Source organism: Nonomuraea rosea (assembly GCF_039539705.1).
In the GTDB taxonomy this organism is placed as follows: domain Bacteria; phylum Actinomycetota; class Actinomycetes; order Streptosporangiales; family Streptosporangiaceae; genus Nonomuraea; species Nonomuraea rosea.
This window is the reverse complement of sequence record NZ_BAABDQ010000048.1, coordinates 54,864-110,422: the sequence shown is the minus strand read 5'-3', so window position 1 is coordinate 110,422 and position 55,559 is coordinate 54,864. Positions and strand designations below refer to the sequence as shown.

Sequence of the window (55,559 nt, the reverse complement as noted above, 5' to 3'; positions counted from 1 at the left end):
GCAACAACACCATCGCCTCCATCGGCAACACCAACGGGCTGGCCCTGCAGGGCAAGGGCGTGTACACCGGCATCGCCTTCGAGGACAACTACGTCTCCGGCTGGGGCTACGCCCTGAGCATCGGCACGGTCAACAACGCCAAGAACATCACGGTCTCGGACAACGTGTTCTCGGCCGAGCTCCCGCAACTGTACGGCTTCCTGTACGGCGGCATCTGGGGCGGCAAGGCCGCCGGCTCCAGCTGGCGCGGCAACCTGCTCCAGGCCCGTGCCGGTGACCTCAACACCCGGCACACCACCGCCGACCACGGCAGATACCTGTGGCCCGACAACAAGGGCCACACCACCGACTACACCGGCTGAGCACCGCTCCACAGGGGGTGCCGTCAACGGCGCCCCCTGTGGAGCGGAAAGATCCTTTCGGCACGTCCAGTGCCCACGCCGTGGCCCCGGGCGCGATTCCCTCCTTGACGAGACCCTCCATGAGGGAGCTTGCAGAGCCCGGCCCCACCAGGCGTACGCCTGGTGGGGCCGGGAAAGCTGTCGTCCAGGCGGGCCAGCTCGCTCGCGCCGAGGCGGAGGTCGAGGGCTTGGAGCGAACGGCCGAGCTGCTCCAGCGTACGAGGGCCGGTGACGCCGGGCTGGTGGAGCAGCCAGGCCGGGGCCGCGCGGACGTAGCCTCGTCGCTCATGGAGCCGTGATGAGCAGGTGGAGGGCGAGGGCGCAGACGACGGTGCTTGAGGCCACGGCCGTGACCAGCCGGCCACGACTGCCGGTCAGTGCTCGGCCGAGCAGCGCGCCACCACCGGCCGGGAGAGCCGGAGCCGTCGTCCGGGTCGTACCGTACTGACGGATGGCTCGGGCGGCGGCTCGGACCGCCAGTGCGATCAGTACCAGGGCCGAGGCCCAGCGCATGGGGGACATGATCGGTTGGATGACGGGGGTGCCCGCTGAGCCCGCCGACACGGCGATCAGCGCGTAGAGACCGTCGGCGGTCGCGACGCCCAGTGCGGCGAAGATGCCGATCCGCAGGGTCGTGGCGGCGCTGAGCCTGGCGGCCCGCCTGTCGTTCCGCTGAATCCAGCGTCCGGCCTGGTGGGCTCCAGGCTGGACGCAAATGTGTGCGTTTATGGCTGTCCCAACGAGGAGTATGCGGCGTGCCGGCTCGTGTCCGGCAGGGTGCCGAGTTTGTTCACCTCGTTCGTCAGCCCTTCGAGCACCGCGCGTAACTGGACCTGCGTGACCTCGGCGAAGGTGCGCAGGTAGGCGATCCGCCGCTCCAGCTCCTCGGCCTCGGCCGACTGGTGCCCACCGCTCGACCGGTAGACGTGGACCGCCTGGTTGCCGGCCTCCTCCGCCCGTTGCTGTGCTTGCTGCAGGATCTGCTCGTACTGCTCGCGAGCCTGGCCCACCAGCCGGCGGGCGTAGTCCTCAGCCTCGGCGATCTGAGCGTCCGCCGTCTGCTGGGCGCGGGACAGCAGGTTGACCGCGTCGACGTTGAGCCGCACGCGATTCGCGCCCGGGGCGTCGACGTCGGTGCCGCGGTCCTTGTACCAGTTCTTCAGCCGTTCCACCTCGGCACGGAGGTCGGCCTTCTCCATGTCGCCGGCCGCGAGGTCGTCGGCCATGCGATACAGGAAGGTCCGCACCTCGTCCTCGCTGTATCCGCGGTGCCCGAACTTGGTACGGGTGAAGTCCTTGTTCCGTACGCGATCCGGGGTGAGGGGCTGGCGGTCGTTCGATGGGCGCTGTGCCCACGGTGTCTCCGTCACGACTCTCTACCTCCAGCAGCGGTGAACTCGTCGAAGCGGATTTGCTCGGACGGCACGCCGGCGTCCAGGAGCCGGGCGACCGAGCCCTGGACCATCTCCTCCGAGCCGCAGACGAAGACGTCCTGGTCGCGCCAGGCCTTCAGCGCGACGTCCACCACGTACCCGTGCTCGCCGCGGTAAAAGGCATCGCGGGAGACGACGGGCACCACACTCAGCCAGGGGTTTTCCGCCTCCAGTTTGGACAGCGCCTCCAGGTCGTACAGCTCGCGGGAGGTCCGGGCGCCGACGAAGAGGCGGACGGCACGAGGCGGCCCTTCGTAGGCCACCTGCTCGACGAGCGCTTTGAGGGGCCCCAGGCCCGTGCCGCCGGCGACGAGGAGGAGTTCCCGGGCCGCGTCCGGGCCGAGGGTCAGCCGGTCTCCCACGGGTGCGCCGATCTTCAGGATGTCGCCGCGCTGCGCGCCGTGCACCAGGGCCGTGCTGACCGCGCCGCCGTCGACCACGCGTACGTGCAGGTCGATGGTGTTGTCGCGGCGGGGCGCGTTGGCGAAGGAGTAGAAGCGCCAGAGTTTCGGCCGCAGCGCGACCGAGATCGAGGCGGACTGCCCGGCCTGGAAGGGATACTGGTAGTTCAGGCGGGCGCGGACGACCGCGATGCCGGGGGCGCGTGCCTCGTGGAGGATGATCTCGCCTTCCCACCAGGGCGGCGTCGTGGCCGAGGACTCCTCCGCCGCATCGGTCATCACCTGCGCGACCAGTCCGTACGCCGCCGTCCAGTCGCGCGCCAGGGCCGGCGACCAGCGGTCGCCGAGGAAGTGCTCCAGGGTGGCGAGCAGCGCCTGCCCGACAGCCGGGTAATGCTGGGCGACGACGGAGAACTTACGGTGGTCGCGGCCGAGCTGCTGGAGGAACGGCACCAGCTCGTTCACCCGGTCGACGTTGCTGACGACGTGCCCCAGCGCGTTGACGAGCCGGTCGCGCTGGGTGGCCATGGACGCCGGGAACAGGCCGCGGGTCTCCGGGTACATGAGGAATAAGGCGGAATAGAAGAACAGCGGCACCTGATCACCCGACTGGGCGACCAGCTGCCAGCTGCCTTTCAGGGCTTGAGTGTCCACTTATCCCGCTGCCCCTACGGGCTTTTCCACGATGGCCCCCCGCACCTGACCGAGGACCGTGGCGACGTGCTCGACGAGATCGTCGCCGGCGTTGAAGTCCTCCCGGAGCACGGTGACCAGAATGCCGCCGACCTTCTCGTAGTGCTCGCCGGTGACGCCCATGCCCCGGTGGGCGTCGCCCAGGTCATGGCCTTCGTACACCTCCGGGCCGCCAAGGACGGAGCACAGCAGCATCACCATGTGCCGCTTGAGCCGCGCCATGTCGACACCGTCGAAATACGGCTTGAGATCGACATCGTCCAGCACGACCACATAGAAGCGGTCGACCACGTCGCGAATGGTCGAAGCGCCGACCTGCTCATAGTACGAAGCCATAAAGACTGCAAACCTCCGAACGGAACGGAATTTCACGCGTGTTATGCGTGGTCAATCAGCCGTCTCAATGCTGTCGCGGAGCCCATCCCGGCTGGATGCGATAGTCGGCCGGGCCGGCGCCGTTCACCTGCGGATAATTTCTCTTACGGCTCTTGACCCTCAGGTTTTCCGATCACGGGAACATGCGTCAGAACCCTAGGGGGTGATCAGATCACTCGCAACCCGTACCAGGATGGCAAGACAGTCTTTTTCCGGCCGACATTCTGCCTTCAAGGCATTTTCCATGCGGAACGCCCGATGTATCCCGTTCAAGGGAGAAAACACGCACCACACGACGTAGGCAGGGGCGGCGCTTCTGATCCGGGGGCTTTCAGGCTCCGTGTGGTGCTTGCAGGGGAGCCTCCCAGGTGGCGGTGATGTCGTGGGCGACATCACGGAGGAGGTCGATGAGCAGGTCTGCGAGTGGTGTGAGGCCGGCGTCTGATTTGGTCACGGCGTAGAGCTGGCGGTAGGGCCTGGGGTGGGCCAGCTCGCGATGGGTGGTGCCAGGCGCATGGGTCAGGGCCAGGCGGGAGACCAGGGCCACCGCGATGCCGGTGCCGACGAGGGCCTGGGCGACGTCGTAGGACTCGGTCTCGAACCGCACCGTGGGAGTGAATCCGGCCTCGCGGGCAGCGTCGTGGAACTGTCCGCGGGCGGCATGGCCGGCCAGGATGGAGACCCACGATTCGTCGCGCAGTTGTTCCAGGTGGAGTTCGCTGTCCGCGGGCTGCCCGGTGGCCAGCGGATGGTCATCGGGGAGCACCATGACCATCGGGTCCAGCAGGAGCGGATGGGCCCGTACGTGTGGGGGCGGCGCGAGCGGCGTGCCCCAGGACGCGACGATGGCCACGTCCAGGCGCCCTGCGCTGATCTCGTCCGCTCCGCGTCCGGACACCACGTCCACGACCGAGACGTCGGCGTCCGGATGGCGGTGGCGCAGCGCCGTCAGGGCCGGTGGCAGCAGGTGCAGGGCAGCCGCCTGGAACGTCCCGATCCGCAGACGGAGGGAGAGGTGGCCGAGCAGTGCGGCCAGTTCGGCCTCGGCCCGGTCCGATGCCTCCTCCACGGTTCGGCCGTGGGAGGCGAGCAGCGCACCGGCCGCGGTGAGCGTTGCCCCGCGAGGACCACGGATGACCAGCGGCACCTGCCAGTCGCGCTCGGCCTTGACCACCTGCTGGGTGATCGCCGCGGGCGTGAGCTGGAGTGCGTGAGCCGCCGCCGTCAAGGAGCCGTGCCGCTCGATCAACGCGAGGAGCCGCAGCTGTCCCGGATCCACCAGCATTCACTAATCCTAACGCTGCACCCTCCTGTTTTAACTTCTCTAAGGGGCGCGGGACGGGAAGCCTGATGGGACATCCATCGGCCGCAATCCCCGGAAGGGGTTCTTTCCCATGCCCACGCATGTGCCCGTTTTCATCGTCACCACCTTGCTGCTGGCGATGCTGCCAGGCGCGAGTCAAGCCCTGATGATCCGGCAGGTTCTGGAAGGCGGCCGGCGTACGCTCCGAGGCACGCTCGCGGGCAACGCCAGCGGCTTCCTGCTGTGGTCCACGGCCGCCGCGGCCGGGCTGTCCGCCGTCCTGCTGACCAGCCCTACCGCGTACGCGGTGCTCCGGATCGCCGGCGGCGTCGTGCTGATGATCCTCGGGGTGAAGACGCTACGGACCGCACTCGCCACCGCCGCCACCCGCCCGCCCCGCGAGGGCGGGCGCACTGGCTTCGCGGGCGGATATCTCACCGGCCTGATCACCAACCTCGGCAACCCCAAGGCGGGCGTGTTCGCCGTCTCGGTGCTGCCCCAGTTCGTGACCGCGAATGGCCCGGTGTTCCTGTCGACCGTCGCTCTGGGAGCCCTGTGGGCGCTGGTCAGCGCCTCCTGGTACATGGTGCTCACCTGGGCCGTCGGCCGCGGGCGCGCCCTGGTATCGCGGCCGACCGTCCTGCGGGGACTCAGCGTGGCCACCGGCGTCGTCCTGCTGGGGCTGGGCGCCGCGGTGGTAGCAGGGGCCTGAGGGACGGGCCGGCTTCGCCGTCCGCTCAGGCCCGGGGTGACGAGGCGTCGCGCGCAGGTCCGCCGGGGTCAGCCGGAGGGGACCGGTTCGGCGGGGTTCTCGGCCAGGACCGGGGTCGTGGGTTGCGGTGCGCGTCCGGCGCGGATCTTCTCCTTCCGGGTTTCGACCATGGTGTAGAGGGTCGGGACCAGGATGAGGGTGAGGAGCGTGGAGCTGATCAGGCCGCCGATGACGACGATGGCCAGGGGTTTGGAGATGAATCCGCCGCCGCCGGTGAGGCCCAGGGCCATCGGCAGCAGGGCGAAGATCGTGGCCAGTGCGGTCATCAGGATGGGACGCAGCCGGTTGCGTCCGCCCTCCACGACCGCCTCGGCCAGTGGCATCCCCTGGCGGCGGTACTGGTTGATCAGGTCGAGCAGCACGATGGCGTTGGTGACGACGATGCCGACGAGCATCAGCAGGCCGATCATCGCCGCCAGCCCGAGCGAGGTGCCGGTGATGAGCAGCAGGCCGATCGCCCCTGTGGCGGCGAACGGGATCGACACCAGCAGCAGCAGCGGCTGGATGAGGCTGCGGAAGGTGGCGACCATGACGAAGAACACCAGCGCGATGGCCGCCACCAGGGCCAGGCCGAGGCTGCCGAACGCTTCGCTCTGGTCGGCGCTGACGCCGCCGATGGAGTAGGTGGCGCCGGCGGGCAGGGTCAGCTTGGCGAGCCGGCTCTCCAGGTCCGTGCTGGTGGCGCCGAGGTTGCCGCCGGTGTTCTTGCCGGAGACGGTGACGGTGCGTTCCCCGTCGATACGGGTGACCGAGACGGGCCCGTTCACCTGCTTGACCTCGGCGACGTCGGCGAGGTCCACGTCTCCGGGCAGATCGAGTTTGCGCAGCTCGCCGAGCGAGACGGGCGCGTCGCCGGTGTCCACGACGACGTCGGCGGTGGTGCCGTCGAAGGTGAGCTGGGTGACGGTGCTGCCGCGGAACGCCTGGGAGACGAGCTGGCCGATGGCGACCTCGGACATGCCGTGCTCGGCGGCCTCCTCGCGATCGACGGTGACATCGATGCGCGGCGCGGTGTCGGCCAGGCCGCTGGTCACCTCGGTGACGCCGGGGATGGCCGACATGGTCTCCTGCACGGCTCGCGCCGCGTCGCCGAGCGTGTCCTGCTCACTGGCGTGGATCAGGACCTCGAGCCCGTCACCGCCGAACCCTCCGGACTGGCCGACGCTGATCTCGCCTGCGTCGGGCAGCTTGCCCAGCTCGTCGCGCAGGGCGTTCTCCACGGCCGCGGTGTCACTGCCCTCGTGCAGGGTGAGCGAGTAACTGGCGCGGGCCGTACCTGCGCCGCCCCCGCCACGGCCTCCGCCGCCGAATCCGACGCCGCTCGCGCCTCCCACAGTGACCTGGTACGACTTGATCTCATCGAGGCCGGTCAGCACCTTTTCGACCTGCTTGGCCTTCGCGTCGGCCGCGGCCAGGGACGTGCCGACGGGCAGGGTCTGGGTGAGGCTGACCGTGTTCTGCCCCGCGTTGTCGATGAAGCTGGTCTCCAGCCTGGGGATCAGGGCGAGAGTGCCGATGAAGATCGCCAGCGCGGCGGCGACCGTCGAGAGCCGGTGCCGGGTGGCGAAGCGGATCACCGGGACGTAGGCGCGCTGGAGCAGGCTGCGGCGCTCCTTCTCCTCCGCCTTGTTCCGGTCGCCGTCCTTGGGCGGCTTCAGGAACCAGTAGCTCAGCGCCGGTACGACGGTCAGCGACACCACCAGGGAGGCGAGCAGGGCGACGGCGACGGTGATGGAGAACGGGCCGAACAGCTCGCCGACGAAACCGCCGACGAAGGCGATCGGCAGGAACACCGCCACGGTGGTGAGGGTGGAGGCGGTGACCGCGCCCGCGACCTCGCGTACGCCGTTCTCGATCGCCCGGCGTTTGTGCTCGCCGTAGGAGAGGTGACGTTTGATGTTCTCCAGGACCACGATCGAGTCGTCGACGACGCGGCCGATCGCGATGGTGAGCGCGCCGAGGGTGAGCATGTTGAGCGAGTAGTCCCACACCCACAGCGCGATCAACGCGATCAGCACCGACAGCGGGATGGAGACCACGGTCACCAGGGTGGAGCGGATCGAGAACAGGAAGACCAGGATGACCAGCACGGCCATGGCCAGGCCCAGCAGGCCCTCGGTGGTGAGGCTCTCGATCGACTTCTCCACCTCGGGCGCCTGGTCGTAGACGATGGTGAGCGCGGCGCCGGTGCCGAGCGCGGTGGCGAGGGCGGGCAGCTTGGCGCGGACGTCGTGACTGATCGACACCGCGTTGCCGTCGGGCTTCATGGTGATCGAGACGCCGAGGCTGGGCTTGCCGTCGGTGCGGGTCAGCGTGGCCGCCTTGGCCAGAGCGAGCTTCACGGTGGCCACGTCGCCCAGCCGTACCGGCTTCGGCTTCGCAGTGGTTGGGGTGGCCTGTGGGGCGCCTGGCCGCTGGTTCTGGGCCGGGGACGTCTGCGCGGCGGGGGCGAGGTACAGGTCCTTGAGGTCCTTGATCGACTCGAACCTGCCGCCGACCTGGACGCTCAGGGTGGTGTCCGCCTGGGTGAGGGATCCGGCGGGAAGCGGCTGGCCCGCACCCTGGATGGCGGTGGAGATGGCGCCGGTGTCCAGCCCGTGCTCCTTCAGCTCATCGCTGTCGGGAGTGATGGTGATGACCTGCTCGCGGGTTCCGGTGACGGAGGCCTCCTTCACCCCTGCGACACCGGTGAGCGCCGGGACCACATGGGTGGTCAACTGCTCGGCGAGCCGCTGCTGGGACCCGTCGGAGGCGGCGGCGAGCTGGATGACCGGAAGGTCGTCGGTGCTGCCCACGTTCACCTGCGGCTCCACTCCGTCAGGGAGCCGGCCGGACAGTCCGCCGACGATCTGCTGGATCTTGCTCTGCGCGTCGTCGATGTCGGTGCCGAAGTCGAAGGCCACCTGGATCGTCGCGCTGGACTCCCGCGAGGTCGAGGTCACCCCGGTGACACCGGTCACTCCGCGGACCGCCTCCTCCAGCGGAATCGTGACCCGGTCCTCGACGATCTGCGGCGCGGCGCCGGAGTAGGCCGCCACGACCGACACCTGGGGGAACGCCAGTGAGGGCAGGAGCTGCTGCTGCAGCGCCGGGGTGATGTAGGCGCCGAACGCGACCACCACGATGGTGATGAGCGCGATGAGCCCTCGATTGGCGAGGCTCAATCTAGCCAGAAACGACATCGTTCCACTTCTCTTCGGACGGTCTCAGATCGCATGGCGCGGGGACGACGTCGCGCACAGGGCCTGAAGCGACATCGTGGTGGTCACTCCTCAAGACTTGTGGCCTCACCCCGGGGAGGCGTCCGCCTGAAGGAGGGTTCTGCGATGCGGCGATCGCAGTAGACGCGGACGCGGGCTACTGCGCCCGTGGTTCCCGGCCGATCAGCGAGTCTGGGGACGAACCAGGCCGGTCTCGTACGCGATGATCACGAGCTGGGCGCGGTCGTGCGCCTTCAGCTTGGTCATCGCCCGGTTGATGTGCGTTTTGGCCGTCACCCGGCTGATGCCCAGCAGGTCGGCGATCTCGTCGTTGGTACGCCCATAGGCCACCAGGGTCATCACCTCCCTTTCGCGCTCGGTGAGCACGGCCAGGTCGTCGGGCACGTGCCCGGCCGAGACCCCGGGACCGGCCAGGAAGCGCGTGATCAAGCCCCTGGTCGCCGACGGCGACAGCAGCGCCTCGCCTCTGGCGACCACTCTGATGGCCTCCTGCAACTCGCCGGCCTCCACACCCTTGCCGAGGAAACCGCTGGCGCCGGCCTGCAGCGCGGCGAAGACGTACTCGTCGATCTCGAAGGTGGTCAGGACCAGCACCCGGACCCCGGCCATGGCCTCATCAGAGGTGATCTCCCTCGTCGCGGCCAGACCGTCCATTCCGGGCATGCGGATGTCCATCAGCACCACATCGGCCATGGTCTGCCTGGCCAGCCGTACGGCATCGTGGCCGTTGGCGGCCTCGCCGACCACCACGAGGTCGGGGGCCGAGTCGACGAGGACCCGGAAGCCGGCGCGGACCAGCGCCTGGTCGTCGGCCAGCAGCACGTTGACGGTCATCGCCCGTTCTTCCTGGAGAGGGGGAGCACGGCGTGCACGCGGAAGCCACCGCCGTCCACGGGCCCGGCCAGAAAGGTGCCCCCGACCGACAGAGCCCGCTCCCGCATGCCGATCAGCCCGTGCCCGGTTCCGGAAGAGATGCCGCTCGGACCACTCTGGCCGTCATCGGCCACATCGACGGCCACCTCGTCGGAGGCGTAGCTGATCCGCACGCTCGCGGTCGCCCGCGGCGCGTGCTTGCTCACGTTGGTCAGCGCCTCCTGCACGATCCGGAACGCGGCAAGGTCCACGGGCGCGGGCAGCGGCCTCGGGGCGCCGTAGAGCATCCAGCCCAGGCTCAGCCCCGCGAAGGCGAAGGAGTCCACCAGCTCAGGCAGCCGGTCCAGACCCGGTGCGGGCTCGGTGACGAGCTCGTCGCGGCTGCCAGGACGGCGCAGCAGCCCCACCGTCGTCCGCAACTCCTCCAGCGCCTCCCTGCCGGCGTGGCGTACGTGGCCCAGCGCCTCGCGGGCCTGCTCGGGCTCGGTGGCGAGCATGTGCTCGGCGACCTGCGCCTGCACGTTGATCAGCGCGATGTGGTGGGCGAGCACGTCGTGCAACTCCCGGGCGATGTGCAGGCGCTCCTCCATCACCCGGCGTTCGGCCTCCTCCTCGCGCGTCTCCTCGGCCTTGCGCGCCCGCTCCTCGATGGCCCGCACATAGGCCCGGCGGCTGCGCAGCGCGTCCCCGACGGCGGTGGCCATGCCGATGAAGGCGACCGTGCCCAGCATCTCAGGCGCCGGCCACACGCCGGCGCCGGACCCGATCCTGGCCACGGTGACCACGAGCGCGGCCAGGCCCCCGTAGGCCCACGCGTGCCGGCGCGGGCATCGCGAGGCCAGCGTGTACATCGCGATCGCCGGCGCCAGGTCCAGCAGGCTCCGCCCGCCGTCGATCATGGTGTTGACGACGAACCCGGTGACCGTGACGGCGAGAACGGCGCGAGGCCATCGCCGCCGGAAGACGAGTGCCGCGCAGACGACCGCGGCCAGCACGATCTCGTACATGGTGGGGGGCTGCGTCCGGCTGTGCCACCCCGCCCCCGGCACCGGGGGCCCACCCCGCGCCAGCAGCGACATCGCACACACGCACATCGCCAGGATCATGTCGGCCACATAAGGTCGGGAAAGGAAGGCCCGTCTCAGCCAGGTCACCGTACGCACCCCTGAACGTTAGGTCCGACCTGGGCGGATTCCCTCATCCCTTGGTACCTATCCGCCCTACTGTGACCGCAGTACGGCGGGGTCGAGGTTCTCGGGCAGTACCTGGGGGATGGCCGGGACGGCGGTGTTCGGCGGTACCGCCGTCACCGGCTCGCGCCCACCGTCGCGATCCAGTCGGCCACGGTGGTGACGTCCGCGTGCTGGGGGAACACCTTGTCCACGAGTACGCGGTGCGTCTCCGGGTCGGAGTCCAGGCAGCCGTCGGCGAGGACGGTGAGGCGGAAATCCAGGTCGGCCGCTTGGCGCAGCGTGGACAGCACGACACCGCTGGTGGCGATGCCGGTGAGGACGAGGTGATCGATGTCGCCTGCCCGCAGGATCATGTCCAGGTCGCTGCCCGCGAAGGCGCTGATACGTCGCTTCGTGACGATGATCTCCCCGGGCTCCGGCGCCACGTCTGGATGGATCTGGGTGGCCTGCTCGCTCTGGGCCCCTGCGCCGACGCGAGCGAGCGCGCCGAAGGTCTTGTTGCGGAGGCTGATCTCCGGGTAGCCAGGGCGGAAGCCGACGACCGCATAGATCACGGGAATGCCGGCCGCCCTGGCGGCCTCCGCCGCGCCGCGCAGGCGCGGCAGGTAGGCGGGATCCGGGTAACGGTCCACGATGACCCGCTGGACATCCATCACGAGGAGAGCGCTCTTGGGCATTGTCGTCCTTCCATAGGTTTGCTGGATCTGGTGTGCCGCCGGCCGTGGAGGGGAGGCGCACGGCGAATCGATGGTTCAGTGCTGGTCGCCGAAAGTGACGATGTAGACGTCGGTGCCGGGGCGGGGCTGGCCGAGCGCGTTGGCGCCCTGGCCGTGCAGTTCGGTCAGACGCGAGGCCACGTCCTCACGGGAGGAGTCGATGACGTCGACCAGGCGGGCGCGCCGGTCTGAACGGACTTCATGGAGCGGCTCTCTTTCTGGAGTCACTACGGGAGTACCGGAATTCGGGCGTCGCCGGCCATGTCGTGCCACCGTGCGCCGGCCGCGATGGCCTGTCGCCAGCGGCGAACGGTCTTCGGCGGCATGCCGACCGACAGCGCCCCGGTCAGGCGGTCGCCTGCGCGGTAGGCGGCCACGAACCGGCGCTCGCCCACGTCGCCGTCCACGATCGCGATGGCGTCGTGGCCGCGCAGGTGGCCGTAGGCCTGGATCTTCATGTCGTACTGGTCGGACCAGAAGTAGGGCACCGGAGCGAACGGTCTGCCGGCCTGGGGGTGCAGGAGGTTACGAGCGGCGGCCATGCCCTGTTCGGCGGCGTTGGCGCGGTGCTCGACGCGCATCGAGACGCCGAACAGCGGGTTGTGCCAGCGGGCGACGTCTCCGGCGGCGTAGACGTCCGGGGCGGCCGCGCTGTATTCGTCGCAGACGAGACCGTCGGACAGGGTCAGGCCGCTGCCTTCCAGCCACTCGGTGTTGGGCACCGAGCCGATGGCGACCAGGACCTCGTCGGCCCGCACCAGCTCCCCGTCGGCAAGCCGTACGCCGCCGTCGGTCACGGCGGTCACCGTGACCCCGGTACGCAGATCGACGCCGTGCTCCAGGTGGGCTTGTGACAGCACCCGGCCGACGGGCTCGCCGAGGGCATGGGCCAGCGGGACCGGCGCGGGTTCGAGCAAGGTGACCTGGCAGCCGAGGCCCCGGGCGACGGCGGCGCTCTCCGCGCCGAGGAATCCGGCACCGACCACGACGAGCCGCCGCCCGGGGCCAAGCCGGGAGCGCAGGGCCAGGGCGTCGTCCAGGGTGCGTAGCACGTGGGCGCCCTGGCCCCGCAGGCGGCGCGGGCGTACCCCGGTGGCCACGATCAGCCCGTCATAGGGCACGTGGGCGCCGTCGGACAGTCGCACCGTACGGGCGTGGCGATCGAGACCGGTCGCGCTGACGCCGAGGCGAAGGTCGAGGCCGAGTGCGCTCAGGTCGCCGGGCGAGCGCAGTGTCAGCCGGTCGGGCTCCCACTGCGAGGCCAGCAGCTGCTTGGACAACGGCGGCCGGTCGTAGGGGGAGTGGGGTTCGTCGCCGAGGAGGGTGATCCGGCCGTCGAAGCCGTCCCGGCGCAGCGTCTCGGCCGCGGCGAGTCCGGCGGCCGAAGCGCCGACCACGACGATCCGCCTCATGTGGCCACCCATCGGATCGCCGCCGCCGGGCAGATGGCCGCGGCCTCCCGCGCCTGCTCGTGGAGCTCGGCGGCCGGAGTCTCGTCCAGCAGGATCGCGACGCCGTCCTCCTCTCGCTGGTCGAAGACCTCTGGGGCGGCCAGGACGCACTGGCCTGAGGCCACGCACTTGGGTTCGTCGAGCTCTACACGCATGGAATTTCTTCTCTCTTGCCGGTGGGAGCCCGTCACCAGGTGACGGGCAGGGAACGCAGGCCGTAGGCGATGCCCTCGAACGCGAACTCGATCTCCTCGAACGGGACGGCCAGACGGAGGGTCGGCACGCGGCGGTAGAGCGTGCTGTAGACGACCTGAAGCTCCACGCGCGCCAGCGACTGGCCGAGGCACTGGTGGGGGCCGTACCCGAACGCGACGTGCTGGCGGGCGGCCCGGCTCAGATCCAGCCGTTCGGGCTCGGGGAACATGCCGGCGTCCCAGTTGGCGGCCGACAGGTCGAAGACGATGCCGTCCCCCGCCCGGATGACCTGGCCGCCGACCTCGATGTCTTCGGTGGCGATCCGGCGCACCCCGGTGTGCACGATCGTCAGGTAGCGCAGGAGCTCTTCGACCGCGGCGGCGACGACCTTCGGATCCTCGGTGTCGCGCAGCACGGCGAGCTGGCCGGGGTGCTGCAGCAGGGCGAGCGTGCCGAGGGGGATCATGCTGGCGCTGGTCTCGTGGCCGGCGATCAGCACGGCCACTCCCATGGTGGCGGCCTCGGCGCGGGTCATCTCACCGGCCTGGACGCGGGCGGCCAGCTCCGACAGCATGTCGTCGGCGGGGGTCGTCATCTTCTGCTCGATCAGGCCGTCGAGGTAGCCGAACAGTGCGCCGCCGGCGTTCCCCGCCTGCTCCGCCGAGGAGTCGTGGCGCAGCGCGACGGTGCTGTTGTGGTGGAAGAACTCGTGGTCGGCGTACGGCACGCCCAGCAGCTCGCTGATCACCAGCGTCGGCACGGGCAGGCCCAGCGCGGTGACGAGGTCGGCGGGGTCGGGGCCGGCGAGCATGGCGTCGATCTGGTCGTCGGTGATCTTCTGGATGGCGGGCCGCAGGGCCTCGACCTTCTTGACGGTGAAGGGCAGGTTGACCATCCGGCGCAGCCGGGTGTGCTCGGGCGCGTCGGTGTTGGTGATCAGTTTCGGGGTGGCCTTCGCCGTCTCCGCCCGGCCCCGGGTCATGTGCGGAAACCCAGGCCGGCTCTCGTCGATGCTGCCGCGGGGATCGGTGAGCAGTGCCCGGTGGTCAGCGTGGCGGGTGATGAACCACGGCGTGCTGCCGTCCCAGATCCGCACCTTGGAGACGGGCTCTTCTGCGGTCAGCCGCCGTACGCCCGCCGGTGGGTGGAACGGGCAGCGGTTGTCCCTGGGCATCGGGTAACCGGAAACCGGTGATGTCGTGTCGCCGGCGGTGCCGGCCCGTGTGTCGGCCATGTGTCTCCCTCACATCGGTCTCGAACGGCGGACACACCGCCTAGCCGATCGGCTAGCTCATTCCTAGCCGATCGGCAAGCGGTTGAACTAGGCTTTGTGGCATAAGTCACTTGCCGATCGGCAAGTTTGGCGCTTGCCGATCGGCAAGCTAGGATCGGGGAGCCTGAAGGGGTTCGACGCTGCAGGAAGGAGCAGATGTGGCTGTCAAAGCCGCTCAAAGGACGCCCAGTGCGCCCGATACCCGGCAGCGCCTCATCGACGTCGCGGTTCGCCTGTTCACCCGGCGTAGTTTCGCGGGCACGTCATTGCAGATGATCGCCGACGAGCTGGGGATCACGAAGGCGGCCGTCTATCACCACTTCCGCACCCGCGAGGAGCTGCTCACCGCCGTGGTCGAACCGGTGCTGCGCCACCTGCGGGTCGTCATCGACACCGCCGAGACGAAACGCACGTCCCACGCCCGGGCCGAGCACATGCTCACCGGCTATGCCACCGTCGCCGTCGAGCATCGAGCCGTGGTCGCCGTCCTGGCCAACGATGCCGGAGCGATCGAGCTCCTGTGCGCCCAGCCCGAGACGAGCGACCTGATCGCCCGCCAGCTCGCCCTCCTCGCCGACGTCACCCCAGGCCCGGCCGGACGCGTCAACGCCGCCATGGCGCTGGCCGGCATCGCCTCCGCCGCCGGCCCGGCATTGGGTCCGCACGATGACGACGCCCTGCGTAGGCATCTCGTCGAAGCCGGCCGGCGCATCCTGGGACTGCGCGCACCACGCCGCCCCCTCCGCGACGCTCCGGCGGCGACGGACTGATCCTCCGATCCGCGTCTGCGGAGGAGAGGGAAACACCTCTCCACAGGCCACCAACGCGATGTACGAGAGCCTCAAGGGCGGATACGACCACCGCAAGGAGGACTGCCTGACCACAAGCAGAAGGGGCGTCGGCGAAGCGTCTACTCGCTGGCGTGCTGGTAGCGCCGGGCGATGACGCGGCAGGCGTCCTTCAGCTCGTCTGGTCCGACGATGGTGATGTCGGCGTCGAAGGTGGCGAGCAGGCCGGCGATCCCGGCCCAGGACCATGCGCCGAGGGTGATGCGGGTCTGTGTGGGGGTGACGTACTCGATGACGGAGCCGCCGGGGGCCCATCGGGCGACGACATCAGGGGGCAGCTCCATCAGGACGGTGCCGAGGCATGGCCATTGGGCTGGGGTGTCTCCCCTGTCGTGGCTGGTCATCACATACTGGGCCACGCTGGGTTCGGAAAGTTCGCGGCGTCGGAACGGGGTCCCGGTGGGTGCGTGGGCGTGGATGCGATCTACGCGATAGATGCCCCAGGCCTCGGTGGCCGGGGTGTAGGCGACGAGGTACCAGCGCCCGGCCCACATGACGAGGTGGTGGGGCTCGACCCGTAGCGGCGGTGTGAAGTCGGGATCGTTCGGGTGGGGGCGGCGGCTGTCGGGGGCGAGGTAGTCGAAGCGCAGCAGATGCCCGTTGCGGACGGCGTAGCCGACGGCCTTGAGGGTGCTTGAGGCGATGGGTGGCGCGGGGAACTCCCAGGAGTTGCGGATGGCGGTCAGGTGCATCGCGTCGACCTCGGCGCGAAGGTGGGCGGGCATGACTTGTTTGATGCTGGTCAGGGCGCGGGCGACGGCGTCGTCGATGCCGGCCACGCTGGTCGGCGTGGTCTGGAGGGCGACGGCGACGGCGACGGCCTGCTCGTCGTCGAGCAGCAGCGGAGGGAGCCGGCCGCCGGCGCCGAGCAGGTAGCCGCCGTCAGGGCCCTTGAGGGCCTGGACCGGGTAACCCAGGTCGCGCAGGCTTTCCACGTCACGGCGCAAGGTGCGGGTGCTGATACCGAGCCTGTCGGCCAGCTCCCGACCGGACCAGGTCGGGCGGGCCCCGAGCAGGGATAGCAGCCTGAGCAGGCGCGAGGACGTTGCGGCCATGGATTCATTGTCGGCCAAGTAGCGGTCATTCGGTGTCCGCTACCACTGTCACGGTGTGGCGCATGAGCTCAAACACTGCTTCCCCCACTGCCTCTCACGGGGATCCCCGGCCAGGTGCGCTGGTCGGCAGGGCCGCCGGGATCGCCCTGCTCGTGGTGCTGTTCGCCTCGTTCATGGACCTCCTGGACGCCACGATCGTCACGGTCGCCGCACCGGCGATCGCGGCCGAGCTCCACGCGAGCGAGGCCCAGCTGCAATGGATGCTGGCCGGGTACGTCCTCGCGCTGGGTTCGGGTCTGATCATCGGCGGCAGGATCGGTGACGACTACGGACGCCGCCGGATGTTCCTGGCCAGCCTGGCGGCCTTCGCCGTCGCGTCCGCGGCGTGTGCCCTGGCGACAGGCCCGTCGATGTTGATCGGCACGCGTGTCCTGCAGGGCCTGGCCGGTGGCCTGATGGTCCCGCAGGTGTTCGGGATCATCCGTTCCTCGTTCCCCCCTGCGGGGATGGCCAAGGCGTTCGGTGCGTACGGGGCCGTCCAAGGCCTGGCCGCGGTGGCCGGGCCCCTGATGGGCGGGTTCTTGGTTGACGCGGACCTGTTCGGGCTGGGCTGGCGGACCATCTTCTGGGTGAACGTGCCGATCGCGGCCGTCGCGCTCGTGCTCGGGTCCCGCGTCCTGCCGGAATCCACGAGCCGGCACCGGGCGGTGCCGGATGTTGTCGGAGCGGTACTGCTGACGCTGGGTGTGGTTCTGGTGCTCCTGCCCTTGGTCCAGGGGCGCGATTGGGGCTGGCCGTGGTGGGGTTTCGCGTTGATGGCAGCCGGGGTGCTGTTGCTGGGCGGGTTCCTGGCCTATGAGCGTTCGGTTGCGCGGCGCGGTGGGCAGCCCGTGCTCGACCCGGCGCTGCTGCGGGTGCGCAGCTTCGGCGCGGGACTGCTGGCCTCGGTGTTCTTCTTCGGTGCCATCGGCGCGTTCTTCCTGACGCTGTCGATCTACCTGCAGGCCGGTACCGGACGCACCGCCTGGCAGACCGGTCTGGTGATCCTTCCCTACGCGATCGGGTCCATCCTCACCTCTGGCCTTGGCGTCGCCATGGCCGCCAAGGCGGGCCGGTCGCTGCTGGTCAGCGGATCGTTGGCCTTGGCCGCGTCGCAGGCGCTGTTGTGGTTCATCGTCCGTGACGGTCAGAACCCCGGGTACTGGATGCTCGCGCCGGCACTGTTCATCGGCGGTCTCGGGCTGGGACTGGCAGCGCCGATCCTGGTCAATGTCGTCCTGGCCGGCATCCCGGGCAAGGACGCCGGCGCGGCCGGTGGCGTGCTCTCGACGGTGAACCAGATCGGCGGCGCCGCCGGCGTCGCCGCCTTGGGGACCCTCTTCTTCACCGCTTCGGACAGCCACGCCGGCGATGTCGCCCGGCTGCAGGGGTTCAGCGACGCGTTCACGGCCGTCCTGCCGGTCGGGATCGTGCTCTACCTGCTGGCCGCCGCACTGATGCTGCTGCTTCCTCGGGCCGCGCACAGCGCATGACCCACCGGCTGCTCCGACCCGGATCAAGAGCACGCAGCCCTGCCTAGGCGTCGTGGATCATCCACGCGTGCCAGATGGTCCACCACCGGTCACGGACAACATGCCGACGACATGGCGGCGCAGTGGGCGCTGAGCCTCGAACACTCTGGAGGCCGTGCTCGGCCTGGAATCGAGGTGGCGGTAAGGTCGCTGCCATGCAGATCATCAAGGGAGCGGGGGACTGGTCGCCGACTGGTCATGCCGCAGACATACATGTCGCTGGTGCTACGGCTGGCCGGCCCTGCCGTTGAGGCTCAAGCGTGCCGCCCTTGCCGAGCAGAGCGGGATCAGGTCGGCGAAGGACGCGTCGGATGGGCGGCCGTTGACGCCCGCCGTGCGCGCCCGCAGGCACGGCGGGGTCTCGTAGCACACGCCCGTTCGAGGTCTTTGTCGATCACGACATCGACGAGTTCGACACCGACGCCGGCCAGGGTCTTGAGCGTCCGGTCGGCCACCGCCCGCACTTCGGGCGCGAGGTCGTCGTGACGACGGACGGAAGCCGACGCTGCCGGTGGGGGCCAGGATGGTGAACGCGCCTGTTTGCCACACCGCCCCTCCACCTGGCCCGCATCCGCGCGGCCTGGACCGCCTGCGCCACCACCGGCGATCCCGGCCGGCCCCGGTGCGACCCCCGGCAGCGTCTCACCTAACCGCCGCGGGCGGCGTCGGCCGGGACCGTGATGGACCAGGTGGTCGTCACCTTCTGGCCGCCCGCCACCATCGGGAAGGAAGCGGGGGAGACGGGTCGCGCGGTCCAGCCGTCCGGGGTGGCGAGCGTCAGGGTGACGTCGTTCAGCGCGCCGGTTCCCGAGTCGGTGAACGAGGTGGTGGCGGTGGCGGTGGAGCCGGGTTCGACGGTCTGCGGCCCGGTGAGGGTGAAGGGGTACTCGGCGGTGATGACGGCCGAGCCGGTGACGCCGTCCACGGTGGCGGTGATCGTGCTGACGCCCGCGCCGGCCACCGTCACCTTGCCCTTGCGATCCACGACGGCCACGCCGGTGTCGCTGCTGGCGTAGCGGACGCGGGCGCGCTGGAGATCGGCGAACGACTGGTCGTCGTTGACGGCCTCGACGACGTCGTCCGCGGTGGCCTGGAGGGTGCGCTGCTCCTTGGCGGGGTCGGTGGTGTCGGCGATCCACCGGTTCTTGCCGGTCAGGTCGATGGTGTCGCCGACCTGGTACGCCACCGCCTCAGGCTGGACGGTGACGTAGCGGACCTTTGGGATGATCCCGCCGGTGACCCGTACCGTGGCCGAGCCTGCGATGTCGGCGCTGCCATCAGCAGCAGACGTGGGTCGATCGTCCGGGGAAGGCGGCCGCGGCGGCTGAAGACGTGCCGCCGTTCGCCTCTTGGTCTTGGACGATGCGGCCGCGCAGCATGGTCGCCATGACCTTCATGAAGCGCTGCGTCCTGGAACGGCCGATGACGAACGGATTCCCCGCTCCCGCGGACCCGGCGCGCAACTCCTCTATGCGCGCCAGGCCGTTGTCGACGCCCCCGTGATTGTTCAGCTCGACGTCCACCCCTGCCTGCCTCATCTTGGAGGCGAAGGCGAGCACGGAGGAGAGAGTGGTGCGCTTGTCCGTGGTCGCGGCGGGCGGGGCGGTCCCGCCCCACAGCATCGCGGTGTGCCGTACCCCCTTCCAGCGCACCGGGAAGATCGGCGAGACGGTGCCGGGCGTGTGCCCGGGCGTGTGGTGGAACGCGACTGTGGTGTCGCCGAGGGTGAGCCTGTGTCCCTCGGAGATCTCCAGGTCGCGCTTGGGCGCATTGGCCGGGCGTTCGGTGGCGAGGAGGTTCCAGTCGGCTCGGCTCATCATGACTCGGGCGCCGTACTGGTCGGCGAGGAACTGGGCGCCACCGAAATGATCACTGTGGCCGTGGGCGACCACCACGTACTTGATCTTCGACGGATCCGCTCCCACGGAACGCAGCCCAGGGACGATGATCTTCTCGGCGTCGTCCGGCGATCCCAGCGCGTCAATGAGAATGATGCCCTGAGAGGTGAGCAGGGCCGTGGCCTGCACGAAGCTGGTGCCCAGCACCGCGACGTCGTCGAAGGTCTTCATCGGCGCGAGGGGCTTCACGGTCGGCATCCCGAGGCCCGGCGTGAGCGCTTTGACGAGCGCCCGCAGGACCGGGTCGTCGCCGGCCAACTTGGCCGCGCGGTCGTAGTAGGACTGTGCGCTCTTGGGGGCGGCGGCCGAGGCTTCTGCCTCGCGTCCCGCCAGCGGCAGGAGGGCCGCGGCGGCGAGCAACGCACGGCGGGACGGGCTGGACGGCCCAAAGGACATGGGCGAACACCTGCTTTCACGGGCCAGAGACTTGGACGCGATCACGACCCTGATGGACGTCGATGCCCGCATAGCAGACCAGAACCGATCTTCTGCGTCCAATATTGATATATATCGTCCATGGATTAGGAATTCGATATTGAAGCTGATCAGGACGCCCCAAGGCCCGGCGTGCTTCCCTGGACGATCCACATCGCGTCCTCGTCACCCTCGGCACGTGGAGGCTCATCTGCGTCGCGGACTTCGGTCTCGACTACCGAGGGGACGCCACGCTCCAGACCACCCGCTCAGGCGACGACGTCATCAACGGCGACCAGATCCTCGTCGGGAACAATGGCCGCTGCGATTCGACCAGCGGGCACCCGACGGATCTTCAGGTGCTCACCCCCGGCACGGGGGACGCCGACGCCAGGGTCGGGACCGAGGTGGACCAGGCGGGCACTCTCCTGCACGAGCTCGGGCGCGCCCTGGGCCTGCGCCATGGCGGCAACACCAATGAGCTCCACAAGCCCAACTACCTCAGCGTCATGAACTACTTCTTCCAGACAGGCATCCCAACAGCCCGCCGCCGCTGCTGGTCGACCACATGCGCGAGTGGCAGAAAGGTGCTGTACGGCTGGGCTTCTCGGACGGAAAGCTGCCCCAGTTGGCCGAGGGCAGCCTGCTGGAGAACAACGGGATCTCCGACGGCGCCGACTTCACCTTCTGGTGGACCGACAACCGCCGGGCACCCACCGGGCCGCGGCTCCTCAGATCCGGGCGCGGCAACGGGCCGCTCAACTGGAACGACAGCACCACCCCAGGCACCAACGCTCCCCTCTTCGATACCGCGGGGATCTCCCAGAACCTCAACGACAGGAACGGGCTGACCACCCTGCAGGATCACGACGACTGGGCGGCGATCAAGTTCAGGGGGCCCGGATCTCCGGACGCCAGGGGCTGGGCCTGCAGTTCCTACCCGGCCGGTGCACCGGCCTGCATCGGAGCGGGCGGCTCCGCCGACAGAGAGCTCGACTTCAGCACCGTGATCCACCAGGAGATGGCCTTCTTCAACCGCTATGACCCCGACGTCAAGGTCGCCAAGAGCGTGGACAAGGCGGACTCCGAACCCGGTGACACTCTCACCTACAACAACACAGCTCAGGCCACGACCAAGGTCCACGCGCCCCGGTTCACCCTGGAGAAGACCACGTTCGCCACGGTGAACGCCGGTGCGGAGATGAAGATCGACCTCCAGGTCGCCAACGTCGGCAGCGGCACCGCCACCGGGGTGGTCCTCACCGACACGCTGCCTGCCGAGGTGTACTACAGCCAGACCCTGGACCGGGGATCCGGCCCCGAACCGAGCAAGGCCACGCGCAACGCGGACGGGACAACCACCCTTACCTGGTCGCAGGAGGCCTTGGCCGGCGGCAAGGAGCTGGCCGTGCAGTTCACGGCGAGACCCAGCCTGCTGCACACGGCCGGCGCGCGGCTGACCGACAGGGCCTCCGTGGTGTACGGCAACGCCAAGGGCTGCACCTTCCCCCCGGTCACGGCCTCCGCGAGCACCACGGTCACCGAGGTCACGCCGACGCGTGATCCGCGCTCACACGGCTACTGGAAGACTCGCTCGCAGGCGCGCACCTGGGAGTTGCTGGCCCGGGTCCAAGCCACCGATCAGCGGTTCGACGGCTCCGCCGGCGGGGAGCTGGAGAACTCCGAGGCGGAAGCCGTACTGAACGCGGGTGGCCCGCAACCGGGACCGGTGCGGTTCCAGCTCCTGGCGACGCTGCTCGACCTGGCCGCGCGGCAGATCAACGCCGCCACTCGCATCGACTCCGAGCTGTCTCGCCGACTCGGGGCGCACATGGTCGGTGAAGCGGTGAGGTACGCCTTCGCGACCCTCACCGAGCCGCTCAACAGCACAACGGCAGGCCGGTACTCCGACACCACCGCCCTGCTGGACGAGATCGTCAACAACCGGAGCGAGGTCTACGAGTAACGAGACTGGACTGCGGTGCGAGCGGTGCGTCCACCGTTCGCACCTGCGGTGCGAACGGCGTATGCCCAACACGGGTGCCCGCACGAGAGATCATCGCCGCGCCGGCATCGGAGCTCGTCCAGCACGCCGTAGACGTAGGGGTGGAAGACGGCGACGTCGATGTTGCCCGGGATGCCGCGCATCTCGCCGTGCGGCACGCGGGCGTAGTTCACGGTCACGGGCGTGCCGGTCGGCGGGGACCGCGCGCAGGGCCTCGTGCCAGGCGGGACCATCCAGATCGAGGCCGTACCTTTCGGCCCGCTCAACATCTGGACGCGCAAGGTCCGCACTCCGGTGAACGGGCTTTGCCGTACAGGATGGGGGTGCCTGGTTGAACCCTCCAGGCCGGTGGCGCGTCCATCGGGTATGAAGAGATCGCGTTTGACCGTCATCGCGGTGCTCGCGTCGTTGTGCGCCTGCGGTCAGTCCGGCGCTGGTCCGGTACCCACTGTGGCCGGGACCGAGACGATCGTGTTGCCGCGGGCCGATCAGCCCAGCGCGCATCGGCCCACCCTGGAACGGCTCAAGCGAGAGGCGGCGGCGTCGGGCCGGCCCTTGGAGGAGGTCGTCCAGCGGTACGCGACCCGGCTGGCCGCTACCTCGTCGCCCAAGCCGACGGACTTCGAGGGTTACGACCCTGCGGCGACCGAACCGGACGTGGCGATCGACGGCATTCCCTACGCCGAACTGGTCGACCTCAGGACCATCGCCAAATCGGAGGGCATCTCCTACGAGGAGGCCATCGACCGCTTCGGCTCACAGTCGTCCAACAGCCAGGTGATCGACAAACTCAATGCGGAGTTCCCCGACGAGATCTCCGGCGTCAGATACGTCGACGACCAGCGGGGGCTGCGCGTCGGCTTCAAGGGTCCCATCCCGGCTCGCGCGATCGAGCTGGCCAGGACTCTCCCCATGGAGGTCATCCTGATCGGCGGCAAGGGATTCTCGGCCGCTGAGCTCCGGCGGGCCCAGGACACCGTCGTCTCCTGGCTCCGAACCCGTCCTGAGGTGGCCACGATGACGGCGCACCCGGATGACGAAACCGGCCAAGTCAAGGTCACGGTTCAGCCGAAGGTGATGCCGGACGATGCGGAGGAGTTCAAGCGCGGGCTTCAGCTCCCGCAGCCGGACAATCCACACATCACCGTCGAGGTCACGCTCTCCGCCGAATCGATCGCCGTTCGGCCGCAGTGAGGGCCGCCGAAGCCCCCGGCGCGCACACGGCTGGGCCCGAACACCGACTCGGCCGACCTCGCCGCCCAGCCCGCCAAGCTCCAGGGCCTGGTCGATGCCCAGCGCGCCCGCCAAGTCGGCAACCAGCCCGCAAGATCGACAGCTTCGTCCTGGCCGCCACGGGAGCCGCCGCGCTGGCTCCGGCGGGTACGTTGGCGGCTGCGCCATCTGCCTGCGGTGATGATCGACGCGGTGTCCAGGGGTTCGGACACTGCTGGACCACGACAACGACATTCGGGAAGGTCCGTGTCGCTCTCCGATCCCTACGCGCTCGCCGACGTGGCAGCGAAGCTCTGGCGGTTCGGCCTGCCGGCCGTCGAGGAAGACTTGGCCCGTACGGGCGGTCCAATGGCCGGTGCGCTGCTCCGCGCTCTGGCCCGGGCAGCGCACCTACTCGCTCGCGCCGAGTCCAAGAAGGAGCTGAGCGATGCTCTTGTGCTCCGATTGACCGGAGCGCCAGAGCTGGCGTCGATGGTGGACTCCTGCCGTGCGACGCAGCCCGGCATCGGCTTGACAAGCAGGTGGGCAATGCCAGATCAGCCCGCGCCGGCCCTGATCCGGATCCTTGATGGTCGAGAAGGCGATGCTGAGCGGTGCATCTGGTCACCGACGGGTAGCTGGCTGATGTCGATCAGCGGCGCAGTCCAATCCTCGCAGCAGCACACCGTACGACTCTGGGACCCTCGGACGTGGCGGCCTGGGCCGACCTTTGATCACGGCGCCGGCTGGCCGAATCGGATAGATGACGGTGTCCTGCCCTCGTCCGGTGAATGGTTGGCCACGTGCGCGGCTGGTGCGGTGTGGATCTGGGACACGGTCTCGGGCGAGCTACGCGGAATGTTCGAGGGGCGGCTGGTGGCGGCGGCCCCAGACGGCGCCTGGCTGGCCATCGGCTATCCCACACAGCCGACCACTACCGGCTCGCCAGGGCGCATCGCGCTGTATCGAATGCCCGACGGGCAGCATCTCGACACGTTCCCCTGGCATCCCGGCACCGCGACGCGGGCAACGACGTCGTCGGCCTCCGGCTGGATCGTCACTGCGGACGACGGGCGGCTGCGGCTCCGTGAGATGCCCAGGGGGCAGGTCCGGCGTGAATTCAATGTCGGCGGCGATCACATCGGGAAGGTGGTGTCGGCGCCGGATGCCTCTTGGCTGGCCGCCGAGATCGGCTCCTACCCGAGCCGTACCCGAGTCTGGGACACCGTCACCGGTGAGGTTCGCGCAACCTTCGCATGCCGGCTGGGACCGGTGCATGCGGTCACTCCAGACGGTTCCTGGATCGCCGCCACACCAGAGGAGAACCGGACAGTACTCCTCGACACCACCGGCACCCGGTCCGCCCCCATCCCGCTCGGTGAGCACAGCTCGCTGGTGACGTCGTACGCCGTCTCGCCGGACAGCGCGAGACTGGCCACCGGCTGCCGGGACGGCACCATCTGGCTCTGGGACCTGAGCATCGGCGTCGCCGATCAGCGGCGCGATCCACGCCGAGCGCCATTGTCATCCTGCGCGACGGCACCGGATGGTTCCTGGCTTGCGACGACCGACGGCAACGGGGTGTGGTCCGGGCAGGGCGGCATCGCGATCTGGGACGTCACCACCGGTCAACGGCACCGGGAATTCGGTTCCGGCCGGTACGACTCGTGCATCGCGGCACCTGATGGCACCTGGCTGGCGACCGCCGATGTCGACAACGTGCTGATCTGGGACATGAACACCGGCCGACTGCGGCATCGCATCGAATGCCCGGTCCGCCAGGGGGAGGTACTGAGCAGCGCGTACAAGAACTACGTCGTGGACCTCGCCGTGGCGCCCGACGGCACCTGGCTCGCCACGGCCTGCGAAGACGGGACGGTACGCCTTCTGGACGTGGCCACTGGGCAGACCCGGGACATCCTCGAGCACCCTGCCATCGACGGGCGGATGCTGCGCTGCGTCGTGGCCGCTGACGCGAGCTGGCTGGGATACAGCGGCGTGGGCGGCACGGTCATCCACGATCTGTCCAACGGAACAAGCCGGAAGGCCGACAGCGCCGGCCGCCTCCTCGATGTCTCTCCCGATGGGTCTCTGCTTGCTAGCGAACAGGGATTTGATGTCCGCGTCTGGGCGGCGGCGACCGGCGAGACACGGTACGTGCTGCGCGGCCACACCGACTTCGCGAAGGCCTGCCGGTGGTCACCTGATGGCTCTCGTCTGGCTTCGATCGGCGATCAGACGGTACGCATCTGGGCTGCCGCCAGCGGCGAGGTTGAGACAACGATTCGGCTCTACACGACGCCCACGGACTGCTGCTGGCTGCCGGACACACGAAGCCTGGCTGTGACCAGCCAACAGGGCCTGCACCTGTTCGACCTGACGCGTATGCCCAACTCCACCTGATCGAGTCTGTGCCGCGAAGACCCACCGCGGGACTGCGGCAATCACTCACTGACAACCAGCGACGTTCGCGGTAACCGCGGCAGACGCCCGGAGCTGAGGCCGTCTCGCCGATCATGAGGCAGCCGGGCCAGCTCAGGCCTCATCAGACCCGGGGAGGTTGAGCCTCGGCGATTTCCATGAACTGTGCCAAGTCTCGCGGAATGGTGTCCAGCAAGTCATGGAGCTCGGGCAGAAACGCGGCCACGTCCTGAACGGCAACGGCAGCGCCCTGCTCGACTGCCGTGTCCAGGGCCGCCAGCTCCTCGCCCCGGCCGACGAACACCGGGCTGACCACGCGCTCCGCCACCACGGCACCAGCATATAAATACACACATCACCCGATGCGCCGCGCCTGTTTACCCGGCCACGCTCGAAACATGACAGCCACCCACCCGCTGCGGACCATCACCGCCCACGAGTTCGACGCGTGGGCTCACATGGTCACCACGACCTACGGCCAGGACTGGCACGAAGGCGGCCTGCGCAACGCCGCCTCCTCCCTCCAACCCCAACGCACCATCGCCGCCTACGACGGCACGCAGATCGTCGGCGGCGCGTCGATCTACGGCCGCGTCATGACCATCCCCGGCGCCGCCATACCCGTCGCCGGCATCACGCTCGTCGCGGTCCTGCCCACTCACCGCCGCCGCGGCATCCTCACCGCGATGATGCGCAAACAACTCACCGACCTGCACGAATCAGGCGGCGAACCGATCGCCGCGCTCAACGCCGCCGAAGCCACGATCTACGGCCGCTTCGGCTACGGCATCGCCAGCCACATCGCCGAGATCCACGCCGACAAGAAACTCCTGGCCCTGCGGCCCGGCACCGACCTCGGCGACGGAACGATCCGCCTGCTCGACCACCAGGAGGCCCGCCCGTTGCTGGAGAAGGTCTACGACATCGCCCGACGTGGCGGGGTCGGCTGGCTCGACCGCACGGAGACGTTCTGGCAGGCCCGGCTGGCCGACGGCGAGCGGGTACGCGACGGCGGGACGGCACTACGCTTCGCCGTCCACCTGGAGCAGGGCGGCGAGGCCACCGGCTACGCCCTCTACCGGTCCAAGCCGGGACTGGTGCAGGTCATCGAGGTCGCCTCCACCACCAGACAGTCCTACGCCGCCCTGTGGCGCTACCTCATCGACCTCGACGCGCACGCCGCCCTCACCTACGACGGCGCCGTCGACGAACCCCTGACGCACCTGCTGACCAACCCCCGCGCGGCCCGCACCACCCTCATCGACAACCTCTGGGTCCGCCTGGCGGACGTCGGCCGCGCACTGGCCGCCCGCCGCTACGCCACCCCGCTGGACCTGGTCCTGGAGGTCCAGGACCCGTTCTGCCCCTGGAACGCGGGCCGCTACCACCTGCAGGCCCACGGCGACTCCGTCACCTGCGAACGCACCCAAGCCCACCCCGCCCTGCGGCTGACCTCCGCCGAACTGGGCGCGGCCTACCTGGGCGGCACCACCCTGTCCTCCCTGGCGGCGGCGGGCCGGATCGAGGAACTACGCCCCGGCGCGGTGAGCACCGCCTCACTCGCCTTCCGCGGCGAACGCGCGCCCTTCCACCCCTCGGGCTGGGCCTTCCCCGCCTTCTGACGGCGCCTCCGTCCGCATCACATCGGCACCCGTACTCGTTCGTCCGACCTTCTCGCACAGAAACGGGATCCCCCATGCAGCAAGTGAGCGCACCTGTCATCTCCGCTCCTCCCGACGGGCGCGCGGGCATCACCGCGGACCTGGTACGCCGGCTGATCGCGGCCCAGTTCCCCCAGTGGGACGACCTTCCGATCGCCCCGGTGCCCGAGGACGGCCACGACAACCGCACCTACCGGCTGGGCGAGAGCATGACGGTCCGTCTGCCGACGGCCGAGGGCTACGTGCCCGCGGTGGAGAAGGAGAGCCTCTGGCTGCCGCGGCTGGCACCGCACCTGCCGGTCGCCGTCCCGCCGATCCTGGCCACCGGCGAGTCCGGCGAGGGCTATCCCCATCCCTGGTCGGTGCGCGGCTGGCTGGAGGGAGAGACCGCTCATCCGTCGCGAATCGGCGAAATGCCGTCATTCGCCGTGCAGGTGGCCGAGTTCATCCTGGCGTTGCGGCGATGCGACGCCACAGGCGGACCGCCGGCGGGCGCGCACAGCTTCTACCGCGGGGCCTCGCTGACCCATTACGACGAGGAGACCCGCCGGTGCCTGGCCGCGCTGGAGGGTCACCTCGACACCGGGCCGGCCGCCGAGGTGTGGCAGGCGGCCCTCGACGCGGGCTGGGCGGGTGACCCGGTGTGGTTCCACGGCGGCATCGCCGAGGGGAACCTGCTGGTCGCCGACGGCAGGCTCAGCGCCGTGATCGACTTCGGCACCTCAGGGATCGGGGACCCCGCCTGCGACCTGGTGATCGCCTGGGGGATGTTCACCGGCGAGGCCCGGGAGGCCTTCCGCGCGGCGGCCGGGGGCGACCGCGGCATGTGGGCGCGGGCCCGGGGCTGGCTGCTGTGGAAGTCCCTGCTGGTGCTGACCTGGACCATCGACTCCGCCTCCGGCTCCGATCAGAGAACGGCTGCCCATTGCCGGCGCGTCGTCACCGACATCCTGTCCGACCACCGCCAATCGGCATGAACAACACCGGAAGCCGGAACCGTACACAAGGGAGACAGGCCACATGCGCACTCATCGGCTCGGGCACAGCCCGGTGGAGGTCACCGAACTGGGGTTCGGGGGCGGGCCGCTGGGCGGCCTCTTCGAACCGCTGGACGACGACACCGCGGCGCAGGCGCTGACGGCCGCCTGGGACACGGGAATCCGCTACTTCGACACCTCCCCGCACTACGGCATCGGGCACTCCGAGCGCCGCATCGGCGAGTTGCTGCGCAGCAAGCCACGGGCGGAGTTCACGCTCTCGACGAAGGTCGGCCGGCTCCTGGTCCCGCAGGATCCGAAGGGCCGGGGGTCGATGGCGTCCAGTCAACGACGATCCGAGCGGGCGAGGGAGGGACGCTCGTTCGGGGTACTGGCCGTACCTCCCTTCACCGCCGTCACTGTGCTTACCCTGGGGTTATGGGCCAGATAGACCACCGTGCCGAGGTCCGCGAGTTTCTCAGCTCGCGGCGGGCGCGCATCACTCCGGAGCAGGCAGGGTTGCCCGCCTACGGCGGCAACCGGCGCGTCAAGGGACTGCGGCGCGAAGAGGTCGCGATGCTCGCCGGCGTCTCCATCGACTACTACGTGCGCATGGAGCGCGGGAACCTGTCCGGCGCCTCCGACAGCGTGCTGGACGCCCTGGCCCGCGCGCTGCAGCTGGACGAGGCCGAGCGTGAGCACCTGTTCGCCCTGGCCAGGGCCGCCGGGCCGGGGTCGCGCGCCCGTCGCACCTCGCCCACCACGGTGCGGCCGGCGGTCCAGCAGGTGCTGGACGCCATCACCGACGCGCCGGCCTGGGTGCGCAACGGCCGCCACGACATCGTCGCGATGAACCGGCTGGCCCGCGCTCTGTACGCCCCCGTCCTGGCCGACCCGCGCCGCCCGGCCAACACCACCCGCTTCCTCTACCTCGACGAGGCCGCGCGCGAGTTCTTCGTCGACTGGGACCGGATCGCCAACGACGCCGCCGCCATGCTCCGGCTGGAGGCCGGCCGCACCCCGCACGACCGCGCGCTCATCGAGCTGATCGGCGAGCTGTCCACGCGCAGCGAGATCTTCCGGCAGCGCTGGGCCTCCCATGACGTGCAGTTCCACCGCAGCGGCCGGAAGCGGCTGCGGCACCCCGTGGTCGGCCAGCTCGACCTGAGCTTCGAATCGATGGAGCTGCCGTCCGAGCCCGGCCTGACCCTCAACGTCTACACCGCCGCCCCGGGCAGCCCCACCGCTGACGGTCTGAAGATGCTCGCCAGCTGGGCGGCCACCCAGGACCTCGCCAAGGCGCAGCAGGCCCAGGACCAGAGCTGACCCCGGACAACGGCAAGCACCTCAAGCGCCCGGCAGACGGCGCGAAGCCCGCACTGGCGAGGCACATCCGGGCTATGGGGACCGTGCGACGGGCCCAGTAAACCTCGCTGGGGGGCCCTGTCATTACCTGTAACAGCAGACCCTGCCGCAGGCCCGTGCGAGCCGGTTACATAGAGCTTGACCAGGGAAAACCGCAGCGTCTCAGGCCGAAATGTCCCCAGCGGCGACATCGGCCACGCGTTCCCCCGCAGCCGCTGCGGGGGTGCCGGCCGATGCCTGGTCCAGGCCATGGCGGCCGGAGGATGGCGCCGTGCGGCAGGCGGAGGACCACCTGATCCGGTAGCGGCGGCAGCCCGGATTTACCTGTAACGGACCCGGCCCAGGCCGGTCGATCGATCGGCCATGGGTAGGCCCGACGACGAAGACACGAAACGGAACATTCTCGATGCGAGCTACTTTCCTGTACGGCGCCGGTGACGTGCGCGTGGAGACCGTGCCCGACCCGGTCCTGCGGCAGCCCACGGACGCGCTCGTGCGCATCGTGCGCTCGTGCGTCTGCGGCAGCGACCTGCACCCGTACCACTCGCTGCCGGCCGCGCAGCAAGGCATCCCGATGGGGCACGAGTTCCTCGGCGTCATCGAGGATCTCGGCGCCGAGGTGACCGGGCTCAAGCGCGGTGATGTGGTGGTGGCGCCGTTCGCCTACGCCGACAACACCTGCGACCTGTGCCGGGAGGGTCTGCACACCTCCTGTCCCAACGGCGGCTTCTGGGCCGCCGGCGACGTCGGAGGCGCCCAGGCCGAGGCGATCCGCGTTCCGCAGGCGACCGGCACCCTGGTCAAGCTGCCCGTCGGCGAGGACAGCGAGCTCCTGCCGTCGCTGCTGACCCTGGCGGACGTGTACGGCACCGGCCACCACGCCGCCAGGCAGGCCCGCGTCACCGCGCGTTCCACGGTCGCGGTCATCGGGGACGGCGCGGTCGGGCTGATGGCGGTGCTGTCGGCCCAGCGGCTGGGCGCCGAGCGGATCATCCTGATGGGCCGCCACGACGACCGCACCAAGCTCGGCATCGACTTCGGCGCCACCGACGTGGTGCCCGAGCGCGGCGCCGAGGGCGTGGAGAAGGTGCGCGAGCTGACCGGAGGGCAGGGGGTGCACGCGGTGCTGGAGGCGGTCGGCTACCGCGACGCCTACGACACGGCGTTCGGCATCGTCCGGCCGGGCGGGGTGATCAGCCGGGTCGGTGTGCCGCAGTACGAGGAGGCGCCGATCGGGTTCGGCAGCCTGTTCGGCCCGAACATCACGCTGACCGGCGGCCCCGCCCCAGTGCGCGCCTACATCGACGAGTTGCTGCCCGGCGTGCTGGACGGCCGGGTGGAGCCGGGACGGGTGTTCGACCAGTCGATCGATCTGGAGCAGGTGCCGGACGGCTACCGCGCGATGAACGACCGCACCGCGCTGAAGGTCCTCATCCAGCCGTAAGGAGAGCCATGACCGCCTGGACCAGCGACGAACTCGCCACCATCGGCGACGCCGAAGAACTCGACCTCGCCTCCCGCCGCGCGGACGGCACCCTGCGCCGTCCCGTGACGATGTGGGTCGTCCGCGTCGGCGACGACCTGTACGTCCGCTGCATGAACGGCCGCGCCGGCGCCTGGTACCGCGGCACCCAGACCCGGCACCAAGGCCGCATCACCGCCGGGGGTGTGGCAGCCGTGGTGACCTTCGCCGACCCCGGCGACACCGCCGTCCACGACCGGATCGACGAGGTCTACCGCACCAAGTACCGCCGCTACGGCGCCAACATCATCGGCGGCGTCGTCAACCCCGAGTCGCGAGCCGCGACGATCAAACTCGTTCCCGAGAGGTGAAATCGTGAAGCACATCAAACTGGGCGATCTGGACGTCTCCCGCATCGGGCTGGGCTGCATGGGCATGTCCCACGGCTACACCGGCTCCGGCAGCGACGACGCCGAGTCCATCCGCACCATCCATCGCGCACTGGAGCTGGGTGTCACCTTCCTGGACACCGCCGAGATCTACGGCCCGTACGTCAACGAGGAACTCCTCGGCAAGGCGCTCAAGGGCCGCCGCGACCAGGCCGTCATCGCCACCAAGTTCGGCCTTGTCTCCCACGCCGGCGACGGGCCGTGGAACCTCGACAGCAGCCCGGCCAACATCCGTACCGCCGCCGAAGGCTCACTGCGCCGCCTGGGCACCGACCACATCGACCTGTACTACCAGCACCGGGTCGACCCGAAGGTGCCGATCGAGGACACCATCGGCGCGGTCGCCGAACTCGTGCGGCAGGGTAAGGTCCGCCACATCGGCCTGTCAGAGGCGTGGCTGGACACCATCCGCCGCGCGCACGCGGTGCACCCGATCACCGCGCTGCAGTCGGAGTACTCGCTCTGGACCCGTGACCAGGAGCAGGTGCTGCCGCTGCTGCGCGAGCTGGGCATCGGACTCGTCGCCTACTCCCCGCTCGGCCACGGCTTCCTGACCGGGAAGATCCGCTCGGAAAGCGACTTCGGCCCCGACGACTTCCGGGCCACCAACCCCCGCTTCACCGGCGAGAACTTCCAGCGCAACCTCGCCCTCGCCGATGAGGTGCAGGCCATCGCCCACCAGGCCGGCGCCACGCCCGCCCAGGTCGCGATCGCCTGGCTGCTCAGCAAGGGCGACGACATCGCCCCCATCCCGGGCACCAAGCGGGTCTCGCGCGTGGAGGAGAACGCCGCCGCCGACGACCTCGTCCTGACCGCCGAGCAGCTCACGAAGCTCGACAGCCTGCCCCCGGCCGCCGGTGGGCACCACAACGAGACGCAGATGCAGATGATCGAACGATGAAGGGATCTTCCATGCGGACGGTCATTTTGAACAACGGCGTCGAGATGCCGATCCTCGGCTTCGGCGTCTACCAGATCCCGCCCGAGCAGACCGAACGGGCGGTCACCGACGCCCTCCAAGCGGGCTACCGGTCACTCGACACCGCCGCCGCCTACCGCAACGAGGAGGCCGTCGGCCGCGCGATCAAGAGCAGCGGCATCCCGCGCGAGGAACTGTTCGTCACCACCAAACTGTGGATCTCCGACGCCGGCGAGGAGAACGCCCGGCGGGCCTTCGACGCCTCGCTGACCAAGCTCGGCCTGGACCACCTCGACCTGTACTTGATCCACCAGCCCTTCGGCGACGTCTACGGCTCCTGGCGGGCCATGGAGCAGCTCAACCGCGAGGGCCGCGTCCGGGCCATCGGGGTGTCCAATTTCCACCCCGACCGGCTGGTCGACCTGATCGACCACAACGAGATCACGCCCGCGGTCAACCAGATCGAGACTCACCCGTTCTTCCAGCGTGGAGAAGACCAGCGGCTCATGGTCGAGCGCGGTGTCCAGATCGAGTCGTGGGGGCCGTTCGCCGAGGGCAAGAACAACCTCTTCACCGACCCGGTCCTGAGCGAGATCGCGCAGGCGCACGGCAAGTCGGTCGCGCAGGTCGTGCTGCGCTGGCTCATCCAGCGCGACGTCGTCGTCATCCCCAAGTCGGTCCGCGCCGACCGGATGGCCGAGAACTTCGACGTCTTCGACTTCGAGCTCACCGACGACCAGATGAGCCGCATCGCCGGCCTGGACACCGGCAGCTCGCTGTTCTTCGACCACCGCGATCCCGGCGTGGTCAGCCAGCTCGGCAGCGTCCGCCTCACGAACTGACCTGGCGGGCAAGCGGCAGCTGTTGACCGGTACACAGGAGGTAGTGATGCACATCAGGACGCTGGGACAGGGCCTGCGGGTGTCGGCCGTAGGGCTGGGCTGCATGGGCATGTCGCAGAGCTACGGCCCGAACCCGGGCAGCCGCGAGGACATGATCGGCGTGATCCGCTCCGCCCTGGACGCCGGGGTGACGCTGCTCGACACCGCGGAGGTTTACGGCCCCTATGACAACGAGGAGCTCGTGGGCGAGGCCATCGGCCCGATCCGGGACCAGGTGCAGGTCGCCACGAAGTTCGGCTGGGACATCCAAGGCGGCAAATCCGTCGGCCTGAACTCCCGGCCCGAGCAGATCCGCAAGGTCGCCGACGCCTCCTTGCGGCGCCTGGGCACCGACCACATCGACCTGTTCTACCAGCACCGAGTGGACCCGGACGTGCCGATCGAGGACGTCGCCGGCGCGGTGGGCGAACTGGTGCGGGCGGGCAAGGTCAAGCACTTCGGCCTGTCCGAGGCCGCGGCCGCCACCATCCGCAAGGCCCACGCCGTGCACCCGGTCACCGCCGTGCAGTCGGAGTACTCGCTGTGGACCCGCGACCCCGAACCCGAGGTGCTGCCCGCCTGCGCGGAGCTGGGCATCGGCTTCGTGCCGTTCAGCCCGCTGGGCAAGGGCTTCCTCACCGGCACGGTCGATGCGAACACCTCCTTCACCGAGGGGGACATCCGGGCGACGATCCCGCGCTTCGACACCGACAACCTGCCCGCCAACCAGGCCCTGGTCGATCACGTACGCACGCTGGCCGACGCCAAGGGCGCCACGCCAGGGCAGATCGCCCTGGCCTGGCTGCTGGCCCAGCAGCCCTGGATCGTGCCGATCCCCGGCACCCGCCGCCTGTCCCGCCTGCGGGAGAACGCCGGCGCCAGCGCGGTGGCCCTGTCCGCCGACGAGCGAGCCGATCTGGACGCGCTGGCCGCCCGCATCGGCGTTTCCGGCGACCGGTACGGCGAGGCGCACATGAAGATAGTCGGGCGCTGAAACCGGATGGTCAGGCCCGGCCACACCAGCGACGACGCGTGCCCGGCGACCCACGCTGACACCCGCGACACGGCGCAGACCAGGTTCCCAGCCAACGAGGAGATCGCACATGGAAATCTTGCACAAACGCCCCACCAGCAAGGGCCCGGCCGAATGGTTCACCGGCGACGTCTGGTTCGATGTCATCTACGCCGCCACCGAGCCGTTCCGGATGCGGGTCAACATCGTGCGCTTCGCGCCCTGCTCACGCACCGCCTGGCACCGCCACGCCGCCGGGCAGACCCTGCACGTCACCGAGGGCATCGGCCTGGTGCAGTCCCGCGGCGCCGAGATCGTCGTGATGCGGCCCGGCGACACCGTCTACACCCCGCCCGGCGAGTGGCACTGGCACGGCGCCGCCCCCGACCACTTCATGGCCCACCTGGCCATGTGGGAGAGCACCGGCGACCCGGGCGTGCCCGAGACCGAATGGGGCGAGCAGGTCACCGACGAGGAGTACCGCGCCCACCCCGCCATCGGCTGACCTGGTCGTCCTGGACCTGCCGGAAAGGCGGGGCGGCGTGCTAGGTCTGGTACTCGTGGTGATCCTCGGCACGGCGGTGCTGACCGGCAACGTCCTGAGCCGGCGACTGCACCTGACCCCGCCGTTCCTGCCCGCCCTGCTGCCCTGGGAGAGCCTGACCGGCCTGAGCGCTCGGCGCGGCGGGGAGTCCGGGACGCGGTCGGCGACGCCGGTGATCTCCAGGACGCGCAAGGGGCGACCATGGCAGCAGCCAAGTGCACCCCGGCACCCGCTGGCTGTGGCCGATGGCCGAGCGTGGTCGGGGCGATCGGCGCAGCGATGTTCATCAGGGGGGCCACTCCTGCGGGTGCCGACGTTCTCAGCGGCTTCAGTGCTTAGTCCGGCCTCGACATTTCCGGATATCTACCCCACGCAGGTACTGGTGGAGAACACCTGAATTCCGGAGATCCTGAAACCCTGCGGATAGTTGGCCATGCCACCAGGCACGATGCAATTGACGCTGATTCCTTCGGCCGGTTGCAGCCGCACCGCGTATGAGCTGCGGTTGGCCGCCGATGAGATGGTTGCGGCCAACCTGATGAAGCCAGGTGTTGCCTGAACGCAGACTTCCTGCGGAGATGAAGCCGCGCGCACGCAGACACTGCCGAGGCGGGTAGAAGTAGCGAGCGCGGGGGACGCCGCTCCCATCGTCAACAACAGCGCGGTGGCGACACCACCGACGATGCTTTTTCTGATCAGAGACATTTTGCTCCGTTCATCGAGTTTCCCCCGGATAGCAAGTGCTGTGGACTTGACCGCGAACAACTTCTGATAATTATCAGTCCACGAAGCGCATCCGGCCAGGTCAGCAACCGGACATTTCGCGGGTTTGCCTGAGAGAGGGACGGCCATCGCTGGTGACGCAGTGCCATATACGCGGATGTAAGGGCCCGTCGGCAAGGCCGAATCGGCGTCGGCCGCGTTCATCTGTAGTCGGGTGCTGGTCATATCCGTCCGTATTTCCCGCTTGCTGTCCGGCCGCTGTTCTTGGAAGCTGTTGGCCTGCGGAGACAGCCGGTAGCGGGAATTTCCGTCCGGATATGACCACGACCCGTAAGAGATCTCCCGCCAAGCAGAACTCAGTGGGGGATCTACGGTTGGCCGATCTGCCGGTACGAATACCTATCGGTACGGAGGCTTGTGCGATGCGCGCTGTGGCCGTACGGCGTCGTCGTGTCAGGTGTCGGGGTAGTAGACGTGGAGCGCAAAGCCGGGGCTGTCCCAGTCGCAGAAATAATGGATGGCTTCGGTGTGGTTGACGTAGTACCGACCTGCGATTTCGCAGTCGCTGCCTTTCTTGTAGATCTGAATTATTCTCCACTCTGCCCAGGCGGGTGCCGACAGGGCGATACCCCCGCCGATGGTTATGGCGAACGAGAGGAGAATAACAGCCATTTTTCGACGCATTGGCAGTCTCCATTCCACAGGATTGGCTCTGCTGAATGCCCCTTGACAGTTGCAACCGCCCTTTGTGCTGACGGGCTGCCGGATTAAGGAAATCAAGACATGGCCGCAGTCGCATCATGGGGCTGAGGGGTGGTACGCTGGATGCAGGCCTCCTTTCTGTTGACTATTGACGCTTAATGTATCCGCGTCCACCATAAAAACGCTACAATTCTGCCATAATTGCGCGTCCGGGCTGGAGCCTGGCAAGTGCGGGGAAATGAAACCGTTTTTCGATCGTGGATTCAGTCACCAGAGCTCGTCGCGGAAACCCGGTGACCGGGCGCACCGCATGTCCGCTCCCTTGATCACCGGCGGCTCGGGCCGCCGTCGCGTCGCTGGAGCGCTGGGTGTGTAATAACCCCGCTGCGGCCCGTAGCTCTATGTGATCTTCTGGCTGGTTGACAGGAGCCGGCTCTTTTCGTGGTGAAACAAGACGAGCGCCGCGGCGACGATTCCCCGATCTTCCATGGTTATCGGCTGACGTATGGCCCGGCGTTGAACGCCGTTCACTCCCTCTGGCCGGATGACGAGGTCAGTCCAAGGGCGATGAGGGCGGTGTCGAGCATCGCTTCCTGCGTGGCGGGGGGATAGCCGGCCGGGTCGGACGAGGCGAGGGCGGCGGTTCCTTCGACCAGGGCGACCAGGGCGAGCGCGACCGTCGTCGTGTGGTGGTCGGGCCATCCGGGTGAGGCGGCTGAGTCGAGTCGAGTCACTCGCCGCCGCCATGCATGGCTGTTGGTGTGGTGCAGGGCGGTCAGCTCCTCATCGCCAACGGCCGAGGCCAGGAATCCTAGCCAGACGGTGCTTTCGGCGGTGCTCTCCTCGTTCAGCGCGACTCCCTGCTGGAGGAGGGTACGCAGAGCCACCTGAGGGGTGGCCGCGTTCGCTTCGAGGGACTCGGCTCGGGCGCGGACGCGTTCGCGCAGCGGGCGCGGCGCTGCGGGCCGAACAGCGGGCCGAACTCGACACCCGTTATGGCTGTGACGACCACGAGCCCGGCGCGCCACCGTCGGCGGCAGACATCGACGTCTTCCTCGTCGCGACCGCCGCCGAGGGCACCCAACTCGTCGGCTGCGGCGCTTTGCGGCGATTGGGCTCGACCGCCGCCGAGATCAAACGCATGTATGTGGTCCCGCACGCCCGAGGAAGAGGCGTGGCGACCGGCCTGCTGCGTGCCCTGGATCGGCCGCCGCCCATCGTGGGTGGACGACGCTGCGCCTCGAAACCGGCACCGCCCAGGTGGACGCCCAGCGCTTCTACCAGCGCGAAGGCTATTACCGTATCCCGCTGTTTGGCAGCTACATCGGCTCGGACCTGTCGATCTGCTACGAGCGTGAACTTCGCTGATCCGTACGGCCGGTCAAACAGGTGATCGACCGGTTGGCCGGGGGCTGGTTTGCGGCGCTCCTGGCCCTGCGTCACTTGATCGTGTCACCGTGACAGCCATGATCCCGAACGCCTTCCACGCCTTGCCTGTCCTCCATTCCGGCCGCCAGAGCCGCGCTATATTCTCGACGACGGCGCCCAAACTCACGTCGAGCCGGTCCTCGGCCTGCTGGAGCCAGGCAGGCAGCAAGTGGCCGGCGGGAAGTCTCCCTGTCGATACTCAGGGATTAAGTCCCATACCGTCGAAGACCTTCCCCTTGCTGGTTTTTCCAAGGACGCCCAAGGCGTCCAGCCTGGCCTGTACGTGCCTCTCTTTCGCGGTGCGGTGCTGAGCCTGGTAGATGGCGAGTGCCTGGCCCCATACCCGGGCGGCTTCGGCGTGCTGGCCCAGGGCGTAGTGGGTGTCACCGAGGTGGAAGAGGGTTTCGGCCTCCTGGCCGGCGTTGCCGTTCTCGCGCCGCAGAGTCAAGGCGTGGTGGTAGCAGGAGAGGGCGCGGGCGAGATGGCCGAGGTTGTGGGCGATGTAGCCGAGGCTGTCGAGAGTCGCCGCCTCGCCGACCAGGTCGCCGTGCCGGCGCTGCAGGACCAGAGCCTGCTCGCAATGGCGCTGGGCTTCGGCGAAGTCGGCAAGCACCGCGTGGTTCCAGCCCAGGGAATTGAGCGCATTGGCCTCTCCCACGGCGTCGCCGAGATCCTTGTACAGGCGCAGCGCGCGTTCGAAATGGAACAGAGCCTGCTCATGCTCCTCCCGATCTTCCCAGGCGATCGCGAGCGAGTGGCGGACATGAGCCTGGCCGACGAGGTCCCCGGATCGCTCGTACAGAGCCAGAGCTTCGGCGAATTGGGCCAGGGACTCCGCGTGATGCCCTGCCCGGGCGCAGGCGCGGCCGAGCATCTGGCGTACCAAGGCATGAACGGCAGGGTCTTTCAGGTGTTCGACGGCGCTGAACGCCGTCCACCATGTCGAAACGCCGTTCTGGAGCAGGTTCTGGCGTAACTGGAAGGTGTCGAGGGTCCAGGCGAACTGCCAGGCGGCGACGTGCAGATCCTGCTCGACGGCCAGCCGCTGCGCATCGAGCAGGCAGGAGTGTTCGGCCATGAACCAGGCCTGGGCCGCCGCCGCGTCCGCCGGGGCGTGCGGGTGGCAGCCAGGACCTGGCGCGTCCAGATCGAAGACGCCCCGGCGGTGAGGGGAGAGCAGACGGTCGGCCTCGTGTGAGGTGTGCAGGTAGAAGTCCACCAGGCGGCGCACGGCGGCGGTACGGTCATCCGCGCTGAGGTCGAGCTGCGCACGTTCGATGGCGTAGAGGCGGACGAGATCGTGCATACGGTACCGGCCGGGGACGTGCTGATGCAGCAGATGGGCACTCTCCAGGGCGCGCAGCAGCGTGCGGGTGCGAGCGATCGGGCGGCCGATGAGGCAGGCGGCGGCGGGCAGGCTGATGTCGTGGCCGAGCGCCAGGCCCAGATGAACGAAGATCTCGGCGGTCACGGCGGCGAGCACGTTGTAGGAGGCGCCGAAGACCTCCCGCAGGTCCGTGCTGAGCTCGTCGGTCTGCAGGGCGTCCAGCCGGGTGGTCTCCGCCTGGAGCTCTTCGGCCAGGGCGGCGAGCGGCAGGCCGGCGTTGATGATGGCGCGTGCGGCGACGATGCCCAGGGCGAGCGGCAACCCCGCGCACGTCCTGATGATGACGCGCACCGCCTCGCGTTCGGCCGACACCCGGTCCTCGCCCAGACGGCGGATCAGCAGCTCGCCGGCCTGAGCCTCGGAGAGCGGCGCCAGCGGCAGCAGATGGGCGCCCTCGGCGGCGATCAGACCGGTGAACGCGGTCCGGCTGGTCACCAGAGCGAGGCTTCCTGGTGATGGAGGCAGGAGCGGGCGCACCTGATCCGGCTCGCGGGCGTTGTCCAGGAGGATGAGCACCCGCCGGCCGGTGAGCAGAGCCCGGTAGAGCCCGATCTGCTCGTCGAACGTGGACGGCATCCGGTGGTGGGGTGGCAGGAGCAGGCCGAGCAGGATCCGCACCGCCTCGGTCGCCGGCATGGGTGGCGCGGCGGGGCTGAATCCCCGCAGATCCACGTAGAACTGGCCGTCGGGGAAGCGGTCGCGCACCCGGTGAGCCCAGCGCACGGCGAAGGAGGTCTTTCCGACCCCGCCTGTACCGCTGATCACGCAGGTCATGGTGGTATGTGACGGCTCGTCGTCCCGGGGCGGGATCAGCGCGTCCAGGGCGGCCAGCTCGGCTTCCCTGCCGCTGAAATGGTTGACGTCCGACGGGAGCTGGCAGGTCGGTGTCCACGAGGCGGGTTCGCTCACCGGCATGGTGCCAGCCAGGACGGCGGCGTGAAGTTGCTGGAGCTTCTCAGCGGGTTCGAGCCCCAGCTCCTCGACGAGGATCGAGCGGGCTTGGTGAAAGGTTTCGAGTGCCTTGTCCCGCTGCCCTGAGCGCGAATACGCCAGCATGAGCAACCGCCAGGCGCGCTCGCGTAGCGGCTGCACGGCAACGAATCTTCGGAGCTCCTCGATCACCTGGGCAGGCTGGCCGAGCGCGAGCTTGGCCTCGGCCCAGTCCAGTTTGACCGCGGCCAGCCGCTCTTCCAGCTCGGACACGCGGGCGAGCATGGGGCCGGCGAGCTTGGTGCCTTCGGCGGGCTTTCCCCGCCACATCGACAATGCCGTTTCGAACTGGTCGACGGCGGCACGGACGTCCTCTCGTGCAGCCCTCTCGTGTGCCAGCCGGACTACCTGCTCGAACTCCAGGAGATCCACCTCCTCGAGGCAGGCTTCCAAGAGATAGCCCGTTTCCTTGGTGAGCAGCTTCGTGCCGGATGGCAACGCCCGACGCAGACCGGCGATGTAATTGTGCAGGTTGGAGATGGCCGAGACAGGAGGGTCATCCCAGAGCGCGTCCACCAGCCATTCCCTGGACACCTGCGTGTTGACGTTGAGGAGAAGGCTGGCGAGCACCGCACGCGGCTTGCCGCCCAGATGAATCTGCCGGCCATCGCGCCCGCACACTCGTACCGGGCCCAAGACGCTGAAAGTCACATCGGCCAAAGCGCGTTCCCTCACTGTGGCGACCCTGCGGCACATTGTGTGGCGCCTGCGCCGATTGTTGCTCACCGGCCGCTCATGGGTCGATAGGGAGAAGGACCGGCTTTCGACCGGCCGGCGGACGGGCTGGGTGCGTTGAGTTGGGGCGGACCCGGGCTGCTCTGTCGTGATTGCACACGCCGGGTTCTCCAGCGGGCCCGCCGCGAACGGCATGGCTCTGGTACGTCGACTGACCGGGCTCACCGGGGACGTGTGGCCGGGCAGCCGAGTGGAGGTGCCGCTCGCACAGGTGCGATGTCCGTCGTCGGTTATGGCACCGGGGGCGCCATCGGGCTGGAACTCGGGCGCGACGTCGTCGACCTGCTCGCCGAGTGCCTGCCCGTGAGGAGGGATGTGGTCAGTCCCAGCTCAGTCAGTCCTGCCCAAGGGCGCCGCCCTCTGGATGAGTGATGCTCATGTTGCGGCGCTGAGCCTCGGCGCGATACGCCGAGGCTCAGCTTCGTGGAGTGAGACGTTAGCGGTTCATCAGCGCGAACAGGCCCCATCCGAGGTACTCGCGCTGGTACCTGACGTGACGGGCGGGACCGGTGGTGAGTTCCGCGCGCATCTGGTTGTACAGCTCGTCGTCGGGGTTGGCGTCGAGCCAGCGGCGGATGTTGAGCCATTGGGCCGCGACGTACCGATCCCAGCTGTCCTGGTCGGCGAGGACCATTTCCACCACGTCGCAGCCGAGCCCACCGAACTGCTCGATGAGTTCGGGCAGCGGGAGGAAGTCGTCCCTGCTGGTGGCGTGGCAGTTCTCGATGGTGGTCTGGTCCGGGGGTTCGTGGCGCCAGTACACCTCGCCGATCAGCATCATCCCGCCGGGGGCGAGACTTTGCCGGAGGAGTTCGACCGTGCCCGCGGTGCCGCCACCGATCCAGGTGGCGCCGATGCACGCGGCGACGTCGACCGGGCGGTCGGCGACGTAACCCGACGCGTCGCCGTGCACGAAGCCGACACGGTCGGCGACGCCCAGCTCCTCGGCGCGTGCGCGGGCCTTGTCGATGAACACGGTGCTGATGTCCACCCCGGTGCCGCGCACGTGATGGTCGCGTGCCCAGGTGGACAGCAACTCGCCGGTGCCGCATGCGAGGTCGAGTATGCTCGCGCCCGGCGACAGACGCAGGGCCTGCCCCAGGGTGGCCATCTTCTCGCTGGTCAGCGGGTTGTGGATGCGGTGGCTGCTTTCGCGGATGGTGAAGCTACGTGGAAGATCCACTTCTGGGAATCCTTCGGTCCAGAGAAGTCATGAATGGTCGGGGATGCGGCCGGTGGTTGTCGGCCGCGTTTGCCTGCACACTCATCAATTCACCATCTCGGACGTGGGGCTTCTGGGACTGGCCGAGGCTACGCGACCGAACCCGGTGGGGCCAACCGATTTTTCCGTGTGGGTAGTGCGGCCTGCGGCGGCAGGACCTCAGGAACGAAGTCCGGCCGTCCACGTCAGGTGCCGAGCCCTGGCCGCCAACCTCCCGATCGGGCCCGCCGTTCGGCCGCGAACCGCCGACCGCGCGGCCGAGGCGCTCGATCTCGTCGGCGTCGCCTCCACGTTCCTGGACCGGTACCCGCACGAGCTGTCCGGCGGTCAGCGCCCAGGCGAACATCCTCAACCTGCTGCTCGACCTCAACGACCGGCTCGACCTCACCTACCTGTTCATTGGCCACAACCTGGCCGTCGTCGAGTTCGTCTGCGACCGCACCGGGGTCCTGGAGCAAGGGGCTGTCCTAGAGACCTTCGAGGCCACCGAGCTGTTCGTCGGTGGGCAGAACCGTCAAGCGGCTCCCATGGGTCACGTCGAAGTCGCACAGTATCGGGGTGCTGCGCTGTTGGTGCCGCGGTCGCCGAGCCCGGCACCGACGTCGAGGCGACGGTCGATCAACCTCGACATCATCGAGAGAATCCCGCGTACTGATATGCGCCGTTGCTTGCAAAATTCTTGCCAAAATACGCGCAGGACCGTGGTCGCGTCGTGAAAACCCTTCCTCTCATCGCACGAATGGGGGAGGAGATAGGTAGTTCTACGGTCGTGCAGCGGACGAGCACCAGCGAAGCTACAGAGAGGAGCAATCCACGGGAGGGACCAGATGACCACGGCATGCGACAGCGGCGAGATGGCCACCCTCATCGCCCAAATGGGACACCTTGTGGAACGCATGCGCACCCAGAGGCGCCAGTTCATCACTGATGCCTCGCATGAGCTCGGCACTCCGCTGGCCGGACTGCGGCTGCAACTGGAGGAGGCGGGCATGCACCCCGGTCAGACCGACCTGGGGGAGCTTGTCGGCAACGCCCTGCGTGAGGTGGACCGGATGCAGGCCGTGCTCAGGGATCTGCTCACTCTCGCCGGGCTGGACGACGACTTCACGGACTCGCCGCAGGTGATCGACGTCACCAGCCTCGTAGGGGAGCAGGTCGGCAGGCGCGCGTGCGCTCTGCCCATCCACCATGACCTGGAAGAGGGCCTGCTCGTGAGCGGCGTCACCAGCGCTCTTACCCGCCTGCTCGGCAACCTGCTGGACAACGCGGAGCGGCACGGCGAATCGGCGGTGCGGGTGACGGTTTTCGGCGAGAGCGACGGTGTCGTGGTCACCGTGGAAGACGACGGTCCCGGCATCCCGCTTCCGCAGCGTGATCGGGTCTTCGACCACTTCGCCCGGATCGACACCGCGCGTAGCCGCGAGCATGGCGGAACCGGCCTGGGCCTGCCCATCGCCCAAGCCATCGCGCAGGCTCACCGTGGCACGCTGACCGTGCAGGACTCCGATCTGGGAGGAGCACGGCTGGTGCTGCGGCTTCCGCTGCTGTACTGCGGCGCAATGACCGGCGAGGCGGCATGAGCAGAGCCCGGCAGCTCGGACGGCATCCATTCCTTGGTAGTACCTATGTCACACCCGGACTCGTAGGCCGGTTACCTACGGGCAGGTCAGGGGCACATAGTCGCCGTCATGGGTCGATTGGCTGCTGAGCAGCCCACTCCGAACCTCCCTGCCGAGCCGGGCGAGATCATCGGTCGCAAGCGTGAGATCGCCGCGATCCGGAGTCTCATGTCCACCACTCGGCTGCTGACCCTGACCGGCCCGGGCGGCGTGGGCAAGACCCGCCTGGCGACCCATGTGGCAGGCCGCGTGCAGCGCGCCTTCCGTGACGGGGTGTGGCTGATCGAGCTGGCCTCCCTGCAGGACGAGCAGTTGCTCGCCGTGGCCGTCGCGGACGCCCTGGGGCTGCGGGAGGAGATGCCTCAGCCGTCGACCGAAACCGTGATCGACTATCTGCGGACCAAGCAGATGCTCCTGGTGCTGGACAACTGCGAACATCTGGTGGAAGCCAGCGCACGGCTGGCCGACGCCCTGCTCCGCGCGGCGCCCAAGGTGCGGCTGCTGGCCACCAGCCGCGAGGCGCTGGGAGTACCGGGGGAGACGCCCTACATCGTGCCGCCACTGTCCTTCCCCGGCCCCGACACCCAGATCACCAAGGATGACGTCCTGCGTTACGACGCTCTGGCGCTGCTGGTGGAGCGGGCGAGGAGCATAGCGCCGGAGGTCGACATCGCCTCGCAGTATGTGGCGGCGGCGCGGTTGTGCCGTCTGCTCGACGGCATTCCGCTGGCGATCGAACTCGCGGCGGTGTGGCTGCGGGTCCTGTCGCTGGAGCAGATCATCGACAGGCTGGGGCATCGCCTGCACTTCCTCACGCGGGGCTACCGCACCGCCCTGCCCCGCCACCAGACGCTGTACGCGGCGGTCGAGTGGAGCTTCGAGCTGTGCTCCACCCAGGAACAGATCATGTGGGAACGCCTGTCGGTGTTCTCCGGCGGCTTCGACCTGGCAGCGGCGGAGGAGATCTGCTCGGCCGCGCCGCTCACGCGCGAGGAGGTCTTGCCGCTGCTGGCCGCGCTGACCGAGAAGTCCATCGTGGCCAGAGAGACCTGCGGCGCCCGCCCCCGCTACCAGATCCTGGAGACCCTGCGCCAGTACGGTCAGGACCGGCTGAACAAGAGCGAGGAAACACCGGCGACACGCCGCCGGCACACCGACTACTACCGGGACCTGGCCGAACGCAGCAGGGCCGGCTGGTACGGCCCGAACCAGGTGGAGTGCTTCACCACGGTCGTCCCCGAGATGCCGAACCTGCGGGCCGCGCTGGACCATTGCCTGGGCGAAGATGAACGCGCTGAGGAGGCGACCCGGATCTTCATCTCGCTGGGGGGATACTGGAGCTTTTTCGGCGGCCCGTCCGAAGCCAGCTATTGGATCGACCGGCTCCTCAAATGCCGGCAGATAGCCGGTCGGGAACGCTTCAGCGTGCTGACCTTGGGCACGTTCTTCGCTCTCATGCACGGCAAGATCGACCCCGCGCGGCTGCTGCTCGAGGAGTGCCGGCTTCTATCCGACGGCTCCGATCGCCAGAGGCCGAAAGCGGTGACGAAGTTTCTGTCGGGACGGCTGACCCTGATGCTGGGTGATTACCGCAAAGCGATCGACCTGCTCGAATCAGCCCTGGACTGGTACGAGCGCCACCCGGGCGAGATCACCGAGGACGGGATCCTGCATGATACGTTCCTGCCGGCGTTCTACCTGGCCCTGTCCGCGATCTTCGCCGGTGATCCGCGCGCCGCGGGCTGGGTGGCGCGCTGCCGCGACATCGCCGAGGCGGCGGGCTCGCGCAGCGAGATCGCGCTGGCGACCTGGGCTGAGGGCATCGGACGCTGGTTCGTGGGCGATCTGACGCAGGCCGCTTCCTTGTTCCTGTCCTGCCTGCGCCTTGAACAGTCGGCCGGCTACCGCTACAGCCCGGCGTGGTTCGTGGAGTCGCTTGCCTGGGTCGCCGCCGCGCAGGGGCGCGACGTGCCTGCCGCGCGCATGATAGGCGCCGCCGGCATGATGCGACGCCTGCTTGACGTACCGCTGGATGGTTTTCGCCCTTATGAGGACGCCCATCGTGCCGCAGTGTCGTCGCTGCGCGACCGGCTCGGCGAGAAGGATTACCGCAAGGCTGTCGACGAGGGGGCGAGCTTCGACTTCAACGAGGCCATCGGCTACGCCCTGCAGGAGCCGGCCGATTCCGTGCCCTCCGCCGCGCCGGCGCCCGGGCTGCCGCAGGAAGCGCTGACCCCGCGGGAACTCCAGGTGGCCGGTCTCGTCGCCGAAGGCATGCGCAACAAGGACATCGCGGCCCAGTTGGTCATCGCCCACCGCACGGCCGAGGGCCATGTGGAGCACATTCTGAAGAAGCTCGGATTCACCTCACGCGCCCAAATTGTCGCCTGGTACGTCAACCGGTCCACTTCGCCTCCGGACAGGTGATACCTGGCGGGCCATGAGCCAGTGCCCAGGTTATCGGGGGTGGAGCGGTTGCCTGAACTGCAGGCAAGTTGAGCCTCGATCGGGACATCCGGCGCAAGGCGTTGCCAGTTGTGCGAAGGTAAGAGCTTCATCGTTGAGCATGCGTTACAGGGCCTGAAACGATAGAAATTTACTTTGTAAAGGCGGTGGGAGTTTTCAAATCCCTTGCCACAACAATCAAATCGAACGGGCTCCGCCCGACCCTTCTCCACAAAAACAGGAAGGTCGTCCGACGCCGCAAGGGATGAGGCGGTGGCCTGTCGGTCACCGCTCGCGGTGGCTCGGGCGCGTGCGCTGGTGCGGAAGGGGAGGCATTGGCCGTGCTGGAACGAGCCGAACGCCGCCGCGCAGGTGAGCTCCGCGTACTACCACCGGGCAGTTCGCTCAGCCTTCCGAAAATCCTTGTCGCCGGCGGCCTTGGCTTCAGTCATGATCCGCCGATTCTGGGGTGGCGGGGTGCGCGGCCCGCCCGGTCGAGCCGTATTCGTCGTGTCGCTTCAGCCACGAATATCGCGGCGCCTGGGGGTATCCGTCGGGGGAGTCCTCCCAGTCCTCTTGGCGTCCGAGCGCGGTGAAGTCGAGGGATCCCAATGTTGCTCCCATCGGCTCGTGCTCGCGATCGTTGATGAAGTACGTGCGGTAGACGTTGTCGCCGTCATGGATGAATGCGTTGGTGCCGTACCACTCGGCCACGCCGAGGTCGGCGTCGAAGCTGTCGGTGATCGTGTACCAGGGCATGGTCCAGCCCATGAGCGCTTTGATCCGTTCGATGTCGGGTTGCGGTGCGCGTGAGGCGAACGCGAGCGTGGTGTTGCGGGCGTGGAGATGCGCGAGGTGGGCGACCTGGTCGGCCATCAGCGAGCAGCCGGCGCAGGCGTGGTCGGGCCAGCCGTCCACGCCTGGCTCGAAGAAGGCGCGGTAGAGGAGCAGTTGACGACGGCCCTCGAACAGGTCGAGCAGCCGGGCGGCGCCGTTCGGGCCGTTGAAGGCGTATTCCTGGTCCACCTTCTGCCACGGCATCCGTCTGCGCTGAGCGGCCAATGCGTCCCGGGCGCGGGTCAGCTCCTGCTCCTTCGCCAGCAGGTGCAGGCGGGCGGCTTCCCATTCCGCCGGCGTGACGACTTGGGCCCGGGAGGTGTTGTTCATTGTGCTGTCCCTTGTGTGAAGGATTTCGGGTCAGTGGACGGCGATGTCGGCCATGTCGATGGCGACGAAGACGATCTGGTCGTCGCCCATGGGGGCGTAGGCTCGTCGCGTTGCGGGGATGACGATGCCGTCGACGTCGCGGTAGTCGGCGGCGTGAAGCTGTGCCTCGACTGTCCGGCCGACGATGTCGATGGTGAAGTCGTGGCGGCGCAGCAACCCGTCCGGGCCGAAGCAGAACACCTGTGTGCGGGTGTGGCTCTTGATGTGGTCGGGGAAGGTCACTTTCAGCCGCCGCCATGTTTCACTGTCGGCCTGGATCGGGGCGATCTCCTCGCACACGAACCCCGGCCAGGTGAACAGGAATGGCGTATTCAGGTACGTCCAGAGTGCTTCCCCGGCGAAGTACGTGAGATGCAGGTCGTCCCACGGCGTCTCGAACTGGTGGCCGTCGAATGACCGTTCCGGGTTGTCGCGTGTCTCGGCCACTGTGCCGATCGGTCGTTGCAGGACGACCCGGTCGGGTTCGAAGATCGACCGTCGGTCCTGGCCGACGAAGTCCATGGTCAGCCGTTCCCGTGTGGTGTCCACTTCGAAGCGGATTTTCGTCAGTGCGTCGTCTTGTCCCTTGATCTGCCAGAAGGCTCCGGTGATGGCGGCGTCGACAGAGATCGTCTGGATCTGGTTCCACCGGTCCATGCCACCGTGCGCGGCGACGGCGCTCGCGAGTAGATCGTTCATTGCTCTTGCTCCTGTGTTGGGATGCCCCGGCCGCCGAAACGGCGGTCGGGGCGAGTCGGGTCAGTCGACGATGATTCCGCCGGTCAGGTTGGCGACGGTGCCGGTCATCGCGGATGCCCGGTCGGAGGCGAGGAAGAGCGCCGCTTGCGTGAGTTCGGCCAGCGTGGTCGGGCGCTTGCGGTGGCTCGTACCACTCGCTAGCGCGGTGAACTGCTTCTTGGTGATCCCCAGTGCGTCGGCGTGCAGCCCGTACACGAGGTCGATGACCGGTGTCTCCACCATGCCCGTGGTGCGTAGGCAGATCGCGCGAATGCCGTGGTGGGCCCATTCGGCCGACAGCGCGCGGTTGAGGCCTTCCATTGCCGCCCAGGCGACGCTCATGCCGCCGACCAGGGGCTGCGGGGAGCGGGCCGGTTCGGGTGTGTGCATCATGATCACTCCTGACTGCCGGGCGATCATGTGCCGTGCGGCGGATTTCGCGGTGATGAAATGAGCCTGGGCGTATGTGGTGATCGGGCGCAGGAAATTCTCGGCCGGCAGTTCGGTGAGTGGTATTCCCTGCAATCCCACGGGTGAGATTCCGATCGCGTTGAACGACACGTCGATGCTGCCGGTGTCGGCGACGACCGCGTTCAGGTGCTCGGTCACGGATTTCTCGTTCCCGGCGTCCACGACGGCGGTTTCGACCGCTCCACCCGCGGCGGTGATCTCCTTCGCGACGGTGTCGATGACGTCCAGTTTTCGCGCGGTCAGGAACACCCTGGCGCCTTCGTGAGCGAAACCGCGGGCCACCGCACTGCCGACCGCGCCGCCGGCGCCGTAGACGACGACATTCTTGTTTTCCAGCAACATGACTTTCTCTTTCTGGTGGTTCACGTCATCGCGTGAGGTCGGTGGCTGTTGGGCCGGTAGACCCGGTGCTCGGTCGGGCTGGTCGATGTGGCTGAGGTGCCCCCCGTGACCGGGTCTCACTTCTGCCGACGCCTGGCAGTAGCTGGGATCGACAGCATGTGCGGAGAATTTAGAGTTTTCTGTACGGAGGATTTCGGCGCGGCTTCGGTGTCGATTCCGTCCCCGCTCCCGCGTCGAGGTGAGTGGGGGGTCCGGGTGGCGGGCCCGCGATGGGAGGGTGGGAATCGATGGCCGAGTACCTGGTGTTGATCTATGACGACGAGAGCGCGGTGGCCGGCGCCGGCGAGCAGGAGTCCGGCCGGCTGCTCGCCGGCCACCGGCGGTTCATGGCCGCGCACGAGACGGCGCTGCGCGGCGGTAACGCGCTGCAGTCGACCGCGACGGCCACCTCGATCCGCTCGGACGGCGCAGCCGGGTTCAGCGTCACCGACGCCCCGTTCGCCGAGACCAAGGAGGCCCTTGTGGGCTATTACCTCATTGAGGCCGACGACCTCGACCGGGCTGTGGCCATTGCCAAGCAGGTGCCAACGTTCGCTGGTGGGGTCGAGGTCCGGCCTGTGCGCACCTTCGACTGATCGCCCGAGGACGCCGCGTGATGACAGTGGATCCGCGGGTGGGCGCCGCGGTCGCTGACGCGCACCGCCGCGAGTGGGCCTTTGTGCTCGCCGCGACGGTGCGCGTCACCCGCGATCTGGACCTGGCCGAGGAATGCGTACAAGATGCCTACGCCAAAGCCCTGGCCGCCTGGGCCGCCAACGGCGTGCCCCGCAATACCGGGGCCTGGTTGACCAGCGCCGCGCGCCGCCGGGCGCTGGACCTGTTGCGCCGCCGGGCCACTGCGGTTCGGAAGTTGCCTCTGCTCGTCGAGACCAATACCGGCGAGAGACTTGACCAGGATGGTGGGGAGCGACCTGTGTGGGCCGAGATCGGCGATGACAGGCTGCGGTTGGTGTTCACCTGCTGCCATCCCACCCTTTCCCGGGACGCTCAGGTGGCACTGACCCTGCGGCTGCTGTGCGGACTATCCACCGCGGAGGTGGCCCGTGCTTTCCTGGTCAGTGAGTCGACCATGGCCGCTCGAATCACCCGTGCCAAGAAGAAGATCATCCAGGCGCGGATTCCGTACCGGGTGCCTGCGTGGGAGGAACTGCCCGACCGTGTGGCAGCGGTGTGCGAGGTGGTGCACCTGCTGTTCACCACCGGCCACGCTGCCCACGCTGGTACCGAGTTGATCCGCCGCGATCTTGTCGAGCGCGCCCTCGACCTGGCCCGGATGCTGCGCACCCTGCTACCCGGTAACGCCGATATCGCCGGACTGCTGGCACTGATCCTGCTCACCGACGCTCGCCGAGGCGCCCGTCTCGACGAACACGGACAGCTTGTGCTCCTCGCCGATCAGAATCGTGCCCGCTGGGACCATGACGCGATCACCGAGGGAGTGGCTCTGGTCCACGAGGTCCTGCGTAGTCGGCCTCCAGGGCGGTTCGCGTTGATGGCCGCCATCGCCGCGGTGCACGACGAAGCCGAGAGCTGGGACATGACCGACTGGCGCGAGATCGTCGGGCTCTACGACCTGCTTGTGGCCCTGTGGCCCTCACCGGTCGTCGCGCTCAACCGCGCCGTCGCGGTCGGGTTCGCTCACGGTCCCGCGGCCGGCCTCGATGCGCTCGACCCGCTCACCACCGAGCCCCAGCTCGCTGGTTACGGTTACCTCGCCGCCGCCCGCGCAGAGTTCCTCGTCCGCCTCGGACGCGCCCATGACGCCCGCACCGCCTACGAAGAAGCGCTGCTCCTGACCGAGAACACGCTCGAGCGTGACTATCTCAGCCATCGTCTCGATCAACTCCAAGGGTGAGCTCGGCGGGCCGTGGCGACGGCCCGTTCATGTCCAGGATCCGCCGCCGCGACACGTACTGATCACCCACATCTACATGGAAGTGATGACCGCGACCGCCGCTGTGAAGTTCGGGCCGGCCGCTTCCCTGCTTCAAGCTGGATTGCCGGCTGATCCGCCGAGGGCTGAAGACTTTGCCTTTGCGGGTTCGCGCTCAGACCGCTACGGCACAAACGATCGCCGAGTACCCGCTGCCCCATCCAATGGGTCTGCCATGCGCCGCCGCTCCTTTGCCATCAGGCTCTGGGTTGATCGGAATGTCACGGGTCACTGAGGAGCCCATGCGGCGGATCGTGCGTGAGGGAGTCTGGGGCCGGGCCACCGATCGCGCGCCTGCCCGGGTCCACGCACTGGTCATGGCGGGGTCGCCTGGGCCAGGCCGCCGAGGTGATCGACGCGGTCGGGGCGCGCCGGGCCGGTCTACCGAATGGCACGCCTGCTACGCGACCGCCGCGTCGCGGTGCGGGGTCGCGGGCGGCGCGGCCAGCTCTTCGTCTCACACGCCGGTGATTGTGCAGTACCCCGGAGCCAGGAACGGCAAGGCGGCCATCCGGAGCGCTGGGGAGATGCCAATCCAGCGGCTCCTCACGCCGCGAGGCGCGGTATCGCAAGATATCCAGGCATATCCGCCCCGTCACGGTTGTCAGCCACCCGCGCAGATTCTCCACGCCACTCGTGTCTGAGCCACTTAGCCGAAGCCACGCTTCCTGTACGGCGTCGTCCGCCTCGTGTATGGAGCCCAGCATGCGGAAGGCGACATCCCGCAGATGCGGGCGGTGCTCCTGGAAGCGTTCCGCCAGTCATCCGTATTCGTCCATCCGTCACATTCCTCGGTCGCCCATTCGTGTCGTTACAGTGACGAACCAAACCTCCTTGATGTAACAGCTCAGGTTTAGTGCAGGAAGGTCCAGTCCTGCTCGTCCGCCCACGTGGTGAAGCTGCGCCAGGGGATCTCGGGGTAAGAGGCGCGCAGCGCGGCGATGTCGACCTGGAAGCTTTCGCGGCTGAACCAGTCGCGCATCGCCACACCATCCTCGCCGTACGCGGACAGAGCCTCGCGTTTCGGCTCGACGTACCTGATGGCGTGGCCGGAGGCGGCGGTGACGCCGGCGGCCATTTGCTCGCCGGTGAGTTCGTCGGAGGCCAGCGCGATCGTCGCACCCACGAACGCGGCACGTCTTTCCAGGATGAGGCGCACGAACGCAGCGATGTCGGTCACGGCGACATGCTGCACGGGACGTTCTGAAGGCATCGGCAGGGACAGCACGCCCTCGCGAAGCCGGGCGCGCGCCCACGGCGCGTTCGCGTTGTCCATGAATGCGGCCGGTCGCAAGATCGTGGAAGAAGCCCCCAATCGGATGATCTCCTGTTCCACCTGATGCTTGGCCTCCATGTGCTTGATGCCTGTATCGCGATCGGCACCCGCGGCCGAGCTGTAGATCAGGTGAATGCCTTGGCCGGCGGCCACCTGCGCCATGGTGCTGCCTTGTCGTACCTCTGCGTCGGCACCTGCCTCGTAGGACGTGGACATGGCGAAGATCGCGTCCACGCCGACGGCCGAGGTCTGCAGGGCCTCGCGGTGCTCCAGGTCGCCTGCCACGAGTTCGGCGCCCATTTCTCGCAGGTGGTGGGCCCGCTGAGAGCCGAGGTCCCGGGTGAGCGCCCGGACCGAATGCCCGTGCGCGAGGAGCTCCCGCGTGACGGCGCCTCCTTGCTGCCCCGTCGATCCCGTCACCAGAACATGCATGCCTGTTCCTCCGCCTCTGCTATCGATACCAAGTTGAACAGTACCAAATAGAACTATTCGAGATGCTGGGTAAGATGGTTTCGATGATTTCGGAAGACGATCACCAGCTCATGCTGGCCTGGGCCAACCTCGTTCAAGTGCACGCCGTCATGCGGGCCGAGCTCAGCCGCCGCCTGGAGGAGCAGGCAGACGTTTCGCTCTCCGAGCATGAGGTGCTGTTCCGCCTGTCCCGGGCTCCGCGCGGCCGCCTGCGGATGATCGACCTTGCCGAGCTCACGCTGCAGCCGAAAAGCGCCATCACCCGTCTCATTGAGCGCCTTGTGCAGCGCGGTGCCGTCACTCGTCAGCAGCCCGCCGACAACAGGCGCACCACGTACGCCGTCCTCACCCGTGAAGGCCGGGCCCTTTTCGACCATGCCCGCCCGGTGTACGTACAGGGGGTCCGAGAGCTGCTGGGCGACCATGTCACCCCTGCCGATGTCCGGTTGCTCCGGCAGCGACTCCGCGCCGTCCTCAACGGCCTCGGGGTCTGGGCCGACGAACGGTGCGACCCGCAACCACTCACCGACGCCGCGCCGTAGATTGGTGGGCGGTCTGCCCCTGCCGCGGAAAGTCACGTGTCCTGGTGGCTGAGCCGGGCCTGCCGGAGGCTGTTGGCTGGGTGGGGTGGCGGCGTTACTCGCGGGCCAGTTCGCTGGTGGCGTCCTGGCCGGCGTCGGTGGTGCGGCGGAGGAAGTCGACCAGCAGGTCGAGTTCGGGGTCGCTGTATCGGTCGCAGATCTGGTCCACGACCGAGTTCATGCCGGTATAGAGCGCGAACAGCTCCGCGTTGCGATCGCGGAGGGCGCGGACCTCGACGGCGCGGCGGTCGGACGCCTGCGGGTCGCGATCGCGAGTGACCCAGCCGGCGCGCTGGAGTCGATCCAAGATGCCGGTGATGGTGGCGGGGTGCAGGCCCGCGCGGCGTGCCAGGGCGGTGGGGCTGAGCGGGCCGTGTCGGTTGATGAGGTCCAGGCAGGACAGGTCGACGTCTTTGAGGTCGACGTGCGCGCTGACTTGATGGTTGAGCAAGGACAACTGGATGCTCAGTTCGCGCAGTGACTCCTTTATCGCGTTCGTCACCCGGCGTCGATGCCGTGCCGGCTCGGCTTCTTCGGGAGGCGAGGGCGTCATACGATGGGCCTTCCCATGATCAGGTATGGGTATCGTATTATACGCAATTCGAATGATAGGGCGGTGGCGACAGGCGACGGTCCCGCTACGACGCGTCGGATGCGCGGGTGAACTCCCGGATGAGCTGAGCGAGCCTGGCCGGCCGATCCAGGGGGATCAGCGTGTAACTGTCGTCCACCTCGACCAGTTCTCCTCGCGGGAGGAGTCCGGCGAGGCGCCGGCCGTGCTCGGGCGGCATCACCCGGTCTCCGCTCGCCCAGACGACGAGGGCGCGCCGGTCGAAGCCCGGCAGGTGTTCGGCCGCGGCGAGCAGGGAGCCGGCGCCACCCGCCGCCGCCGCGCGGAGTGTGCGCACGGCGTCGCGGCGGATCGCCGGCTGCGTCAGGACCGGTCTCAGCCAGCGAGCGGTGGCGGCGTCTCCGCGCAGCGTCAGCCACCCGAACGCGAGCGGCGAGCGCCGGAGCATCCGGATCCGCATCTGCTGCATGAACAGCCCGAACATCCGGGGCGAGAGCTTGCCGGCGAGCACGAGCGTCTTGCCTGTCAGCCCTGGCGGGAAGTTGTCGAAGGCATCGCATGAGGCGAGCACGACCCGCCCCACGCGTGCGTCGCCGTCGCGCATGAGCAGTTGGACGAGCGCGCCGCCGGTGTCGTTGCCGACGAGGGTGACGTCATGCAGATCGAGGCGCTCAAGGAACTCGGCGGCCAGCCGCGCGATCCCGGTGAGGGACAGGTCGGCGTCGGCCTGCATAGCCTGGCGGTGAGCCCCCAGGGGCAACGTCGGCGCCACGCATCGGTGATCGGCGGACAGGTCGGCGATCACGTCCGCCCACAGCGAGGCGTCCATCATCAGCCCGTGCAACAGCACGAGCGTGGGCCCCTCGCCCGTGTCCTCGTATGCGATCGTCCCGGCGGACAGCTCGATCTCCTTCACCTCTGTCCGCCCCTGTACGCGCGGGCGGGGGCGGAGCGGTCCGGCTGCGACCGATCGACCGGGCTCCGGCGCGGGAAGGGCTGCTTGGCATGGACGACCGCCGCCGCGGCCAGCAGGGCGAAGGCGAGTACGGCCGCGACCGTGCGCACCGCGTGTGCGATCTGCCAGCGATCACGGATGCCGGCCCAATCGGCGGGAGGCGCCGTGACGCTCCAGCCGGCCTGGTCGCCGTTGATGGGGAGGTTGACGATGAGCGTCAGGACGAAGACGGTCACCAGCAGGACGAGCGCCGCCAGGCTCAGCCAGAAGGCACGACCTCTTCCTCGGGCCGCGAGGGCGACCAGGATCGCGGTGGTGATCAGCGCCGGAATCAGAGTGGCGGAGGCGAGGGTGTCCAGGTGGTCGAGTTCGACCTGCCGGACCTGGGTGTACACGGATCCGTCGTAGTTGCGCAGGGACAGCTCGAAGACGAGAACCCCGTTGACGAATCCGGCGAACAGCCCGGCGAAGGTCAGGCTCAGGAAGCGGATGTATCCAGCGAGCGAATCTTTGCCCATGATCGGTTTTCCTTTGCGAGCAGCTGTGAGCCTGATTCAGCGGGTCGAGTGGATGAAGGTGCCGATGATGGCGGCGAGTTCCGGTCCCTTGTCCTCCTGGACGAAGTGGCCCGCGTTCTCGATGGTGGTGTGCGCTTGTCCCGCGGCCCCGGCGACGCGGTTCCGCAGGCTGTCCGGGCCGCCGCCGACTCC

55 protein-coding genes (1 of these 55 only partly in view) are annotated in these 55,559 nt (G+C 68.7%); 23 read left to right on the top strand and 32 right to left on the bottom strand.

Going from position 1 to position 55,559, the window contains the following annotated elements; all coding sequences use genetic code 11:
* A partial coding sequence (locus ABEA43_RS57905) for a hypothetical protein (protein WP_345576289.1) occupies positions 1 to 362 on the top strand: 362 nt, incomplete at its 5' end.
* A gap of 119 nt (positions 363 to 481) precedes the next feature.
* Positions 482 to 700, top strand: a complete 219-nt coding sequence (locus ABEA43_RS57900; protein ID WP_345576287.1) for a hypothetical protein — start codon at positions 482 to 484, stop codon at positions 698 to 700.
* Here the strand turns inward: ABEA43_RS57900 and ABEA43_RS57895 are convergent.
* The 5 genes from ABEA43_RS57895 to ABEA43_RS57875 form a co-directional block, all read right to left on the bottom strand.
* Positions 687 to 914, bottom strand: a complete 228-nt coding sequence (locus ABEA43_RS57895) for a hypothetical protein (RefSeq protein ID WP_345576285.1) — start codon at positions 912 to 914, stop codon at positions 687 to 689. The two genes, ABEA43_RS57900 and ABEA43_RS57895, sit on opposite strands and share 14 nt — an antisense overlap.
* 212 nt (positions 915 to 1,126) lie before the next feature.
* On the bottom strand, positions 1,127 to 1,771 hold the full coding sequence (locus ABEA43_RS57890; RefSeq protein WP_345576283.1) for a DivIVA domain-containing protein: 645 nt from the start codon (positions 1,769 to 1,771) through the stop codon (positions 1,127 to 1,129).
* Positions 1,768 to 2,889 (bottom strand): globin domain-containing protein, encoded by a 1,122-nt coding sequence (locus ABEA43_RS57885; protein WP_345576281.1) that lies wholly within the window; start codon positions 2,887 to 2,889, stop codon positions 1,768 to 1,770. The genes ABEA43_RS57890 and ABEA43_RS57885 overlap by 4 nt, the downstream gene beginning before the upstream one ends.
* Positions 2,890 to 3,264: a group I truncated hemoglobin gene (locus ABEA43_RS57880; protein ID WP_345576279.1), complete on the bottom strand. Its 375-nt coding sequence runs from the start codon at positions 3,262 to 3,264 to the stop codon at positions 2,890 to 2,892.
* Positions 3,265 to 3,634: 370 nt separating this feature from the next.
* Positions 3,635 to 4,588, bottom strand: a complete 954-nt coding sequence (locus tag ABEA43_RS57875; RefSeq protein ID WP_345576277.1) for a LysR family transcriptional regulator — start codon at positions 4,586 to 4,588, stop codon at positions 3,635 to 3,637.
* Between the two features lie 109 nt (positions 4,589 to 4,697).
* On the opposite strand from ABEA43_RS57875, the gene ABEA43_RS57870 reads away from it, so the two are divergent.
* Positions 4,698 to 5,318, top strand: coding sequence for a LysE family translocator (locus ABEA43_RS57870; RefSeq protein ID WP_345576275.1), 621 nt, complete (start codon positions 4,698 to 4,700; stop codon positions 5,316 to 5,318).
* A 68-nt stretch (positions 5,319 to 5,386) separates the two neighbouring features.
* Here the strand turns inward: ABEA43_RS57870 and ABEA43_RS57865 are convergent, their stop codons facing one another.
* From ABEA43_RS57865 to ABEA43_RS57830, 8 genes are all read right to left on the bottom strand, one after another.
* A complete protein-coding gene (locus ABEA43_RS57865; RefSeq protein ID WP_345576273.1) occupies positions 5,387 to 8,560 on the bottom strand; it encodes an efflux RND transporter permease subunit in 3,174 nt (1,057 codons plus the stop codon).
* A gap of 201 nt (positions 8,561 to 8,761) precedes the next feature.
* On the bottom strand, positions 8,762 to 9,433 hold the full coding sequence (locus tag ABEA43_RS57860; RefSeq protein ID WP_345576271.1) for a response regulator transcription factor: 672 nt from the start codon (positions 9,431 to 9,433) through the stop codon (positions 8,762 to 8,764).
* Entirely contained in the window at positions 9,430 to 10,626 is a 1,197-nt protein-coding gene (locus tag ABEA43_RS57855; protein WP_345576268.1) for a sensor histidine kinase, read from the bottom strand. The genes ABEA43_RS57860 and ABEA43_RS57855 overlap by 4 nt, the downstream gene beginning before the upstream one ends.
* Positions 10,627 to 10,778: 152 nt before the next feature.
* The gene (locus ABEA43_RS57850; RefSeq protein WP_345576266.1) at positions 10,779 to 11,342 is read right to left on the bottom strand and encodes a cysteine hydrolase family protein; all 564 of its coding nucleotides are present in this window, start codon (positions 11,340 to 11,342) and stop codon (positions 10,779 to 10,781) included.
* Between the two features lie 75 nt (positions 11,343 to 11,417).
* Entirely contained in the window at positions 11,418 to 11,609 is a 192-nt protein-coding gene (locus tag ABEA43_RS57845; RefSeq protein WP_345576263.1) for a hypothetical protein, read from the bottom strand.
* Positions 11,609 to 12,793 carry an NAD(P)/FAD-dependent oxidoreductase gene (locus tag ABEA43_RS57840; RefSeq protein WP_345576261.1) on the bottom strand — a complete coding sequence of 395 codons (1,185 nt, stop codon included), beginning with the start codon at positions 12,791 to 12,793 and terminating at the stop codon, positions 11,609 to 11,611. Before ABEA43_RS57840 ends, ABEA43_RS57845 begins: the two co-directional genes overlap by 1 nt.
* Positions 12,790 to 12,987 (bottom strand): ferredoxin, encoded by a 198-nt coding sequence (locus tag ABEA43_RS57835; protein WP_345576259.1) that lies wholly within the window; start codon positions 12,985 to 12,987, stop codon positions 12,790 to 12,792. Before ABEA43_RS57835 ends, ABEA43_RS57840 begins: the two co-directional genes overlap by 4 nt.
* Positions 12,988 to 13,019: 32 nt before the next feature.
* A complete protein-coding gene (locus ABEA43_RS57830; RefSeq protein ID WP_345576257.1) occupies positions 13,020 to 14,261 on the bottom strand; it encodes a cytochrome P450 in 1,242 nt (413 codons plus the stop codon).
* Positions 14,262 to 14,458: 197 nt separating this feature from the next.
* Between ABEA43_RS57830 and ABEA43_RS57825 the strand changes: the two genes are divergently transcribed.
* The gene (locus ABEA43_RS57825; RefSeq protein WP_345576255.1) at positions 14,459 to 15,070 is read left to right on the top strand and encodes a TetR/AcrR family transcriptional regulator; all 612 of its coding nucleotides are present in this window, start codon (positions 14,459 to 14,461) and stop codon (positions 15,068 to 15,070) included.
* Between the two features lie 140 nt (positions 15,071 to 15,210).
* On the opposite strand, the gene ABEA43_RS57820 is transcribed toward ABEA43_RS57825, so the two are convergent.
* Positions 15,211 to 16,203: a helix-turn-helix transcriptional regulator gene (locus tag ABEA43_RS57820; protein WP_345576253.1), complete on the bottom strand. Its 993-nt coding sequence runs from the start codon at positions 16,201 to 16,203 to the stop codon at positions 15,211 to 15,213.
* A gap of 152 nt (positions 16,204 to 16,355) precedes the next feature.
* Between ABEA43_RS57820 and ABEA43_RS57815 the strand changes: the two genes are divergently transcribed.
* On the top strand, positions 16,356 to 17,735 hold the full coding sequence (locus ABEA43_RS57815; RefSeq protein WP_345576251.1) for an MFS transporter: 1,380 nt from the start codon (positions 16,356 to 16,358) through the stop codon (positions 17,733 to 17,735).
* Positions 17,736 to 18,420: 685 nt separating this feature from the next.
* Here ABEA43_RS57815 and ABEA43_RS57810 read toward each other — a convergent pair.
* The 3 genes from ABEA43_RS57810 to ABEA43_RS57800 form a co-directional block, all read right to left on the bottom strand.
* Positions 18,421 to 18,960 (bottom strand): NEW3 domain-containing protein, encoded by a 540-nt coding sequence (locus ABEA43_RS57810; protein ID WP_345576249.1) that lies wholly within the window; start codon positions 18,958 to 18,960, stop codon positions 18,421 to 18,423.
* Positions 18,961 to 19,051: 91 nt separating this feature from the next.
* Positions 19,052 to 20,068, bottom strand: coding sequence for an MBL fold metallo-hydrolase (locus ABEA43_RS57805; protein WP_345576247.1), 1,017 nt, complete (start codon positions 20,066 to 20,068; stop codon positions 19,052 to 19,054).
* Between the two features lie 287 nt (positions 20,069 to 20,355).
* Entirely contained in the window at positions 20,356 to 20,550 is a 195-nt protein-coding gene (locus ABEA43_RS57800) for a hypothetical protein (protein ID WP_345576245.1), read from the bottom strand.
* A gap of 104 nt (positions 20,551 to 20,654) precedes the next feature.
* On the opposite strand from ABEA43_RS57800, the gene ABEA43_RS57795 reads away from it, so the two are divergent.
* The 3 genes from ABEA43_RS57795 to ABEA43_RS57785 all read left to right on the top strand — a co-directional run bounded on the left by ABEA43_RS57795 (position 20,655) and on the right by ABEA43_RS57785 (position 25,706).
* Complete coding sequence (locus ABEA43_RS57795) at positions 20,655 to 22,052, top strand: hypothetical protein (protein ID WP_345576243.1); 1,398 nt, start codon at positions 20,655 to 20,657, stop codon at positions 22,050 to 22,052.
* A gap of 489 nt (positions 22,053 to 22,541) precedes the next feature.
* Positions 22,542 to 23,285: a hypothetical protein gene (locus ABEA43_RS57790; protein ID WP_345576241.1), complete on the top strand. Its 744-nt coding sequence runs from the start codon at positions 22,542 to 22,544 to the stop codon at positions 23,283 to 23,285.
* Positions 23,286 to 23,570: 285 nt separating this feature from the next.
* Positions 23,571 to 25,706, top strand: coding sequence for a WD40 repeat domain-containing protein (locus ABEA43_RS57785; RefSeq protein WP_345576239.1), 2,136 nt, complete (start codon positions 23,571 to 23,573; stop codon positions 25,704 to 25,706).
* 142 nt (positions 25,707 to 25,848) lie between these two features.
* Here ABEA43_RS57785 and ABEA43_RS57780 read toward each other — a convergent pair whose 3' ends face one another.
* Positions 25,849 to 26,055, bottom strand: a complete 207-nt coding sequence (locus ABEA43_RS57780) for a hypothetical protein (RefSeq protein WP_345576237.1) — start codon at positions 26,053 to 26,055, stop codon at positions 25,849 to 25,851.
* A gap of 67 nt (positions 26,056 to 26,122) precedes the next feature.
* On the opposite strand from ABEA43_RS57780, the gene ABEA43_RS57775 reads away from it, so the two are divergent.
* The 10 genes from ABEA43_RS57775 (at position 26,123) to ABEA43_RS57730 (ending at position 34,955) form a co-directional block, all read left to right on the top strand.
* A complete protein-coding gene (locus ABEA43_RS57775) occupies positions 26,123 to 27,346 on the top strand; it encodes a GNAT family N-acetyltransferase (RefSeq protein WP_345576235.1) in 1,224 nt (407 codons plus the stop codon).
* Between the two features lie 83 nt (positions 27,347 to 27,429).
* Positions 27,430 to 28,362 carry an aminoglycoside phosphotransferase family protein gene (locus tag ABEA43_RS57770; RefSeq protein ID WP_345576233.1) on the top strand — a complete coding sequence of 311 codons (933 nt, stop codon included), beginning with the start codon at positions 27,430 to 27,432 and terminating at the stop codon, positions 28,360 to 28,362.
* Positions 28,363 to 28,405: 43 nt separating this feature from the next.
* Positions 28,406 to 28,813, top strand: a complete 408-nt coding sequence (locus tag ABEA43_RS57765) for an aldo/keto reductase (protein ID WP_345576231.1) — start codon at positions 28,406 to 28,408, stop codon at positions 28,811 to 28,813.
* Positions 28,810 to 29,688, top strand: a complete 879-nt coding sequence (locus ABEA43_RS57760) for a helix-turn-helix transcriptional regulator (protein ID WP_345576299.1) — start codon at positions 28,810 to 28,812, stop codon at positions 29,686 to 29,688. Before ABEA43_RS57765 ends, ABEA43_RS57760 begins: the two co-directional genes overlap by 4 nt.
* A 445-nt stretch (positions 29,689 to 30,133) precedes the next feature.
* Positions 30,134 to 31,171, top strand: a complete 1,038-nt coding sequence (locus ABEA43_RS57755) for a zinc-dependent alcohol dehydrogenase family protein (RefSeq protein WP_345576229.1) — start codon at positions 30,134 to 30,136, stop codon at positions 31,169 to 31,171.
* Between the two features lie 8 nt (positions 31,172 to 31,179).
* On the top strand, positions 31,180 to 31,560 hold the full coding sequence (locus ABEA43_RS57750) for a DUF2255 family protein (protein ID WP_345576225.1): 381 nt from the start codon (positions 31,180 to 31,182) through the stop codon (positions 31,558 to 31,560).
* A 4-nt stretch (positions 31,561 to 31,564) separates the two neighbouring features.
* Positions 31,565 to 32,539 (top strand): aldo/keto reductase, encoded by a 975-nt coding sequence (locus tag ABEA43_RS57745; RefSeq protein ID WP_345576223.1) that lies wholly within the window; start codon positions 31,565 to 31,567, stop codon positions 32,537 to 32,539.
* Positions 32,540 to 32,550: 11 nt separating this feature from the next.
* On the top strand, positions 32,551 to 33,399 hold the full coding sequence (locus ABEA43_RS57740; protein WP_345576221.1) for an aldo/keto reductase: 849 nt from the start codon (positions 32,551 to 32,553) through the stop codon (positions 33,397 to 33,399).
* Positions 33,400 to 33,445: 46 nt separating this feature from the next.
* Positions 33,446 to 34,432, top strand: a complete 987-nt coding sequence (locus tag ABEA43_RS57735) for an aldo/keto reductase (protein ID WP_345576219.1) — start codon at positions 33,446 to 33,448, stop codon at positions 34,430 to 34,432.
* A gap of 109 nt (positions 34,433 to 34,541) precedes the next feature.
* Entirely contained in the window at positions 34,542 to 34,955 is a 414-nt protein-coding gene (locus ABEA43_RS57730; RefSeq protein ID WP_345576217.1) for a (R)-mandelonitrile lyase, read from the top strand.
* Between the two features lie 402 nt (positions 34,956 to 35,357).
* Here the strand turns inward: ABEA43_RS57730 and ABEA43_RS57725 are convergent, their stop codons facing one another.
* From ABEA43_RS57725 to ABEA43_RS57705, 5 genes are all read right to left on the bottom strand, one after another.
* A complete protein-coding gene (locus ABEA43_RS57725; RefSeq protein WP_345576215.1) occupies positions 35,358 to 35,921 on the bottom strand; it encodes a hypothetical protein in 564 nt (187 codons plus the stop codon).
* A 249-nt stretch (positions 35,922 to 36,170) separates the two neighbouring features.
* Positions 36,171 to 36,401: a hypothetical protein gene (locus ABEA43_RS57720; protein WP_345576213.1), complete on the bottom strand. Its 231-nt coding sequence runs from the start codon at positions 36,399 to 36,401 to the stop codon at positions 36,171 to 36,173.
* Positions 36,402 to 36,946: 545 nt separating this feature from the next.
* Positions 36,947 to 37,306: a TetR family transcriptional regulator C-terminal domain-containing protein gene (locus tag ABEA43_RS57715; RefSeq protein ID WP_345576211.1), complete on the bottom strand. Its 360-nt coding sequence runs from the start codon at positions 37,304 to 37,306 to the stop codon at positions 36,947 to 36,949.
* Positions 37,307 to 38,046: 740 nt separating this feature from the next.
* A complete protein-coding gene (locus ABEA43_RS57710) occupies positions 38,047 to 40,920 on the bottom strand; it encodes an AfsR/SARP family transcriptional regulator (RefSeq protein WP_345576297.1) in 2,874 nt (957 codons plus the stop codon).
* 475 nt (positions 40,921 to 41,395) lie between these two features.
* Positions 41,396 to 42,142 (bottom strand): SAM-dependent methyltransferase, encoded by a 747-nt coding sequence (locus ABEA43_RS57705; RefSeq protein ID WP_345576209.1) that lies wholly within the window; start codon positions 42,140 to 42,142, stop codon positions 41,396 to 41,398.
* A gap of 866 nt (positions 42,143 to 43,008) precedes the next feature.
* Here ABEA43_RS57705 and ABEA43_RS57700 point away from each other — a divergent pair.
* Together ABEA43_RS57700 and ABEA43_RS57695 are read left to right on the top strand one after the other, a co-directional pair.
* Positions 43,009 to 43,761: a sensor histidine kinase gene (locus ABEA43_RS57700; RefSeq protein WP_345576207.1), complete on the top strand. Its 753-nt coding sequence runs from the start codon at positions 43,009 to 43,011 to the stop codon at positions 43,759 to 43,761.
* 108 nt (positions 43,762 to 43,869) lie between these two features.
* On the top strand, positions 43,870 to 46,227 hold the full coding sequence (locus tag ABEA43_RS57695) for an ATP-binding protein (protein WP_345576205.1): 2,358 nt from the start codon (positions 43,870 to 43,872) through the stop codon (positions 46,225 to 46,227).
* 462 nt (positions 46,228 to 46,689) lie between these two features.
* Here ABEA43_RS57695 and ABEA43_RS57690 read toward each other — a convergent pair whose 3' ends face one another.
* The 3 genes from ABEA43_RS57690 to ABEA43_RS57680 all read right to left on the bottom strand — a co-directional run bounded on the left by ABEA43_RS57690 (position 46,690) and on the right by ABEA43_RS57680 (position 49,002).
* Complete coding sequence (locus ABEA43_RS57690; protein ID WP_345576203.1) at positions 46,690 to 47,412, bottom strand: DUF899 domain-containing protein; 723 nt, start codon at positions 47,410 to 47,412, stop codon at positions 46,690 to 46,692.
* Between the two features lie 30 nt (positions 47,413 to 47,442).
* Positions 47,443 to 48,108: a hypothetical protein gene (locus ABEA43_RS57685; RefSeq protein WP_345576201.1), complete on the bottom strand. Its 666-nt coding sequence runs from the start codon at positions 48,106 to 48,108 to the stop codon at positions 47,443 to 47,445.
* A gap of 102 nt (positions 48,109 to 48,210) precedes the next feature.
* The gene (locus ABEA43_RS57680; RefSeq protein ID WP_345576199.1) at positions 48,211 to 49,002 is read right to left on the bottom strand and encodes an SDR family NAD(P)-dependent oxidoreductase; all 792 of its coding nucleotides are present in this window, start codon (positions 49,000 to 49,002) and stop codon (positions 48,211 to 48,213) included.
* Positions 49,003 to 49,289: 287 nt separating this feature from the next.
* Here ABEA43_RS57680 and ABEA43_RS57675 point away from each other — a divergent pair, with 287 nt between their 5' ends.
* Together ABEA43_RS57675 and ABEA43_RS57670 are read left to right on the top strand one after the other, a co-directional pair.
* On the top strand, positions 49,290 to 49,637 hold the full coding sequence (locus ABEA43_RS57675; RefSeq protein ID WP_345576197.1) for a YciI family protein: 348 nt from the start codon (positions 49,290 to 49,292) through the stop codon (positions 49,635 to 49,637).
* 20 nt (positions 49,638 to 49,657) lie between these two features.
* The gene (locus ABEA43_RS57670) at positions 49,658 to 50,917 is read left to right on the top strand and encodes an RNA polymerase sigma factor (RefSeq protein WP_345576295.1); all 1,260 of its coding nucleotides are present in this window, start codon (positions 49,658 to 49,660) and stop codon (positions 50,915 to 50,917) included.
* 299 nt (positions 50,918 to 51,216) lie between these two features.
* Here the strand turns inward: ABEA43_RS57670 and ABEA43_RS68455 are convergent, their stop codons facing one another.
* Together ABEA43_RS68455 and ABEA43_RS57660 are read right to left on the bottom strand one after the other, a co-directional pair.
* Positions 51,217 to 51,756, bottom strand: coding sequence for a sigma factor (locus tag ABEA43_RS68455; RefSeq protein ID WP_425570638.1), 540 nt, complete (start codon positions 51,754 to 51,756; stop codon positions 51,217 to 51,219).
* 92 nt (positions 51,757 to 51,848) lie between these two features.
* A complete protein-coding gene (locus ABEA43_RS57660) occupies positions 51,849 to 52,703 on the bottom strand; it encodes an NmrA/HSCARG family protein (RefSeq protein WP_345576195.1) in 855 nt (284 codons plus the stop codon).
* Between the two features lie 62 nt (positions 52,704 to 52,765).
* Here ABEA43_RS57660 and ABEA43_RS57655 point away from each other — a divergent pair, with 62 nt between their 5' ends.
* A complete protein-coding gene (locus ABEA43_RS57655) occupies positions 52,766 to 53,284 on the top strand; it encodes a MarR family winged helix-turn-helix transcriptional regulator (RefSeq protein WP_345576193.1) in 519 nt (172 codons plus the stop codon).
* A gap of 94 nt (positions 53,285 to 53,378) precedes the next feature.
* On the opposite strand, the gene ABEA43_RS57650 is transcribed toward ABEA43_RS57655, so the two are convergent.
* The 4 genes from ABEA43_RS57650 to ABEA43_RS57635 form a co-directional block, all read right to left on the bottom strand.
* On the bottom strand, positions 53,379 to 53,876 hold the full coding sequence (locus ABEA43_RS57650; RefSeq protein WP_345576191.1) for a MarR family transcriptional regulator: 498 nt from the start codon (positions 53,874 to 53,876) through the stop codon (positions 53,379 to 53,381).
* An 85-nt stretch (positions 53,877 to 53,961) separates the two neighbouring features.
* Complete coding sequence (locus tag ABEA43_RS57645) at positions 53,962 to 54,810, bottom strand: alpha/beta fold hydrolase (RefSeq protein WP_345576188.1); 849 nt, start codon at positions 54,808 to 54,810, stop codon at positions 53,962 to 53,964.
* Positions 54,807 to 55,367, bottom strand: coding sequence for an anthrone oxygenase family protein (locus ABEA43_RS57640; protein WP_345576185.1), 561 nt, complete (start codon positions 55,365 to 55,367; stop codon positions 54,807 to 54,809). Before ABEA43_RS57640 ends, ABEA43_RS57645 begins: the two co-directional genes overlap by 4 nt.
* A 36-nt stretch (positions 55,368 to 55,403) precedes the next feature.
* Positions 55,404 to 55,559 carry the final stretch of a haloalkane dehalogenase gene (locus tag ABEA43_RS57635; protein WP_345576182.1) on the bottom strand. The gene runs 810 nt beyond the window's last position, so 156 of the gene's 966 nt are visible here — the last part of the coding sequence; its start codon lies off the right edge, out of view; its stop codon occupies positions 55,404 to 55,406.

Bases quoted from the DNA above. Each gene is read 5' to 3' on its own strand.
- ABEA43_RS57880 (WP_345576279.1), bottom strand. From the start codon at position 3,264: ATGGCTTCGTACTATGAGCAGGTCGGCGCTTCGACCATTCGCGACGTG.
- ABEA43_RS57755 (WP_345576229.1), top strand. From the start codon at position 30,134: ATGCGAGCTACTTTCCTGTACGGCGCCGGTGACGTGCGCGTGGAGACC.
- ABEA43_RS57640 (WP_345576185.1), bottom strand. From the start codon at position 55,367: ATGGGCAAAGATTCGCTCGCTGGATACATCCGCTTCCTGAGCCTGACC.
- ABEA43_RS57675 (WP_345576197.1), top strand. From the start codon at position 49,290: ATGGCCGAGTACCTGGTGTTGATCTATGACGACGAGAGCGCGGTGGCC.
- ABEA43_RS57765 (WP_345576231.1), top strand. From the start codon at position 28,406: ATGCGCACTCATCGGCTCGGGCACAGCCCGGTGGAGGTCACCGAACTG.
- ABEA43_RS57680 (WP_345576199.1), bottom strand. From the start codon at position 49,002: ATGTTGCTGGAAAACAAGAATGTCGTCGTCTACGGCGCCGGCGGCGCG.
- ABEA43_RS57700 (WP_345576207.1), top strand. From the start codon at position 43,009: ATGACCACGGCATGCGACAGCGGCGAGATGGCCACCCTCATCGCCCAA.
- ABEA43_RS57870 (WP_345576275.1), top strand. From the start codon at position 4,698: ATGCCCACGCATGTGCCCGTTTTCATCGTCACCACCTTGCTGCTGGCG.
- ABEA43_RS57840 (WP_345576261.1), bottom strand. From the start codon at position 12,793: ATGAGGCGGATCGTCGTGGTCGGCGCTTCGGCCGCCGGACTCGCCGCG.
- ABEA43_RS57895 (WP_345576285.1), bottom strand. From the start codon at position 914: ATGCGCTGGGCCTCGGCCCTGGTACTGATCGCACTGGCGGTCCGAGCC.
- ABEA43_RS57865 (WP_345576273.1), bottom strand. From the start codon at position 8,560: ATGTCGTTTCTGGCTAGATTGAGCCTCGCCAATCGAGGGCTCATCGCG.
- ABEA43_RS57670 (WP_345576295.1), top strand. From the start codon at position 49,658: ATGACAGTGGATCCGCGGGTGGGCGCCGCGGTCGCTGACGCGCACCGC.
- ABEA43_RS57740 (WP_345576221.1), top strand. From the start codon at position 32,551: ATGCGGACGGTCATTTTGAACAACGGCGTCGAGATGCCGATCCTCGGC.
- ABEA43_RS57710 (WP_345576297.1), bottom strand. From the start codon at position 40,920: ATGTGCCGCAGGGTCGCCACAGTGAGGGAACGCGCTTTGGCCGATGTG.
- ABEA43_RS57795 (WP_345576243.1), top strand. From the start codon at position 20,655: ATGCGCGAGTGGCAGAAAGGTGCTGTACGGCTGGGCTTCTCGGACGGA.
- ABEA43_RS57725 (WP_345576215.1), bottom strand. From the start codon at position 35,921: ATGAACGCGGCCGACGCCGATTCGGCCTTGCCGACGGGCCCTTACATC.
- ABEA43_RS57775 (WP_345576235.1), top strand. From the start codon at position 26,123: ATGACAGCCACCCACCCGCTGCGGACCATCACCGCCCACGAGTTCGAC.
- ABEA43_RS57875 (WP_345576277.1), bottom strand. From the start codon at position 4,588: ATGCTGGTGGATCCGGGACAGCTGCGGCTCCTCGCGTTGATCGAGCGG.
- ABEA43_RS57860 (WP_345576271.1), bottom strand. From the start codon at position 9,433: ATGACCGTCAACGTGCTGCTGGCCGACGACCAGGCGCTGGTCCGCGCC.
- ABEA43_RS57820 (WP_345576253.1), bottom strand. From the start codon at position 16,203: ATGGCCGCAACGTCCTCGCGCCTGCTCAGGCTGCTATCCCTGCTCGGG.
- ABEA43_RS57800 (WP_345576245.1), bottom strand. From the start codon at position 20,550: ATGGCGCAGGCCCAGGGCGCGCCCGAGCTCGTGCAGGAGAGTGCCCGC.
- ABEA43_RS57685 (WP_345576201.1), bottom strand. From the start codon at position 48,108: ATGGACCGGTGGAACCAGATCCAGACGATCTCTGTCGACGCCGCCATC.
- ABEA43_RS57730 (WP_345576217.1), top strand. From the start codon at position 34,542: ATGGAAATCTTGCACAAACGCCCCACCAGCAAGGGCCCGGCCGAATGG.
- ABEA43_RS57850 (WP_345576266.1), bottom strand. From the start codon at position 11,342: ATGCCCAAGAGCGCTCTCCTCGTGATGGATGTCCAGCGGGTCATCGTG.
- ABEA43_RS57835 (WP_345576259.1), bottom strand. From the start codon at position 12,987: ATGCGTGTAGAGCTCGACGAACCCAAGTGCGTGGCCTCAGGCCAGTGC.
- ABEA43_RS57735 (WP_345576219.1), top strand. From the start codon at position 33,446: ATGCACATCAGGACGCTGGGACAGGGCCTGCGGGTGTCGGCCGTAGGG.
- ABEA43_RS57650 (WP_345576191.1), bottom strand. From the start codon at position 53,876: ATGACGCCCTCGCCTCCCGAAGAAGCCGAGCCGGCACGGCATCGACGC.
- ABEA43_RS57695 (WP_345576205.1), top strand. From the start codon at position 43,870: ATGGGTCGATTGGCTGCTGAGCAGCCCACTCCGAACCTCCCTGCCGAG.
- ABEA43_RS57690 (WP_345576203.1), bottom strand. From the start codon at position 47,412: ATGAACAACACCTCCCGGGCCCAAGTCGTCACGCCGGCGGAATGGGAA.
- ABEA43_RS57720 (WP_345576213.1), bottom strand. From the start codon at position 36,401: ATGCGTCGAAAAATGGCTGTTATTCTCCTCTCGTTCGCCATAACCATC.
- ABEA43_RS57830 (WP_345576257.1), bottom strand. From the start codon at position 14,261: ATGGCCGACACACGGGCCGGCACCGCCGGCGACACGACATCACCGGTT.
- ABEA43_RS57750 (WP_345576225.1), top strand. From the start codon at position 31,180: ATGACCGCCTGGACCAGCGACGAACTCGCCACCATCGGCGACGCCGAA.
- ABEA43_RS57655 (WP_345576193.1), top strand. From the start codon at position 52,766: ATGCTGGGTAAGATGGTTTCGATGATTTCGGAAGACGATCACCAGCTC.
- ABEA43_RS57900 (WP_345576287.1), top strand. From the start codon at position 482: ATGAGGGAGCTTGCAGAGCCCGGCCCCACCAGGCGTACGCCTGGTGGG.
- ABEA43_RS57805 (WP_345576247.1), bottom strand. From the start codon at position 20,068: ATGTCCTTTGGGCCGTCCAGCCCGTCCCGCCGTGCGTTGCTCGCCGCC.
- ABEA43_RS57660 (WP_345576195.1), bottom strand. From the start codon at position 52,703: ATGCATGTTCTGGTGACGGGATCGACGGGGCAGCAAGGAGGCGCCGTC.